This window comes from Roseovarius sp. 217, from assembly GCF_000152845.1.
Taxonomy (GTDB): Bacteria; Pseudomonadota; Alphaproteobacteria; order Rhodobacterales; family Rhodobacteraceae; genus Roseovarius.
The window spans coordinates 1,909,486-1,967,156 of the sequence record NZ_CH902584.1 but is presented as its reverse complement, the minus strand read 5'-3'; the positions used below and the strand labels follow the sequence as shown (position 1 = coordinate 1,967,156).

Genomic DNA, 57,671 nt, shown 5'->3' with positions numbered 1-57,671 from the left:
TGGGATTTGCCCGACTGAGCTCTGGCCGAACCAGCGTCATCATCGACGCGGCCCCGCCCCCGATCGGTGCGGCCTCTGCGGGCGCGCATGCGTCGACGTTAGCGTTCGAGCTGACTTCGGGGCGTCGACCGCTGATCGTGAACTGCGGCTCGGGACATAGCTTTGGTCCCGAATGGCGACGCGCCGGTCGCGCCACTCCATCCCATTCCGCCCTCGTGCTGGCCGCAGGGTCGAGCGCGCGATTGAGCAATGACAAACGGCACCCTGATTGGCTGAGCGAGGCGCCACGTTCTGTTCAGGTGAATCAGTCCAAGGCTCCGGACGGCGTTCGGTTTGAGGGGGCGCATGACGGCTATGTCCGCGGGCACGGCCTGACGCATGTCCGTCAACTGGACCTGACCGCCGACGGGCGCGGGTTGGCTGGCGAAGATATGCTGTTGGCCATCGAAGAACCGGAAAAGCGGCAATTTGACCGTGCCCTCGATGAAACGCGCATGCATGGGATTCCATATGACGTTCGGTTCCATTTGCACCCGGATGTGGACGCGTCGGTCGATATGGGCGGGGCTGCGGTGTCTTTGGCATTGCGCAGTGGTGAGATTTGGGTATTCCGCAGCGACGGGCACGCCGCTTTGTCCTTGCAACCGAGTGTGTATCTTGAAAAAACGCGCCTCAAACCGCGTGCGACCAAACAGATCGTTTTATCCGGTCGCGCGATGGACTATGCGACCCATCTGAGATGGTCACTGGCCAAGGCGCAAGATACCCCGGTTGGCATCCGCGATGTCAATGAGGACGCGCTGGATCCCGTGGCCGACGAGTGAACCGACAAGGCAGGACCGCCCGACATGACCGACCACGCGCCCATCACCCGCGCCCTTCTCTCCGTTTCCGACAAGACCGGGCTTCTTGAGCTTGGCCGTGCGCTGGCTGCGCGCGGGGTTGAACTGCTGTCCACAGGTGGCACCGCCAAGGCACTGCGCGAGGCCGGGCTTGCGGTGCGCGACGTGGCCGAGGTCACGGGCTTTCCCGAGATGATGGACGGGCGCGTGAAAACGCTGCACCCGATGGTGCATGGCGGCCTTCTGGCGCTGCGCGACAATCCCGACCATCAGGCGGCGATGCAGGCGCATGGCATCGGGCCTATCGACCTCTTGGTGGTCAATCTCTACCCGTTCGAGGAAACCGTGGCACGCGGCGGCGACTATGACGACTGCGTAGAGAATATCGACATCGGCGGCCCGGCCATGATCCGTGCGGCGGCCAAGAACCACGCCCATGTCGCCGTGGTGGTGGATGTCGAGGATTACGACACGCTGATCGGTGACATGGACCGGCACGGTGGCGGCACCTGCCCGAATTTCCGCCGCAAACTGGCACAGATCGCCTATGCCCGCACCGCCGCCTATGACGCGGCGGTCAGCACATGGCTCGCGGGTGCCATTGGCGATGCGTCCCCGCGCCGCCGCGCCTTTGCCGGAACGCTGGCGCAAACCCTGCGCTATGGCGAGAACCCGCATCAGGCGGCGGCCTTTTACACCGATGGCTCGGATCGGCCCGGCGTGGCCACCGCCCGGCAGGTGCAAGGCAAGGAACTGAGCTACAACAACATCAACGACACCGACGCGGCCTTTGAACTGGTCAGCGAATTCGCCCCCGCCGATGGCCCCGCCTGCGCCATCATAAAACACGCCAACCCCTGCGGTGTGGCCCGTGGCGCGACCCTGATTGAGGCCTATAAACACGCCTTCGACTGCGACCGTACCTCCGCCTTTGGCGGCATCATCGCGCTCAACCAGCCGCTCGATGCCGTCACCGCCGAGGAGATTGCAGAGATTTTCACCGAAGTGGTCATCGCCCCCGGCGCGGATGCTGGCGCCATAAGTATTTTCGCCAAGAAAAAGAACCTGCGCCTGCTCTTGACCGAGGGGCTGGCCGATCCCGCCACGGCAGGTCGGATGATCAAACAGGTCTCGGGCGGCTATCTGGTGCAGAACAAGGACAGCGGCCATATCAACGCGGCCGATCTCAAGGTCGTGACCAAACGCGCGCCCACAACGCGCGAGCTGGCCGATCTGCTCTTTGCCTGGAAAGTGGCAAAACACGTCAAATCCAACGCCATCGTCTACGTCAAGGACGGCGCGACTGTGGGTGTCGGCGCAGGCCAGATGAGCCGGGTGGACAGCTGCCGCATTGCTGCGCGCAAGGCGGTGGACATGGCCGAGACCCTTGGGCTGGCCGCGCCGCTGACCCAAGGCAGCGTCGTGGCCTCGGATGCGTTCTTTCCCTTTGCAGATGGCCTGATGGCCGCCGCCGAAGCGGGTGCCACCGCCGTCATTCAACCGGGCGGCTCGATGCGTGACGACGAAGTGATCGCGGCGGCGGATGCGGCGGGGTTGGCCATGGTCTTCACCGGCATGCGCCATTTCCGGCACTGACGCGCCGATGCGGATCGTTTTCTGGACGGCGTTCTGGGTGTTCCTGCTGGATCAGGCCAGCAAATACTTGGCGGTGCATGTCATGGACCTGCGCACGTTGGGCGCGATTGACGTCTTGCCGCCCTTCATCAACCTGCGCATGGCATGGAACTACGGAATCAATTTCGGAATTCTAGCGGGCGACGGTCCTCTTACGCGTTGGGTTCTGATTGTTGTGGCGGTCGTCATCTCAGGGGCCGTGCTCTGGTGGGTGCACACCGATCCCGCTGGTCGCTGGCACCGTTTCGCCGCAGGCTTGCTGGTGGGGGGTGCGCTCGGCAATGTGATCGACCGGCTGATTTACGGCGCAGTTGCGGACTTTCTCAACATGTCCTGCTGCGGCATCAACAATCCCTTTGCTTTCAATGTCGCAGATATTGCGGTGTTTGTCGGAGCATTCGGTATGGTTCTGCTGCCATCAGGCAAAAAGCCCTCGTGACCTTGGGCTTTGAATGCGATAAGGCTTTAGGGATTTTGCAGGAGAGTGGCGATGACGATGCCGCATAAGACAGTTCTGAGCCTTTTGGTGGTGACCGTGTTGGCCGGATGCGGTGGCCGCGATGACGTCACACTGAGCCGCATCCGCCATACCGGAAACGGACCTGATGAGTTTTCGATCATTCCCAGCAAACCTTTGCAAACACCTGAGAGTTATGCCAGCCTACCCGCTCCAAATCCGGGTGGTGCCAACCTGACGGACCAGAATCCACTCGCGGATGGGGTGGTTGCGTTGGGTGGAAATCCTGCGGGCGGCGCAACAAACAACGGCGCACTTGTCAATCACGCCAACCGATATGGTGCAGCGCCAGCCATTCGCCAGACACTTGCTGCTGAAGACAAGGAGTTGCGTCGTCAACACGGGCGCGTAGACGTTCTGCGGTTCTTGCCCGGTGATGATTACGTACAGGCCTATCGCCGCGATTGGTTGGACGCCTATGCCGAAGAAGAGCGCTTGCGTAATCGCGGCGTGCTGACCCCAGCCAGTCCTCCAGCACCCGAGTGATTGGGGCGGCGCTTGAAACGGCGCAGCCAAGGCGTATCTACTAGATCAGATGCCCAACATCGACCGGAGACCGTTTATGCGATACATTCTCGCCTGCCTGACATTGGCTATAACCACTCTGGCTGCCCCCGTTTCACTGGCCTCGACCGACGATAAGGTGACGACATTCACGCTCGACAATGGGCTTGAGGTCGTGGTGATTGAAGATCACCGCGCGCCAGTTGTGACCCAGATGGTATGGTATCGTGCAGGATCGGCCGATGAAAGACCGGGCGTATCCGGTGTGGCCCATTTTCTTGAGCACCTGCTTTTCAAAGGCACCAAGACCATGGCGCCCGGCGAATTTTCGTCGACCGTGGCGCGCAACGGCGGTTCGGACAACGCCTTTACCAGCTATGATTACACGGCCTATTTTCAACGCATCGCCTCCGACCGGCTGGAGTTGGTGATGCGTATGGAAGCCGACCGCATGACCAATCTGCAACTGGATGAAGGAGATATCGCAACCGAGCGCGATGTTATCATCGAAGAGCGCAATCAGCGGGTGGAAAACAGCCCCGGCGCGCTTTTTCGCGAACAGAAAAGCGCCATGCAATATCTTAATCACCGCTACGGCGTGCCAATCATCGGCTGGCGTCATGAGATGGAGGCGCTCGACCTTGATGCGGCCCTTGATTTTTACCGCGAGTATTACGCCCCGAACAACGCCATTCTGATCGTTGCTGGTGATGTCATGCCAGAGAACGTGCGCGAATTGGCTGAGACGTATTATGGCCCAATACCGGAAAATCCCGACCTTCCAGAACGGGCCCGCCCTCAGGAACCGCCTCAATTGGCGGAACGTCGGATGACATTTCGTGATGCCCGCGTGTCCCAGCCCTATGTAACGCGGTCCTATCTCGCACCAGAGCGTGACAGCGGCGCGCAGGAAAAGGCCGCCGCACTGACCTTGCTGGCTGATGTTCTCGGGGGTGGCCAAACATCCATTCTGGCTGAAGAACTCCAATTCCAGACTAAGACAGCGGTTCAGGTCGGGGCGTCCTATTCCGGGTCATCTCTGGATGACACGACTTTTGATCTCTACGTCGTGCCCGCCGCAGGGGTCACTTTGGAGCAAGCCGAGGCGGCGATGGACGAGGTGTTGACCGAGTTTCTCGAAACCGGGGTGAACGCAGAGCAACTCAACCGCATAAAGATGCAGTTCCGAGCCTCTGAAACCTATGCACGGGACGATGCCGGCGGCCTTGCCAATCGCTATGGTCAGGCACTGACCCAAGGACTGACAGTCGCCGATGTTCAATCCTGGCCTGACGTATTGCAAGCCACTACGGCAGATCAGATCATGCAGGCTGCACGCGAGGTGTTTGATCGCACCCAATCCGTGACAGGCTGGCTCATGGCCCCGGAGGTAACGCAATGATCCGTTTCGTACTGAGTTTTGTGATCCTCCTTGCCGCGCTGCCCGCGCGCGCAGAGGTTGACGTCAAGGAAATTACGTCGCCCGGTGGTTTGGACGCATGGTTGGTCGAAGATCATTCGATCCCATTTGTTGCACTGGAGTTGCGGTTTCGCGGTGGAGGATCCCTCGACCCACAAGACAAGCGCGGCGTGACGAATTTGATGGTTGGGTTGCTCGAAGAAGGTGCAGGTGATCTCGACGCGCAGGGTTTTGCCCGTGCGGCAGAGTCGCTCGCAGCAGATTTCAGGTATTCTGTGAATGACGATCAAATCAGCGTTTCGGCCCGGTTTCTGACCGAGAACCGCGATCAGGCGCTTGATCTTCTCCGCACCAGCCTTGTGCAGCCACGCTTTGATCAGGACGCAATCGAGCGGGTGCGCGGCCAGGTTGCATCAGGCATCGCATCGTCGCAAACTGACCCGCGTGATATTGTCGGCAAGGCGTTTGACAGCCTTGTTTTCGGCGAGCACCCCTATGGTTCCTCCCTTGAAGGCACACTCGAGAGTGTTGGCACGCTGACACGCGAGGATATCTTGGCGTCTCATGCCGGGGCCCTTACCCGCGACCGTCTCTATATCAGTGCCGTGGGCGATATCACTGAAGGGGAACTCGCGTCCCTAATTGATGACCTTCTTGGCGCATTACCCGAGACAGGTGCCCCACTGCCTAATCCAGTTGATCCCAATCTGCCCGGAGGCGTTCAGGTCATCGACTTTGCGACGCCGCAGTCCATTGCAGCCTTTGCGCAAAAGGGTATCGACCGGGATCATCCAGATTTCTTTGCCGCCTATATCCTCAACCACATCCTTGGTGGGGGCGGGTTCGAGAGCAGGCTGATGACCGAGGTACGCGAAAAGCGCGGACTAACCTATGGAGTCTATTCCTACCTCGCCGACAAGGACGCGGCCCAACTCTGGATGGGGTCCGTGGCCTCTGCCAATGACCGTGTCGCCGAGGCAATTTCCGTGATCCGCGCTGAATGGGAGCGTATCCGTACTGAGGGCGTGACGCCCGAGGAACTGGAGAATGCCAAGACCTATCTGACGGGTGCCTACCCGCTGCAATTCGAAGGTAACGGCCCGATTGCCGATATTGCGGTCGGCATGCAGATGGAGGGATTGCCCACTGACTACATCACCACGCGCAACGACAAGGTCAACGCCGTAACCCTTGAGGACGTTAATCGCGTTGCGCTCGATCTGCTCACGCCCGAATCGCTGACCTTTGTCGTGGTAGGACAACCTGTAGGCCTTGAAAGCACCGTCAACTGACACGACCGAATGCCCCGCGCCCCTAACCCGGACCCAAACCTGCACGTGTCAGGGCATATTCCAGCGGTGAGAGATCGGAAACGTGCAGGCGCACTGGCAGGGTCAGTACCTTGCGGCGGAAGTCTTGCGGCAGGCGCACGGCATCTTTTTCCGTTGTGACCAGTTGCGCGCCGAGGTTCGTCGCCTCACGCTCGAGCCGCGCCAAGAGGGCTTGGCTATAGGGCTGTTGATCCTCGAAGGACTCGCAACGCACCAGTTCCGCCCCTAATCCGCGCAAGATCGCAAAGAACCTGCCCGGATCGCCGATACCGCTAAAGGCCAAGAGTCGTGATCCCGGCCATTCCATTCCGGTCTGGAGTGGGTGTAACTCGCCCTGCAGATGCGGCAGATTGATGTGCTCGCCCCATAGCTCAGAAAATCGGTCCTGAGCGCTTTTGGGGCCTATGGAGAGCAGGAGGTCCGCGCGAGTGAGACCTCGTTTCACCGGCTCTCGCAGCGGACCCGCGGGGAGACATCGACTGTTCCCAAATCCGCGCACCGCATCAACCACGACGATGGAAATGTCCTTGGCCAAGGATGGGTTCTGAAACCCGTCATCCATTACGATACAATCGAATGGGGCCCCGCCTTTTCGATCAGCCGACAGGATCGCCCGCGCCCCTTCTACCCAATCTCGCGCAGACCAAGTCGGTGCGAAATCTGCGGCGAGCAACGGGCCGTCCCCGACGTCTGCCGAGGTATGGTGGCGCGGGGCCACTTGCACCGGTCCTCGGAGTAATCCCGTCTTACCCCACGACAAAATTGCCGGCTCATGGCCCATGCGATGAAGATGCGCCACCACAGCCAGAACTGCAGGCATCGTGCCTGTGCCGCAAAAATTGAGATTTCCGATACAGATTACCGGCACCGGCGCGCGCCAATCGTGGCCCGTAGCCAACCGTCTCGCCGTTGACCGCGCATGGAGCAATCCCAAGGGTGCGAGCAACCGCGCTCGCAAGCCGGGGCGACCAGGCGGATTGTACCAATAGGCGGGGGGTCTCATTTCTCGGCCTCTAACCGATCCAGGCGGTCCAACAGCATATCCTGAATGCGGTCGGTCACAGCGGCTCCTTTGGACGCCACATCCCACGCGGCATGCGCCATTACCGCCGCCTGATCGGGAGCAATCAGGCGCTGAACCGCAGCAGTCAGGGTTTGGCTGTCTCGGACAATCCGCGCTGCCCCGGCTTCGGCATATCTGGAATAGCGATTCAAATATCGACCCACATTTGGTCCATAGAGGATCGCCGACCCATGCGCCGCAGGTTCGTTGGGATCGCGGCCATGTTGACCAGAGACAAGCGATGATCCCATGAAGGTCACGGGCGCCAAGCGATACCAAAGCCCCATCTCGCCCGGTGTGTCCGCGAGAATCACCTGCGTCGTTTCACTTGGCAACTCACCCTCAGACCAGACCGACGTCCGCCAGCCCTGTAGATTGAGGATGGCACGGATCTCGTTGCGATCATCATTCAAATCCGGAACGATGATCAAAAGGCTCCGATGCGCGAGGCGACTCACTTCTCGGTGGGCCTCAAGGACGGTTTCCAACTCTGCTCTTTGGATTTGCGAGGCAAGCCAGATCGGTCGGCTACGCAGTAGTCCTGCCATCTCTTCACGTTCCGAAGAGTTGTAGGGCAAGGTCATGGCCCCCTCTTGAAACGGCCCGGTCACAGACACAATCCGCTCTGGCGCCCCAAAACGGCGTACCAACCTTGCCGCAGTTTCGGTGCGGGTCAGTATCTCTGTAAAGAGCCCCAGCACAGCACGAGGCATGTCTGGGAACCAGCGCCAACTCGCACGCTCCAGATAGGTTTCATCGGCGTCCACCAGATAAAGCGGAATCCTCTGCCTTGACGCGCAAATCAAAAGGGCTGGTCTCAAATCTCCACCGGTCCAAACGCAAATGTCAGGGCGCCAATGCGCCAAGAATGCTTCTGCAGCGGGGAGGTTATCCTCTGGTACGGGTTGCCAAAGAACGGGACTGCTGGTGCTCAGCCGAGCCGGAGCCGCGCCCGAGGTCGTCAACAAAAGCCGCAATCCTCGACGCTGACTTGCCAGCCGTTCCGCCAGGTGCACCAGCGTATCTGCCCGGGCCGCATCAACTGCATGCGCCCATATCAACGGGCCTTGAGGACGAGGCTGGTCTGGAACATCGCCGGGACGCCCGGCGCGCCGGGCATATGCGAGATAAGCCGCAAGGCTGAGCGAGCGGCTCATCAGGATTATTCCGATACTAGGCCGCGCGAGACGTCGGCCCCGTGAGTGCAATGCATGGCGTGAGGAGCAACACACAGATGTCCGCAAAGCAAATAAAGGCTGTCAATCATGGCCATTCCTCAAGATGTCGCAGGTTGCGCGCACCGTATTCCTTTGCACCCGCTCGTCAAGCATTGCCCACGAGTTCAGACCAACCGCCTTGAAAATACGCTGGTTGACGCAAGTTCTGGAAACCTTCGGAAAACCGAGGTCGTCAAATCCCAACTTTAGATCACTAACGCGCCGGAAGATCCCCATAGCCAAGAGCGGTTGCAAGGGCCGCTAGAGCTGGCGCAATCAACGCCTCAGGGTCAAAGATGGTCACTGGTACGCCAAGCTCTGATAGAGCGTGCGAGTACTGCATTGCACATGCGCTATCCGCAATCAAACTAACGCTCTGTCCCAACCAATAGGGCCTTGCCGCGGCAAGTTCTGCGCCCAATAGATGGCCGCTCACGGCTGATGTACTATTGGTCACCTGGGCCGAGCGCAGCTGCGCGGCAAGACGCTCAGGCCGGGTTAAGGTATCTGAGATGGCTGTTTCACAAAAGCTAGAGGCGCCACCAAGGGTAGCGATCAAGCGAGGTGTGAGAAAGCTCTGAGAACTGACAGCCTCACCGGCGCTCAGATGCAGCCAGTGGTGTAGATCGCGCAAAACCACCCAGGCAACCCCATCCCAAGCGCTGCGCACACTTAACAGTCCGATCAACAGAAAACGCACCCAACCGTCGATCACATCCGGCGGGCTATCTTGTACGAAACCTGCTAACCCGTGGCCTCCTTGCGGCAAAACTCCGGTGGGAATACTGCCGGATTGCCCCTCTCCGATACGGTACAGTATCCGAACCGCCGGATTGATCTGCGCAAGTAAGGTTGCGGACTCAGGAGCGGTTAGAGAATGGGTCACCCGCGACCCGCGCAACACAAAGGCACGGGCGGCATGACCGTCATGGCCGATAACGGCCCAATCGGTCATTGGTTGCGTTCAAGCTGCGCAATCAGGCCAGACATGTCGTAGCCTGCTTTGGACGTGGCGCGCAGAACTTCGTCGCCTCCCAACTCAGTGAATTTGGTCATGCTCCAGAGCATCGTGCAACGCGTTCCTGTTCGGCAATAGGCCAAGATCGGCTTGGGGAGGTCCTCAATGGCAGCACGAAAGGCATTGAGATCAGCGTCGGTCATCTGTCCCGATACGATTGGCACTGCGCGAACCTCGAGTCCGGCAGCCTTGGCCGTTGCGGCAACCTCATCATAACAGGTCTGGCCAAAGTCCTCGCCATCAGGACGATTGCAAAGGATCGAACGAAACCCAGCTTCGACGATTGCAGGTACATCCGCACAGTCAATTTGCGGTGAGACAGTAAAATCTTGGGTGATCGGGCGCAGGTCCATCAGGCTCTCCTAGAGGGTTCGCGCCATCATATGCGCAAATCCACAGTTGAGTTCAATGGCGCGCGCAAGGACCGTGGCAGAGAGGCGCGCGGCAATAGGTCTCGCCAGTTTGCGAAAGAATCTTGCAGGACGGGTCGAATTTGGTGGAAATTTGGCGCGTTCGGCTCGTGAATCCCGTGAATCCGGGAAAACTGTAAATAAAACCTTTGGTAGAGTGACGTACCGGGTAGCAGTCTTGACACCCGGAAATACAAAAACAGCGAGGGAGATCTTGTTATGTCTGGAAAATTCGTCGTCGGCTACGACGGCAGCGTTTCATCAAGGCGTGCGCTTGAATTCGCGGTCGATCGCGCACGCGCTCAGGGAGGTACGATAATTCTGGCACATGTGCTGGAATGGTCACCTTATTCCTTTCTCACCCCGAGCGAGTTGGAAGAACGGCACAAGCGTCGTCGCGAAGAGATGGAACGCGCCGAAAAGGCAATCACCTCGACGGTCGTCGCCGAGTTGCAGGACGCGGGCATGCCGGTCGAAGCAGTGATCCGTTATGGCAACACAGCAGATCTCCTTTGCCGGATCGCCAAGGAGCACAATGCGGTTCAGATCGTTATTGGAAGGGACGGTCAATCGGCGATTGGCGCACGGGTTTTCGGCTCTGTCGCCGGTGCACTCGTTCAAACCGCGCCGGTGCCCTGCACCATCGTTCCGTAACAAAAAGAAACAACAGGGATGACAAAGATGTATCGACATGCATTTCCTGCGGCGTTTGCCGCAGTTGGGGCAGCGTTCTACTCCGCACCTGCCTACGCGCAATCCATTGATGAGAAGGTCAATCAGATTTTCGCCAACTCGACAGGCTGGTTTGTAAATCTGATTTTTTCCAACTTTCCAGGGACCACATTTCCGTGGATCGTGGCGTGGCTGGTGATCGGCGCGACCGTATTCACGCTCTATTTCGGCTTTATTCAGTTCCGGGCGATCGGCCATTCCATTGCGCTCGTAAAAGGTGACTACTCCGACCCCAACGATGCCGGTGAGGTCAGCCATTTTCAGGCGCTCGCGACCGCCCTCTCGGGCACTGTCGGCCTTGGCAATATCGCAGGCGTCGCCGTCGCGGTCAGCATCGGCGGCCCCGGTGCCACCTTCTGGATGATCCTTGCGGGCCTTATGGGTATGGCGTCTAAATTCACCGAATGCACCTTGGGCGTAAAATACCGCAACGAATACGCGGATGGGCGCGTTTCGGGCGGCCCGATGTATTACCTGACCAAGGGCTTTGCCGAACGCGGCATGCCGGGCGGCAGGATCCTCGCGGTGCTCTTCTCGATCTTCTGCATCCTCGGTGCCCTTGGCGGCGGCAATATGTTTCAGGCCAATCAGGCACATCAGCAGATCGCAGGCATCGTCGGGGCCTATCCGGGCTGGATCACGGGCGTGATCTTTGCCGGTGTGGTCTTTGCGGTGATCGTCGGCGGCCTCAAATCCATCGCCAGCGTGACCGAAAAGGTCGTGCCTTTCATGGGCATCCTTTATGTCGGCACGGCGCTCATTATCATCGCGATGAACGCGGATAAAATCGGCTGGGCCTTTGGGCAGATTTTCGACGGGGCCTTTACCGGGCTCGGCGTCGCCGGCGGCATGGTCGGCGCGCTTATCCAAGGCTTCAAACGGGCGGCCTTTTCCAACGAGGCAGGCGTCGGTTCCGCCGCAATCGCCCACTCGGCGGTGCGTACCAAGGAACCGATCACCGAAGGCTTCGTGTCGCTGCTTGAGCCCTTTATCGACACGGTGGTGATCTGCACCATGACGGCCCTCGTGATCATCATCACCGGACAGCTTGTGGCGGGGCCGGATGGCAACTACCTGCTCAACGAGGCAGGCACCGCGATCCAGACCGTTGGCGGCACCTCGGGCGTTGGCCTCACCTCAGCGGCCTTTGGCAGCGCGATCAGCTGGTTTCCCTACATTCTGGCCGTGGCGGTCGTACTTTTCGCCTTCTCGACCATGATCAGCTGGTCCTACTACGGCCTCAAGGCCTGGACCTACCTCTTCGGCGAAGGCGAGACCAAGGAACTGGTGTTCAAGGTGATCTTCTGCATCTTTGTCGTGATCGGGGCTGCCGCAAATCTCGGTCCGGTGATCGACTTCTCGGATGCCGCGATCTTTGCCATGGCGGTGGTCAATATCATCGGGCTCTATATCCTGATGCCCATCGTCAAGCGCGAGCTTGACAGCTACCTCAGCCGCCTGAAATCCGGCGAGATCAAGAAGTTCGAGTGACTTGGCCGCAAAGGTAAAAATGACGAAGGGCCGGGAAATCCCCGGCCCTTCGATCTTTTGACGCGTACCGATCCCTGCCCGCTCAGGCCGCTGCGAACCCGGCATCAAGCGACGACAGGATCACGTCAATCTCGGCCTCGGAAATCACCAGAGGCGGCGACATCAGGATATTATGCGCCCCCAGACGCACCATTGCCCCCGCCTCATAAGTCGCCTGATGCACCCGCTTCATGGTCGCGGCATCCATGGGCGTCTTCTTGGCGCGGTCGCTGACCAGTTCGATCCCCATCATCAGCCCATGACCGCCCCGCACATCACCGATGATGTCGTATTTCGCGGCCAGTTTCTTGACCCCCTCATAGAGCTGCGCGCCGCGCACGGCAGCATTGCTCTTGGTATCCAACCGCAGCGTCTCTGACAGACAGGCCACCACTGCCGCCGCCCCCACGGGATGCGCCGAATAGGTGTAGCCGGTCCAGATGTTGCCCTCTGGACCCGCCTTCTCGAACACATCCGCCACCTTGTCGCCCAAGACCACGCCACCTACCGGAAAGTAACCGCTGGTGATGCCCTTGGCGATGGTCATCATGTCGGGCTGCACGCCCCAATGCCGCGCCCCGGTCCAATCGCCGGTGCGCCCGAATCCGGTGATCACCTCGTCAGAAATCATCAGGATGCCGTAGCGGTCGCAGACCTCGCGCATATGCTTCATGAATGATGCATCCGGCACGATGACGCCGCCTGCCCCCTGAATGGGCTCCATGATAAAGGCGGCAATGGTGCTCGGATCCTGAAACTCGATCTCGTCCACCATTGCAGCGGCAATCTTTTCCGCCAGCTTGGCGCCATCGGCCTCATCGAACGGGTTGCGATAGGTATAGGGGCTGGGCAAGTGGAAACAGCCCGGCAAGAGCGGCTCATAGGTGATCCGGAATCGGTTGTTGCCATTGACCGAGGCACCGCCCCAATGTGTGCCGTGATAGCCTTTCTTCAGGCTCAGAAACTTGGTCCGTGTGGGTTCGCCGCGCAGGCGGTGATACTGCCGCGCCATTCGCAGCGCCGTATCCACGCTATCCGAGCCGCCCGAGGTGAAGAATACCCGGGTCATTCCATCCTCGGCAAAGAATTCCTGCACCGCATAGGACGCTTCGATCGCCGCCGGGTTGGTAGTACCGGCAAAGGCTGAATAATATGGGAGTTGCCAAAGCTGATCGGAAATCGCCTGTTTCACCACATCGTTGGAATAGCCAAGATTGACACACCACAACCCACCCACAGCATCCACGGGGTCATGCCCGTCTATGTCTGTGATCCGCACACCTGCTGCACTCTTGATGATCTTCGGCGCGTTGGCCTGCATCTCTCCCGGATGCCCCATTGGGTGCCACAGGTGGCGGGCGTTCATTTCACGCAAGAAATTATCGTCTTTCATGGGGGTGCTCCGGCAGGTGTAATTTGATCAAATCCTGCCACTGGCGCGAAAGACTGTCCAGAGGGATAAATGAGCCGGGACAATCAATCCCGACCCATCCTGCCCCAAGCGCATTATTCTGCCAGTTTTTCGTCGATGATGGCCCGGAGCTCGTCATAGGCCATATTCGCATACTTCTGTTCGTTGATCACCAGCGTGGGTGTTGAAGTCACCTCATGCGCTTCGGCATTTTCCTGATACCACGCGACCAACGTCTTGGCCTTTTCGTTGTCATTGAGACAGGCCTCGAGAGCATCAGGCTCTAACCCTGCAACTTTGCCGATGCGACGCAAGTTGTCAGCGATCTCCGCTGGTTCACCTTTGGTCCATTCGGCCTGCTGCTCATAGATCATGTCCGAAATACCAAAAAACTTCTCGGCTCCACCACAGCGGGCCACCATTGAGGCCCAAAGACCGAAACGGTCAAAATAGACATCCCGATAGACGAAATGAACCTTATCGGTGTCGATGTAATCGGCTTTGAGTTGCTTCAGCGGCCCTTTGTGGAAATTCGCACAATGCGGACAGGTAAAGGACGCATATTCAATGATCGTCACCTTCGCATCTTCGGGGCCCATCGTCATTTCGACGATCTGAGATGTATCGGGGGCTGCCTCCTGCGCCATGGCAGCGCCGGTCAGCATGGCAAGGGCAACTGCCCCAGTAGCGATCAATTGTTTCATCACGTTTTCCTTGGTCCGATAGGGAATTTCAGCGTTGCGATTTAACTAGCACGTTGCGCGCCAGAGTTTCCAGCGCTGCCCGCAATCCTTCATCCGCAACAGGCGCGGCCAGGCTTGTGGCGGCCTCAAGCGTTTCGGCGGGCACTGAGGGTTGAGCTTTGACCTTTGCCCGGTGGTTGAAATCCACTTGCCCTTCGGCAAACCCGACAGGGGCCGTCTGAGTGATCCGAATACGGGCGATTGCGTTGTAGCCATAGACGGCATTGACCCGTTCCCGCAGCTTTTCCTTCTGCATGTCCAGCATCGGGGCTTGCGCGCCCGTGGTCAGGAGGGTCAGCGTCGCCCCCATTCCTTGCCGCGCATAGGATACCTCGACCGGGCGCGCCACGGCGGCGATCTCATCACCCACCACTTCGGCCCAATGGGTCAAAAGCCGCGATTGCGCAAAGCCACGCGTTTCAGAGGCGCGGCGGATGCTGGTTTGCAACAGCGCCGAGGTGCGTTTGAAACCGTATGTCGTTGCCTTGCGGCTGGTCATGGTTGGCACTCTCCTCACTGGCGCTAACTTATGCCATGTGTCAGGGGATGCCAGACCTGATTGTGATGCTGGGGGATAAACTATGCGTTATGACGCCGACGCACAGACGTTGCTGGCTTGGTATGACACACATGCCAGAGATCTGCCGTGGCGTGTCAGTCCGACCGCGCGCAGCGCTGGCATCTGCCCCGATCCCTATCGCATCTGGCTGAGCGAAGTAATGCTGCAGCAGACCACTGTGGCGGCAGTCCGGGAGTATTTCATCCGCTTCATCACTCTCTGGCCCACAGTGGCCGATCTGGCGGCCGCACAAGATGGGCAGGTCATGGGGGAATGGGCAGGTCTCGGTTACTACGCTCGAGCCCGCAACCTCTTGAAATGCGCGCGCGCGGTTGTCACCGATCACCAAGGGCACTTTCCTGCCACCGTAGAGGAACTGCGTGCCCTACCGGGGATCGGACCGTATACTGCGGCGGCGATTGCTGCGATTGCCTATGACCGGCCAGCGGTGGTGGTCGATGGGAATGTCGAGAGGGTGATGGCACGGCTGTATGACATCCACACCCCCCTGCCCACAGCCAAGCGAGAACTGACAGAGGCCGCAGCACGCCTCACGCCGCAGACCCGGCCCGGCGATTATGCGCAGGCAGTAATGGATCTCGGCGCCACGGTTTGCACGCCCAAGTCTCCTGCCTGTGGGATATGTCCTTGGGTGACGGCCTGCGCTGCGCGCAAAGCAGGGACAGCGCCGGACCTACCTAAAAAGCTGCCCAAGGAGGCCAAACCGGTGCGGCTCGGATATGCCTATGTGGCGCAGCGCCAAGATGGCGCTTGGCTTCTGGAACGCCGCCCCGAAAAAGGGCTGCTCGGCGGCATGCTCGGATGGCCCAGTAGCGACTGGAACGACGCGCCGCCCCCTGCTCCGCCCATAGAAGCAGATTGGATCCAGGTCGACGCCGAGGCACGTCATACGTTTACCCACTTTCATCTTCGACTGACGGTGCTCGTCGCTCGCCTGCCCCACGATGCGCAGCCGAATCGAGGCGATTTTCTGACCGCAACAGCCTTTCGCCCCACAGAGTTACCCACCGTCATGCGAAAGGTATTTGACCTCGCGCACGCGGCATTGAAAGATATGGCATGATACACGTCCGAAACGTCTAAGGAATGGTCTATGGTCCCCGCGACTGAGGTTGCCCAACTGCATCGCGCATTGCCCTTTTGGATGTCGCTCTTTCTACTGCCCGTGGCGGTGCTGGGGGCGCTCCATGGCGGTTGGACTGTGCTTTTGCTGCCGCTGACCACTTGGTATTTCTTTTCAATCCTCGATGCCTTTCTCGGGCTCTATACCGAGAATGCCGATCTTGAGACGCGCGAGGAGCAACTGACCCCGTATCGCGCCATCACCCTGATCTGGGCACCGTTGCAATTCGGCCTGCTCTTTTGGCTGATCTGGTATGTCACCGGCCCCGGAGACGCGCATCTCAATCCGCTGGAAACCATCCTGCTCTTCTTTGGCGTCGGGGTGATCACCGGCACAGTGGGCATCAACTATAGCCACGAACTCATGCACCAGAAAAACCGGGGCGAGCGGTTTCTGGGCGATATCCTCTTGGCCATGGTCCTCTACTCGCATTTCCGCTCCGAGCATCTTTTGGTGCATCACCGCTACGTGGGCACCCCCCGCGATCCAGTCACGGCGCGCTATAATGAAGGGTTTCACCGCTTTTTCCCGCGCGTGCTGCGGCAAAGCTGGCATTCGGCCTTCAAGGCCGAATCCGACATGCAGGCCCGCCGCGACCGCCCATGGCATGATCTCAAAAACCCCTTCTTCAAATATTGGGCGCTGCAAGGGTTCATGGCGCTTTTGGCGCTGCTGATCGGCGGCTGGATTGGCCTCGCTCTCTTTGTCTGGCAGGCGTTTATTGCGATCTGGCAGCTAGAGCTTGTAAATTACATCGAACATTACGGGCTCACGCGCAAACATCTGGGGGGCGGCAAGTATGAGCATGTCCAGCCGCGCCATAGCTGGAACGCGGCGCATCGCGCGTCGAACTGGCTCTTGATCAACCTGCAACGCCATTCGGATCATCATTACAAACCCGATCGCCGCTTTCCGCTCTTGCAGAACTACACCGAGGCGGACGCGCCGCAATTGCCCTATGGCTATCCGGTGATGACCATGGCCGCCATGGTCCCGCCAATCTGGCGGCGGGTGATGAACCCCCGCGTGCGCCGCTGGCGCGAGATGTATTACCCCGAGATCACCAATTGGCGGCCCTATAATCGGGCCAGCAATCCGATGCCGAAATAGGGCGCGCGCCATCACCAGAGAATTCGCGCGGGCACACCCAAAAGCTCTAGAAAATCGCCGCCATCACGCCGCAACCGGCTCCAGCAAATGCCCTGTCTTCACATAAATCAGACAGCCCTCATCGGAATAGGGTTTATGCTCTGACAGATGCGGGCTGCGGACCCAGCTTCCCGCCGGATAGCGACCATGCTCATCCGCAAAGGTGCCTTCGATCACGAAAATCTCCTCGCCGCCCCAATGCCGATGCGGCGTGAACCGCGTGCCGGGGGCCCAACGCACCAAGGCCACGTTCTCATTCACCGCCGTATGAAGCGGCAGCACACTCAGCCCCTCGACCAGACCGGGCCGAAAATCGGCGCTCTTTGTGTCGATATGGAATTGCGCGGTATCCGACCGATCAAACTGGTAGAGCTTGACGAGGATCGTGCAGCCCTCCTTGGTATGCGGCTTATGACTGGTGCCAATCGGATTGCGCACATAAGATCCCGCCGGATAATCGCCGCTCTCGTCGGAAAACACACCCTCCAGCACCAAAAATTCCTCGCCGCCGCCGTGGGTATGGGCGTCAAAATACGACTCGGGCGCGAAACGCACGAGGGTGGTCGCGCGCGCCACCTCATCACCGATCCGGTCCAGCATCATCCGCTCGACCCCCGTGGCCGGCGACTGCACCCAATCATAATCCTCTGGCCTGACCACGACACGTTGGGAAAAATCTGCATTGATGCGCATTGCGTCTCTCCTGATCTTTGGAAGATTTAGACATAAACCTGCCGGATCAAAGATCAATCTATCTGATGTGCCCGTGCGTCCAATAGAAAACCCCCGCGAGCCTGAGGCTGCGGGGGTTTATCACCCTCATATCCGGCGATTAGCTGGTCTTTTTGCCCTTGATCGGTGCCCAGATCCGCTTGTTGGTCAGATAGAGCAACACCGAGAGGATGGTCAAAAAGATCACGCCGCTCAGGCCCGCATGCTTGCGCGCCATCATCTTGGGCTCTGCGGTCCACATCAGGAACGCCGCGACATCCTCGGCCTGTTGCTCCAGCGAAGCTGCGGTGCCGTCGTCATATTCCACATCGTCGCCCCAGAGCGGCTGCCCCATGGCGATCCAGCTACCGGGGACCGTGTGATGCCCATGCTCGTCCTTGCACTCTGCGGGATAGCCACCCGCGGTAAAGGCCGCGTTATACGAGCCGGTGAAACCCTCCGGCGCACATTCCGGTGCCTCGTGATAGCCGGTCATCAGCGAGTAGATGTATTCCGCCCCGCCCATCCCGTTGAAGAGCTGGCTCAGACCGGTGCCATAGGGACCATGAAATCCGGCCCGCTTCTTGGCCATCAGGCTCAGGTCCGGGGCCCCGGCCGAGGTCACAGCCGGGAAATGGTCGGTCGGCGTGGCCGGACGAAAATCGTCAAGCTCCGGATCGAACACCTCGAACTGCTCGGAATAGGCGAAGACCTGATCCTCGGGCAGGTGCGGCCCGCCCTCATCGCCCAGGGTCCGCAGCGGAACATATTGCAGGCCGTGGCAGGCCGCGCAGACCTGCGTATAGACCTTCAGACCGCGCTGAAGCTGGTTCTGGTCGAACTTGCCGAACGGACCTTCAAACGAAAAGGCGACGTCCTCGATATGCCCCTCGCCCCCGGCGGCCAACGCGCCGCCGGTCGAGAGGGACAGGGCCACAAGGGCCGCAATGCCTGTTGTCTTGAACATTGTCATCCGTCCTTTCTTATTCGGCGGGCGTGTGGGCCTTGCCATAATGCGCATCGAAATCTTCCTCGATGGTGGCAGGCTGGGCCTCAGGTTTCTCAATCACGCCCAAGAGCGGCAGGATCACCAGGAAATAGGCGAACCAATAGGCCGATGCGATCAGCGAGATCGTTGAATAGGGCGGCTCTGCGGGCATTGCCCCCACCCACATCAGAACGACAAAGTCGATCACCAAAAGCCAGAACCACCACTTGAACATCGGGCGATAGCGGCCCGACCGCACCGAAGAGGTATCAAGCCAGGGCGCGAGCGCCATCACCGCAATGGCACCGAACATCGCCAGCACGCCAAAGAATTTGGCATCCACGATACCACCGGTGATCCAGTTGGCGAACATCACCACCCAGACATCGGCAGTAAAGGCGCGCAGGATCGCGTAGAATGGCAGGAAATACCATTCCGGCACGATATGAGCGGGCGTGACCAGCGGATTTGCTTCGATGTAGTTGTCGGGGTGGCCAAGGTAGTTGGGCATAAAGCCGACAACCGCAAAGAACACCACCATGATCACCGCAAGAGCAAAGAGGTCCTTGATCACGAAATACGGCCAGAACGACACCGTATCGCGCTCGGCATCGGCCTTGGAGGTGCGGCGCACGTCTACACCGGTGGGGTTGTTGTTGCCCGTGGTGTGGAACGCCCAGATATGCAACGCCACCAGCGCCGCGATCACGAACGGCAAGAGGTAATGCAGCGAGAAAAAGCGGTTGAGCGTGGCATTGTCCACCGCCGGCCCACCCAAGAGCCAAGTCTGGATCGAGTCGCCAATGAACGGGATCGCGCCAAAGAGTCCGGTGATCACCGTAGCCCCCCAGAACGACATCTGGCCCCAAGGCAGCACGTAGCCCATGAACGCCGTGCCCATCATCGCCAGATAGATCAACATGCCGATGATCCACGTCACCTCACGCGGGGCTTTGTAAGAGCCATAATAGAGACCGCGGAAAATGTGCAGATAAACCGCGACAAAGAACAGCGACGCGCCGTTCATATGCAGGTAGCGGATGAAATGGCCGCCGTTCACGTTGCGCATGATATGCTCGATGCTGGCAAAGGCCAGATCGACATGCGGTGTGTAATGCATCACCAGAATGATGCCGGTGACGATTTGCAGCACCAGACAGAACGTCAGAACGATCCCCCAGATCCACATCCAGTTCAGGTTCTTGGGCGTGGGGATCATGATGGTGTCATAGAGCAAGCCGACGATGGGAAGGCGCGAATGAAGCCATTTCTCGCCGCCCGTCTTGGGCTCGTAGTGATCGTGCGGAATTCCGGACATTTGCGCGTTTCCTTATCCCAGTTGGATCGTGGTTTCGTCGATGAAAGAAGCGACGGGAATCCACAGGTTCTCAGGCGCCGGACCCTTGCGGATACGGCCAGCCGTGTCGTAATGCGATCCGTGGCAGGGGCAGAACCAGCCGCCAAAATCGCCCGAACCGTCGCCGATGGGCACACAGCCCAGATGGGTGCAAACTCCGATCATCACCAGCCATTCGCCCGCCTCGTCCAGCGTGCGGTTCTGGTCCGATGCATCAAGCGCCATGTCGTTGCGGTTCTGTGCATTCTGGTCCGGCAGTTCCGTCAACTCAACGGCACGGGCGGCTTCGATCTCTTTTTCCGTGCGGCGACGGATAAACACCGGCTTGCCCAGAAACTTGACGCTGATCTGCGTGCCGGGCTCAACACCCGAAACATCCACGCGGATCGAGGACAGGGCCTGAACATCCGCCGAGGGGTTCATCTGGTTGACGAGCGGCCAGATGGCCGCGCCTGCGGTCACGGCGCCCGCGCCTGCGGTCGCATAATAGAGGAAATCCCTCCGGGTGCCTTCGTGATCTTCTGCGTGGGACACGAGAATTACTCCCTATATATCAGAGCCGCAATCGGCCTCATACGATGTTTGGCCACGGGATTCCCGCAGTCAGTCTGTGCGGCTATTTAGCGGGGCTTTGGGGGGCCGTCCAGCCTGCAATACCTCAAGAAGTGATCGGAGCGCGCATCTGTCGCGCTTGTGATGCTCGGATCACAGACCCGAAGCAACTTATAACCTCCATCTTAGGTGCACTTTGGTCACCATCATGGCGATCTCCACGAAAATGAAACAAAAACCCACATATACGAAAGGGGCCAGTTTCACCTTTTCACGTCACGGATCAGTCTCGCAGCACCTACGCTATGGATCAGGCTGGTGCCGTTTTTACCATGCTGTCACGTGCAGTGAACCCGGCATACCACTCCGCAAGCGCGGGGTTTCCCGTTCGCCAATTGCGCGTGTCATGGCGGAAATCGAGATAGGCCAGCGCACAGCCCATGGCGATGTGGCTCATGTCGAGCGGTCCCGCCAGATGGCTCATCCAGCGCGCCTCCACGGCATCAAGCGCCCGCGCCACCTTGGCCCATTGCCCCTCGACCCAAGGGGCATAGCGCATCTCTTCGGGCCGAAACCGCGCCTCATATGTCATCGACAGCGCCGCCTCCATGATACCCTCGGCTATCGCCTCCAGCGTCAGCACCTCCCAGAGCCGCGCCTCGGGATAGAACCTGCCACCTGCGCGAGCATCCAAATACCGCGTGATCACCCGGCTGTCGTGAATCGCCGGACCATCGAGCCGCACCAGCGCGGGGATCTTGCCCAGCGGGTTGGCCGCCGCAGCCTGCGGATCGGTCTCCAGCGGCGTGGTGGTCACATCGACCACCTCGACCTGATCCGTCAACCCGCTCTCCAGCAAGAGCACGCGGACCTTGCGAACAAAGGGGGACAAAGGCGAGGAAATGAGTTTCATGGCGCGCTCCGAATACTGTTCGGCGCGACCCTAGGCCCAGCCCCCGGCGCTGTAAAGCCGCTCACGCAGGCGGCGCGCGCATCCAATCCGCCAAGAGGTCGGTCTCTTGCCCCTGCCCCGCCGGGCCCAGATGATCGGCGGCGCGCAGGCGCACATCCTCGGGCTTGTTCTGCCCCAATTTCCACGTGCCCGCGATCTCCTCCACCCGCATCGCACAGGGCACGATCTGCCGCATCATCCGTTCGAGCACCTCCGGCGTCATCTTGTCCGCCCGCCATTCCGGCTTGGGCGCAAGCCGCGCCTCGAACCCTGCCGATTGCCGGTCGAGCAGGTCGCGCATTCCCTCTTGCGGCTGCAACGTGACCTCACCCACCAGATGCACAGCCACGTAATTCCACGTGGGCACCTGATCCTCGACCCCATACCAGTCAGGCGAAACGTAAGAATGTGGCCCCTCAATCGCCAAACGCGCGCGGAATGCCCCCCCGGACATCAGCCGCGCAATCGGGTTGGACCGCACCAGATGAAACTCGGCCAACGTACCCTCGGCATTCAATAGAAACGGAATATGGCTCATCAGCGGCCCCTCGGGGCTGCAAACGGCTAAAATTCCAAAGCCACGGGCGCGGGCGAACTCCAGATTGCGCGCGCTCGGCGTCTGGCGAAAGGCGGGGTTGGGATGCATGGCCCTAACCCTCGCGCCGGGGGCAGAGAATATCCTCCACCGCCTGCGCCACCCGCAATAGCCGCTCCTCCGCATAGGGCTGACCGCAGAGCGTGAGACCGCAACTCGGCACCCCCGTCGGCAGCGTAACGGCACAGAGCCCCAAGAGATTGGCCACCCGCGTGTTGCGCAAGGTGAGCAGGTTCTCAGTCACGTAATAGTCAGGGTCGGCCAAAAGCCGCACCTGATCGGGCGGCAGGTTGGGGGCCGTGGGCATCAGCACCGCGTCATAGCCCGCCACCCGCGCGTTCCACACCGCGCGCAGCGCCTCGAGCTTGCGCCACCCCGCCACGTAATCCGCAGCACTTATATCCTTGCCACTGCGGAACCGCTCCAGAATCGGCGCAAACATCTTGCCCGGTGCCGCCTCGATCACCTCACGCCAGAGACCATAGGCCTCGCCCGTGAACAGCACCGGCGAGAGCGGCAGCGCCTCGGCCACCTCGGGTGCTTCGATATCCTCAATGACCGCGCCCGCATCGCGCAAAGCGGCCAGCGCCGCCTCATGCGCGCGCGCGGGCTCGGGGCGAATATCCTCCATCACCCCGGTGCGCAGCACTGCAAACCGCAGCCCCACCAGCGTCGGACCGCGCAAATCCGCCGGTTTTCGCCCCTCCAGCGCCGCCAGCATCAAGGCCGCATCCTCGACCGAGCGCGCCAGCGGACCCACCGTGTCAAACCGCAGGCAGAGCGGCACCACCCCCTGCAAGGAAACCCGCCCAGCCGTAGTCTTGAGCCCCACCAGATCATTCCAAGCCGACGGGATTCGCACCGACCCGCCTGTGTCCGACCCGATCCCGCAAGGGGCCAGATCAAAGGCCACGCTAGCCGCCGCTCCCGAGGATGACCCGCCCGGCACGGCATCGGCGTTGTTCACGCAAGGCGGCGTTGCCGTTACCGGGTTGAGCCCCAAACCGGAAAACGCCAACTCGCTCATATGCGTCTTGCCCAAACAGACCAGCCCCGCAGCCGTTGCATTGTGCAAAACTTCGGCGTCACGTGCTGGCACCCGGCCCTTGAGCAAAGCCGATCCCGCCTCGGTCGCGATACCTGCACTGTCAAAGAGATCTTTCCAACTGACGGGCACCCCGTCGAGAAGGCCCAGGCGCTGCCCCGCCTTGGCGCGCGCCGCCGCCGCCGCCGCCTCGGCCCGCGCGCGCGCTTCTGTCACAACGCTGTAAATGCGGTCCCGCAGCGGATGAGCGATGATCGCACTCAGATAGGTCTCGCAGAGCGCCTCCGGGTCGATCTCGCCGCGCGCAATGCCGCGCCCCAGATCGCCCGCCGTCCTCTTCAGCCAGTCCTTCATCCCGTCCCCCTTTTCGCTTCAAAAACCATTGCTAGCGGCAGAGCGGCGCATGGACAATCCCGCCCGCACGCACATATTGATCAGCATGACACATGACAGCGACCTTCTGATCGTCGGTGGCGGCCTCAACGGCCCCGCGCTCGCCCTTGCCGCCGCAAAGGCGCGGCTGTCCAGCACGGTGATTGACGCCCTGCCCGAACCCACCCGCAAGAACGTGGCCTTTGATGGGCGCGCCTATGCATTGGCGCTCGCCTCGGTGCGGCTTTTGCACAACCTTGGTATCTGGGACCGCGTGGCGGATCACGCCCAGCCGATGCTGGAAATCAAGGTCTCGGACGGGCGCGCGGGCGAGGGGCCATCGCCGTTTTTCCTGCATTTCGACCATGCCGAGATTGAAGAAGGCCCGATGGGCCATATGCTCGAAGACCGCTACCTGCGCCGCGCGTTGCTCGAGGCCATGGCCGAAGAGCCCCTGATCACACAGGTCTCGAACGACACGGTGACAGCGCAAGAGAGCCACGCCACCGGCATCACGGTCACACTCGCCTCGGGCAAAACCCTTACCGGGCGGCTGCTCATCGGTGCCGATGGGCGCGCCTCGGGCACCGCCGCGCGCGCGGGCATCCGGCGGACCGGCTGGGGCTATGGCCAAACCGCCCTTGTCGCCGCCATCGAGCATGACTTACCGCATCAGGGCATTGCGCACCAGTTCTTCATGCCCCCCGGCCCGCTCGCCATCTTGCCGCTCCCGGGCAATGTAAGCTCGATTGTCTGGTCTGAAACGGACGCCACCGCCGCGCGTTTCGCATCCTTGCCCGATGCCGAATTCATGGAGGTGCTGCGTCCGAGGTTTGGTGATTTTCTGGGCGAGATCAAACTGCGCGGCACGCGTTTTACCTATCCCCTCAGTCTGACCGTCGCCAATAGCTTTGTCGCTGACCGGCTTGCTCTGATCGGCGATGCCGCGCATGGGATGCACCCTATCGCGGGGCAAGGTCTCAATGCGGGGCTGCGCGATGTGGCGGCTCTGGCGCAAGTCATTGATGACGCTACCCGTCGGGGTGAGGATTTGGCCGCAGTGGATGTTCTCGCCCGCTACCAGCAATGGCGACGGTTCGACACCGCGACGCTCGCCATGGCCACTGACCTCACCAACCGGCTCTTCTCCAACGACAACCCGCTCCTGCGCGCCGCCCGCGACCTCGGCATGGGAGCAATCAGTCATGTCTCTGGACTGCGTCGCGGCTTTATCCGCGAGGCAGCAGGCCTCACGGGAGATTTGCCTGAGTTGATGAAAGCGTAATCACGGATCGAACCGATAGAAGTTTGATATGGCCCGGCTTCGGTCAACAGACCACGAATAATCCTCCCCTTTTTAGAGGGGTGAATTGGTAGAACCTACGCGGCCACCGCTTGTGGCACACTCAAGCTGCGCCGCGAAACTGAGCGCGCGAACGCGGCACTTGGGCGCTTTTAAGCATACCCTTTGCATTGCGCCGCATTCGTTTCAGATGTCACAGGAACTGGAAATCGTCCACTGTCAGTTGCGCCGCCGTGATCCCCTCAACGAGGATCGTGTTGCCGTTGACGGTCATTTGTGCGCCCACGGCGGTGTCGGTGATATTCATCGCCGCCACGAATCCGGCCAGACCGTTGCCACCGTTGGTGATATTCTCAACGCCGGTATCAGGGTCCACCCGCCGGATGAAGAAGCTGTCGATACCATCCTCGAAATCAGTGACCACATCCGCCTCGCCCTCAAAGAAGGATGCGAACACGAATTGATCCGCGCCGGTGCCGCCAGTGATCACGTCATTGCCAGCGCCCGCGTTGATCGTATCATTGCCAGCCCCGCCGTCGATGGTGTCGTTGCGCCCACCCCCCGCGAGAAAGTCATTGCCGTCGCCGCCAAAGACGCTGTCATCGCCCTCGCCAGCCCCAACCTGATCATTTCCGGCACCGGCATCAATCGTGTCCTGCCCGGTGCCGCCGCCGATGTCATCAGCCCCAGCGCCGCCAAAAATCAGATCATTGCCGAAACTGCCGGACATGCTGTCTGCGCCATCGCCACCCTCGAGCGTATCATTCCCGGCACCGCCTGCCACCACGTCATTGCCAGCACCGCCCGACACGGAATCGTCGCCAAAGCCCGACCCCATGACATCATCTCCGTCTCCGCCAATGATCGTGTCGTTGTCGATGCCACCGCCCACGCTGTCATTGCCAGCGCCCGCATCCACGAAATCATTGCCATCCGAGGCAGAAATATTGTCATCCCCACCACCTCCTTCGATACTGTCATCCCCATCGCCACCAGCGATAGTATCGTCTGAGTCACCGCCAATAAGCGTATCGTTTCCACCCAATCCCTCTAGAAGAGTGCCCAAAGGACCTGCAAGAATGAGATCGTTTCCTTCTGTTCCAGGTACCGGAGCAACCAGCGACGCCGAAGAAATCAGCGTTTCATTTGTGCCTTCGCCATCCGTGTAGGCGACCCGAAGGGCAATCTCGGATCCGATGTCGAGTGTAAGGAGCGTGTAGGAGTCCCCAGTCGCCGCGTCGATGGCCTCGCCATTGCGCAACCACTGAAAACTGAATGGTCCCAAACCGTCTACGTCTGCGACCGACGACGTATTCGCTGTCAGCGTGCTACCTGCAACAACTGATCCATTCAGGGTGACAGCTCCCGTTGGAAGGGTGTTAGAAAAATCATTGTCGAAGATTGTACCCGTCGCATTGAACCCAGGACCGCTAAAGACGCTCGTCACATCAGGAGCGAAATTGACCTGGAATTCCTCTATGGTGTCTTCTTGCAAAGCGTTCCCAATGATAGGCACGAAAACCGCACCGGTTGTCTGACCCGGTGCAAAGGTCAACGTGCCATTCGTGGCTTGAAAATCCGAGCCCGCGACGGCGCTTTGACTGATCGATGTGTAAACCACGTCAATGTCATTGTCGGAGGCGCGCGATAGTCTGGCCTGAAACACTGCTTGTGAAGTGCCCGAATCCCCTTCGGTTATGGTCACATCAGGGACATAAAGTGCCCGATCCTCAGGCGCGCCATCATTGTCGAGAATCCATCCCACGGCAGTTAGCTCTGACACTCCACCCGCCAAGACCGCTCCGGTTGGTTCAGACAATACCAGTTCAAAGGCCTCGTCGGTCTCGTCGAGCGTATCCGACAGCGACTGGATGTTGATCCATTTGGTTGTCTCACCGGCGGCAAAGGTCAGCGTGCCGGATGCACCGGTAAAATCGGTTGATGTTTGCGCTGTGCCCGGAACTGTACGAAAATCCACGGTCACAGTCCCGGCAGACGGCGCTGAAAGGGTGACGGCAAAACGAAGCAAACCGCTCGAAAAGGATGTCCGCTCCTCGATGGACGCATCCGCGACCGAGATCGTGCGAAGCCCAGCATCATCATCTAGGATCGTGGCCGTTCCCACCGCCCCGCGCCCGCCAGAAAACACGGTCGAACTTGGTGCCGTCGCCACAAGATCAAAGCTTTCAGCGCGTTCTGCCGCCGTATCCGCCGTAGACGCAACAGTCACCGCAGCAAGGGTTTGGCCGGGTGCGAAGATAAACTCTCCAGTGGCGGCGGTGAAATCCACGCCAGACTGAGCGGTTCCGCCCGAGGTTGTGTAGCTCACCACCGTGTCGCCATCGGCAGGGCGCGAAAGACGCGCAGTGAACTGCACGGCTTCGCCCTCAAGGATCATCGGATCAGAAATCTGCAACGCTCGGTCGTCTGCCGTACCATCATTGTCGAGAATCCAGCCCGTGGCACGTATTTGATCGCCACCGCCTGCCAGCACCGCTCCGACCGGGTCAAACAATTCCAGCTCTAGGAATTCGTCGACCTCATCGAGTGTATCGCTCAGTGTCTGGATATTGATCCATTGGGTCGTTTCACCTGGGTTAAAAGTTATGGTGTTGATCGCACCCGTGAAATCCATGAACTCGGACGCTGTTCCCTGCAGAGTTCGAAAGCCGACCGTCACGGTCCCGGCCGACGGCTCTGACAAAGTTACGGCAAAACGCAACAAACCACTGGAAAATGCCACGCGCTCCTCGATTGTGGCATCTTCAACCGAAATCGTGCGCACGCCTGCATCGTCATCGAGGATTGTCGCAGTACCTACGGCACCGCGTCCGCCAGAGAAAACGTTAGGGGGTGGGGTCACCACGAGATCGAATGTCTCCGCCACCTCAAGGGCATTGTCGCCAGTCACGTCGATGTTCACAATCGCACTGGTTTGCCCGGGCAAGAATGTCGCAACGCCTGATGCGCCTGTGAAATCTGATCCGTCAGTGGCCGTCCCGTTCACAGTGCTCCAGGCAATATCTGTCGACGCCCCAAACGCCTCAGATACCGTCAGGGTGAACCGCGCTGTAGTGGTTCCGCTGTCACCTTCGACGATCACCGGGTCGGATACAGCGATCGCGCGATCATCAACCGTGCCGTCGTTATCTTCAATCCAGCCCAGCGCGCGAACCAGATCTGCATTATTGGCAAAGGTTCCACCACCGGTGGGATTGAAAAGCTCCACCTCCAAGAACTCGTCCGTTTCATCGAGGCTGTCGCTCTCAGTCTGTACGGTGATTGTCTTGACGGTTTCTCCCGGCGCAAAGGTAAGGGTTCCAAGTCTTCCTGTATAATCGGAAAATTCGAATGCCGTTCCCTGTCGAGTGCGGAAATCGACCGTTACCGTGCCTTCTGACGGTTCATCAAGAGTGACACTGAACTCTAGCACGCCGCTTGAGAAACTTACACGTTCTTCAATGGATGTCGTACTGATGTTAATTAACATGGAATACCCCCTATTCCAGAGTTAAGAGATTGCGCTTAATCGTTGTTCGTGAATTGAAACAAAGGCACTGTAGATACAAACCAGATACGAAAAAAATTCTCCAAAATCGTAACAGCCCAGCAATAAATCTGGCAAATGAAAGTTTTGTCGTTATTTCAAAGGGCTTTTATGCCTTGTGAGCTTTGAAGCGAGAATCTGGAAAGTGATCTACGCCACGTCCCAGCATTCTTTGGTGATCAAAGGGACAAAGGCAGCACTGGCAACTCCCATATAAATCGACCCTATAGGCATCCGGACAATCAAGATCTTACGTCCCACTTCCAAACGAACCCATCCTCGCTCCTTTCATAAGTCTGATCCCTTGGCTTGTGGCCCCGAAGATTGGTAAGTCGGTTGGGTCAAAGATACAGGATCTCTCATGCACACAATTCATTCATAACAGTCGTTCCGCCTTCCGGTCTCTCGTGACACCCAAAGTGGCGCGATCCCTGGCGTCTCAAAAGACGTCATCCCGATTGAACAGTTTTCCGTTTTTAGCCTTACAGGAACTGGAAATCGTCCACCGTCAGTTGCGCCGCCGTGATCCCCTCAACGAGGATCGTGTTGCCGTTGACGGTCATCTGTGCGCCCGCTGCGGTGTCGACGATATTCATAGCCGCCACGAATCCGGCCAGACCGTTGCCACCGTTGGTGATATTCTCAATGCCGGTATCGGGGTCGAACCGCCGGATGAAGAAGCTGTCGATACCATCCTCGAAATCGGTGACCACATCCGCCTCGCCCTCAAAGAAGGATGCAAACACGAACTGATCCGCGCCGGTGCCGCCAGTGATCACGTCATTGCCAGCTCCTGCATTGATCGTATCGTTGCCAGCCCCGCCGTCGATGGTGTCGTTGCGCCCACCCCCCGCGAGAAAATCGTTGCCGTCGCCGCCAAAGACGCTGTCATCGCCCTCGCCAGCCCCAACTCGATCATTTCCGGCGCCGGCATCAATCGTATCCTGCCCGGCGCCGCCGCCGATGTCATCGGCCCCACCCCCGGCGTTGATCAGATCATTGCCAAAGCTGCCGGACATGCTGTCATCGCCAGACCCGCCCGAAAGCGTGTCATTGCCAGCGCCACCCGCAACCACGTCATTGCCCGCAGCCCCAACAACACTGTCATCGCCAAAGCCCGCGCCCATGATGTCATCGCCGTCACCGCCGTTGATCGTATCATTGCCAAAACCGCCGCCGATATTGTCATTGCCAGCCCCGCCGTTGACCACATCATCGCCGTCAGCCCCAGCGATCGAGTCGTTGCCATCGCCACCAGAGAGCGTGTCGTTGCCAGCCTCGCCGAACACGCCATCATCTCCACCAAGACCAAGGATCGAGTCATTCCCGCCCTGACCGATCAGCGTGTCGTCGCCCGCGTCACCATTGATCGTATCATTCCCCGCCGTGCCGGTCACTTGCTGTCCAACGGGCGGCAAGGCGAGAACCTGAGCGAGCGTAAGCGTTGCATCCGTGAAACGGAAACTCTCGATGCCATCGACCGTATCGTCACCTTCAGACGAGAAGAGCGTCAGAGGACCATCCGCCTGTGAGATATTCACCTCTGTCGAGGCCACCGCAAAGATCGCCAGGTCAAAGCCTGCGCCGCCGAGCAAGCTGTCGTTGCCTGCGCCCCCATCAAGCGTGTCATCGTCCGCGCCGCCGTTGAGCGTATCGTTGCCCAGACCGCCGCTGAGTTCATCGTTGCCTGCAAGCCCGGTCAGATTGTCCTGTCCAGCGCCACCAGAGAGTTGGTTCGCTGCCCCTGTTCCGGTGAAGGCGTCATCGCTGTCGCCGCCGATCACCCGCTCAAAGTCGATAAAGCTGCCAAAAGCGGAGGTTTCGATATCGACCAGTGCAATCTGAAAGGCAGAGAATTCATCGTCCCCGAGCGTGGGCAAGACCCGGCTCAGGTCATCCGCACTGTTGGATTGGATCGGGTTGGCCTCGAACACATCCAGAGGTGTCAGCGCCACGCTGTTGAAAATGCGGGCCTCTGTGCCGTCGCTTTCGGCAATACCATCGCCGTCGGGGTCAAGATCCGCCCAACGCGGTGATCTGTCGATCAGGCTGCCGGTATAGGTGCCGGTGCCCAGGTTCAGAGAGATGGCGCCCGAGACTGTGCCGAAATCGAGCGTGTCAAACCCTGACCCGCCGTTGAGGTTCTTGTTGCCTAGGCCGACGACAACGGTGTCGTCGCCCGCGCCCGCTGATACGGTGTCATCGCCTGAGCCGGTGATCAGGACGTCATCGCCACCCAAGCCCTCCAGATTGTCGTTTCCCGCACCCCCCGAGAGCATGTTGTCCAGTTCATTCCCGAGCAGGATGTCGTTGGCGCCGGTGCCGATCACGTTTTCGATCGAAATCAGGGTGTCTGAGCCAAAAGCACCCGTCGCGATGCCCGTCTCCAGATTGACAGACACTGCCCCGAACGTGTCAGCAATGATCGCCCCCGTTAGGCTACCGGGCCGGGCCCAGGCATAAGACGCGGTGTCGCTGTCCGCGCCGCCATCGAGACTGTCACTGCCCGCGCCCCCGTGCAGCAAGTCATCCCCCGCACCGCCTTCGAGCGTGTCATTGCCATTGCCGCCAAAGAGCTTGTCGTTGCCGCCCGCGCCCCTGAGCGTGTCATTGCCGCCCCGCCCCAGGATCTGTTCCGATTGGGCGCTGCCGTCGATCAGGTCGTTGAATTCCGTGGCGATCAGCACTTCGAAATTTTCGAGGGTCATGTTGACCTGATCGGCGTTGCTTGAGGGGACGCCCTTGAAAGAGGCCACCGTCCCGGCCGCAAGGTCCGCCACGATACGAGAGCTAAAGGCGACGTCGAAGGAAATCGTGTCATAGCCTGTGCTGCCATCAGCATGGCCGCGAAACCGTTCGATCTGAACAAAATCGTTGTCGGCCCCCATGAGGGCGGCATTGTCCGTGCCCGTGTCATTGAAGGCAGCATAGTCATCGCCTGCGTCACCGCGGAAGATGCCACCGCCGCCGCCATCGAAATTGCCAATGTCGTTGCCATTCCCGGCGTGAACATCGGCAAATCCGTTCTCAGCGTCGAAGCGGTCATTGCCGTCCAGCATTCTGAAGACGACGGGAAAGCTGCCGCCAGGTTCAAAAATCACGTGGTCGGCGAAATTACCGAACGACAGGTCCGAGAAATCCCTCGGTTTAACGTTAAAGAACACATCGCCCGCGTTGCGCAGATCTTCGCCCTCGACGGTTGTCTTGTGGGCGCGCAGAGTGAGCGCTATCGCTGTGTTCACATTAAAGAACCAGCGTGCATCGCTGACGTCGTCCAGCGAAATGGTGTCAGATCCGCCGCCGCCGTCAACCTGTAGAGCAGTCGAGCCGCCTTCCACCTCTTCGACATAGATCAAATCGTCGCCGGTGCCGCCGAAGATGTTCGTGGACCCGCCGGTGCGGATCGTGTCATCGCCACCTGCGCCATGCAGGGAGGTCACATCCGGCGCGCCAAGCAACACATCGGCCAGATCCGATCCCATGAAACCCTCGACACCGTCGGTGGTGTCGGTGGTGACTTCGTTTCCGTTAAGGTCGAAGCGGGTGATGGTGCGGTCTGCACCATTTATCCGCACCGCGCCGCTGTTCTCCACTTCCCCCATGAAGGCGTTGAACACTTGCATGTGGTTCGGATCGTCGCCCTGATCGCTGATGTCGAACCGGATCGTATTGGCAGAACTGGTGTAGGATACCCAGTCGAACCCGTCGCCGCCAATGTAATGATCGCTGATGCCTGCCACTGCAGCGCTGCCCGATACCATGACATCGATCCCGCCGGCACCTGCGTTGATCACGTCCGCGCCGGCGCCACCAATGATGTAATCATCGTCGCCGCCCGCATCAATCGTGTCGTTGCCGGCCCGTCCCGTGATGATGTCAACCCCGTCGCCGGTGTAGATTGCGTTGGCCCCATCGGTCCCGCGCACGGTGTGGTCCTGATCGGGAGACGCCACGACGTTCTCGACCGAGCTGAGGGTGTCCTGCCCCTGACCAAAAGATGTCCCGTTGATCAGATCCACCCTAAGTCTGGAATTGGCCCCTCTGAGCACCTGAAACGTATCGGTGCCGGTGCCGCCATTCGCTTGGTCGTCACCACGACCCGGCACCAGAACATCGTCGCCCGGTCCACCGTTCAGCTGGTCTGCCTCGATCGAACCAAAAATCCGGTCGTCCCCCAGCAACCCGTTTGCGACATGAAAGCCGTTGATCCGGTTTTCAGGGCGCGATGAGTTGAGAAACAGCAAGTCATCCGTCGGCACACCACCCTGATCGCCGTTCAGAACCGATCCGCCGATCCGCGCATTGTTCAGTTCGGCCCCAGTGAACGAAATATCGGTAAAGACGACATGATCCCCATCGTCGAGCGCGACCAGAGTATCAATGCCGGTATTGACAGCGGTCTGGGGCGCAAGATGGCTGACGATAATATCCCCGGTATCCGGGTCGCGAAGCAGTTCATATTCGGTAAAACTGGCCCCGAAATAGAACAGATCGTCACCCGCTCCGCCATTCAGAAGGTCAGAGCCTGCCCCTGCGATGATGACATCGTTGCCACCGCCGCCAAGGATCGTGTCGTTCCCGTCGAGGGCATCGAGAATGTCGTCGCCGTCGTCGCCCACAAGCACATTGCCGACATCATTGCCCCATCCGGTCGGGCCGAGATCAGCCTCACCAACAACACCGCCAAAGAAAGCTGACTCCACTGTGTCCAGAAGCGGTATCGTTCCCAGCGCATCCACGATATATTCCAACAGGAAGTCCTGTAGCGGCTGGATGAGCTGTTCGAATGCATCCAACAGGTTAATGGACGGAATGAGCGCATCAATTGCTGCTTCAGTTGCCTCTAGAATGTTGTCAAGGTTCAGTGTTTCGATGACGAAATCTATGACTGGATTGACAATAAGCCCGATGAGAAAATCGACAGCGTTCAAGAGCGGCTGGATCGGGGCAAGGAGGCTTTCAGCGGCACTGAGCGGTGTTCTCAGAAAATCAAAAATCTTGCCGATTTCTTCGAGATCGACCAATCCTCCTAGGATTTGCCCAAAGTCGATGTCCTCAAGCACCGCAAGGAAGGCATCAACCTCTGCTTTGACATTGGTGTACAGGCTTTCAACGCCCACGATCACAGCATTGCGCGCGGCCATCTGCGCTTCGATGGCAGAATTGAGGGCAGTATAGGTTCCGCTCCAAACCTCTGCACTGCGCGTCGCGACATCAATTGCCTGACGAAAACTTCCGGTCGCTTCAGAGGCGATTTCAAGCTGTCTTATGCGGAGCGTCAGTGAATCCGAGACCACAGCGAGCGTGAGGCCCGCCGCGGTCAGGCCAGTCTCGACATTCTCGACAAACTGGCCGTCCCCTTCTGTCGCGGGGGTAGAGGTGTCATCCTTACCACTTATCTCGTCAAACTTGTCATCGATCTTGTCAACTGGCGGCTCAATTCGGTCCAAGACCCGTTGGAGTGCAGTAACAGGTGTTTTGAGTGGGGAGACAAACCCTGCGACGGTTAAAAGGTTTTTTATCGTGAAGAGGGAATCATCTATCTTTTCAGCGGTTTTATCCGCGGTTTTGTATTTTGCGACCCCGAACTGGGCTGCGGAAACAAGCAAACCAATCCTTGACGTTATGTCTTTAAGTTCTTGTAATCTTATAATTGTTTGATCTGTGCGGACTTTGTAGGCGTCTAGTTCAATACCCATTTGACCTATTCCTTTGTCGCTGATCGTAAAAATTCCTTCGGGTCCGAAATGATGACCATTCCGTAAAACGCTCTAGATAATATGATGCCAAAAGTAGCAGAAAATGCGAAATCCGACAAGCAAACCGGACAGCATCTCACAATCCTGAATATCAGTTGTAGCGCCCGAAGAGTTTGCAAGGCTGAATGGTCTAGCCGTGATGCCGGGCACGCCGACCGAAGTCTATCTCTCCACCCAAGAGCAAACTGCGGCCTATTTTGCGCGGCCGCTGACGGATCAATTCGAAAAAGTCTTCCGCGAAGGAAGTACTCTAGTTCGAAAAACCCGTTCCGTTCCCAAAGATCCTTATGGGTGAGGCAGCCAGGATTTGCTGGACGGCCGATCTGTTGTCCGTGTGGAAACGGCTCACCGAGTTGAGACCCGCCCCAATGAGTTGAACCACCTCGGGTGATCCTGCGTATTTTGAATGACTACCTGATGACGAATCGCTGATCTCGGACAGGTCAATGACCGTGAGGCCAAGACTTTCGAGTTCAGCGGTGTTTGCGACCCCCACACGTGGCACCCCGCCCGCAATCCTCGTCGACAGGCGCAGTGCCTTGTCATCCTTGGATACCAAGATGAACATCTTCTTGCGGATCTCGGGCGAAAGCTGTTTCAACTGTGTCCGAAACAGGTCGAAGTCAATGTCAGGCGCTGCCAGCATGATGTGGTTGATGGGGTTGCGGTGACCAAGGTCTCCTTTCTGTTGCTGATCGAGCAGTCCTTCCATAGTGAGAAATGTCCCCATCGAATGGGCAAATACATCATTTGACTCGGCATTGGTCCTTACCAAGATATCCGCGATCTCGCCCACCGCCGCCCGCGCGATAAGTGCACTATTGAGATCATAGACATAGCGCGAGGCTTTGGCAGCGGATGCCCATGTCAACAGGACGGGAACACCCTTGAACCCGGTATCCTCAACAAATTGTGCCAACCTCAGCGTGGCGTCGGAGGCCGTGTTGTTGAAGCCATGAACGAACAAAAGAAGCCTTCTGTCGCCGGGTTTCCGTTTTGCCAGTTCCCGGTTGATTCCGGCAATCAGTGCTGCGTCGGATTGGTACGTGACCGGATTGATCACCGTAAACTCCTTGCGCGGATCAGGCGGAAGTTGCTTGGGGCGTTCCAATTGCCCCGTGATGTGGGTCGGAGGAATCGTAACGTCCACCGAGGCAACACCAAGCTCTAGCGCTCGACCCGGCCCCAGAAATGCACCGGGTTCATCTGATGGCCTTCGCGTCGTGGTGATGAATATGCGATGTCGAGTGATGTTGGGTACGGACTCTGCCGATATACTTGGATTGGAGATACCTATGACTTGAGGTGGCGCGCTACACCCGCCAAGCGCCAAAGCGGAAACTACCAAAACAAGGCTGATAACATCTAATCTCTTCTTGGAACGATGCATGCAGGCCACCCTGATCAGTCAAATGTTCTCTTAAATCTCGACAAGAGTACAGCAAACCATTCGCAAAACAAGAAATGAAAAAACGCGTGACATCAGGTCTTCTGTGTCTCGTGACCAAGCGGATAAACATTGCGTACGGCCTGACCTCAGTACCGAAACCTGATGGCAATGTCACGGCTTTTGCACGTGGTTAGAATGATCAGATCGTTACCCGGAAGGTACTCGATCGACCGCCGTCTCGGCCCGAATACCCTTGTCGGGCGACTGCACCGCAGCCATCAAAGGAACTGAAAATCATCCACTGTCAGGTCCGCCGCAGCAACGCTTTGGACCAAAACCGTCTGGCCGCCAACGTTGAGTTGCGCGCCCGCCACTGTGTCCACGATGCCCAAGGCCGCCACAAAACCCGCAAGCCCGTTGCTCCCATTGGAGATGTTCACCTCACCCGTTTCGGGATTGACGATCCTGATCAGGAATCTGTCGAGCCCGTCTTCGAAATCAGTAATCACGTCAGCCTCTCCGGCAGTAAAGGCGCTGAACACGAATTGATCCGCGCCCGCCCCGCCGGTGATCTGATCATTGCCAGCCCCGGCGTTGATCGTGTCATTGCCCGCGCCGCCGTCGATCACATCATCACGCCCACCGCCGGCAAGAAAATCGTTACCGTCGCCGCCAAAGATGCTGTCATTGCCCTCACCCCCGCCGACCCGGTCATTCCCAGCACCTGCGTCGATCGTATCGCGACCCGTCCCGCCACCGATGTCATCTGCCCCACCGCCAGCAATAATGTTGTCGTCGCCAAAACTGCCGGACATGCTGTCGTTGCCTTCCCCCCCGGACAGGGTGTCATTGCCGGCACCACCGGCAACCACGTCATTGCCGTTGCCCCCCATCACCGTGTCATTGCCGAAACCCGCGCCAATGATGTCATCGCCGTCGTCACCGTCGATCGTGTCATCCCCCTGCCCGCCGCCGATGTTGTCATTGCCAGAACCGCCATTGACGATGTCATTGCCATCAGCCCCCGCAAGCGCATCGTCCCCATCGCCGCCCGAGAGCGTGTCATCGCCCGCCTCACCGAACACGGAGTCAAAGCCAAGCCCGCCGGATATATCGTCATTCCCGCCAAGGCCACGGATCACATCATTGCCGTCGCCGCCCACGAGGCTGTCGGCGCCCGGCGTGCCGGACAGGTCCAGCCCGAGGTCCTCCACCGGCGCAGTCGCAGCGCTGGTCAGGGATTCGGACGTGCCGAAACCATCGCTATAGCGAACCTCGACCGACAGCGCCGCGTCGACCTGCGCCGCTCCGGGGGTGAAGCTAACCCCGGTAGCACCCGCAATCGGGGTGTCGTCCGCCAGCCATTGAAAGGCGAAGGTGCCCAACCCGTCAGCATCGGTGATCGTGGCCGTGTTGGCGGTCAGCACAGCGCCCTGCTTGGCCGTGCCGCTGATCGTCACCGCCCCGGTGGGCGCATCGTTGACATTGGCGACGACAGCGGAGCGGGTGTTGACCGATTCCGTGTCGCCGTCGCCATCAACGTAGGAGACGCTCGCGACGATGGTGAAGCCGACCTCGGCCTGCGTCAGAACGTGGCTGGCACCGGTCGCCCCCTCTATTACGCTGTCGATGAAACCGCTCGCGTTTTCCCGAAACCACGCGAAAGAGAACGGTCCCAATCCGTCGGGGTCAGACACGCCGGACGAGTCGACGCTGAGCGTCTGACCCTGCGTCGCGCTGCCGCTCAGCACCAAATCGCCTTGTGGGGTGAACGCCACGTTCTCGACCAGGCCCGTCGGGGTCGAGGTGACCGTTTCTTCCGTGCCGAAGCCGTCGGTGTACCTGACCGCCACGCTGATCTCGGTGCCGACATCGGCCTGCAAAAGCTGGAGCGTGCCGTTTTCGCCACCCGCGATCGGTGCGCCGTCTCGCAACCACTGAAACGAGAACGCACCCAGCCCGTCTGCGTCCGCGATCCCTCCCGCGTTGGCACTCACGAACCCGCCTTGGCGCACATCGCCCGAAATCACGACCGACCCCGTGGGCGCGTCGTTGACGTTCGTAACCTGCGCCGTGGCAGCGCTGGTCAGGCTTTCAAGAGTACCGCGGTCGTCGGTGAAAGATACCCGAACGCTGATCGCGGTGCCAACCTGCGCTTGGCCGGGGCTGAAGCTCGCGCCAGTCGCGCTGGTGATCGACGCGCCGTTCGCGAACCACTGGAACGACGGCAGCCCGCTTTGCCCGTCCGCATCGAAGAAGCTCGCATTGGCGGTCAGCGCGGTGCCCTGCGCGGGCGCACCGGTGACTGTGACAGTGACGGACCCGGTTACGGGCGTGTTCGCCCGCTCGACCGCGCCGATATCGAGCGCGCCCAACTGCACCCGTGCCTGACCGCGGGCATCCGCGGGTAGCGCCTCGGCGAGATTGAAATTGCCGTCAATGTCGAACGTGTCGGCAGGCAGCAGCGCCGCGTCGCCCGCGTCGATCAGCGGGCTGCCGGCGTCCGGCAGCCGCGTCAGCACCGGCCCGCCGTTGTCCTGCAACGCGCCAAGCAGCGGATCGCCGCCGTCGACGGTGGTGTTGGTGGCATCGGTGATGGTGACGTCGGTGCCGAAGAAGCTGTTGCGCGCGACATCAACGACGCCTGATCCCAGGTCGTCCGGGGTGGCACCGGCAACTAGCGTGTTCCCGGCGACCACCGAATTGGTCACAGTGATGATGCCGGCGTTGAAATCGTCGATGCCGCCGCCGCCGTTGCTGGCGATGTTCGCGGTGATCGTGCTGTTCTCGAACGTCCCATTGGCGGTGCTGCTGAGCGTGATGCCACCGCCAAAGCCTGCGGCGGTGTTGCCGTCGATGGTGGTGTTGATCGCCCGCACGCTTCCGCCATCCTGAAGGATCCCGCCGCCGTCGCCGTTTGCGCTGTTCCCGGTCACGAGGCTGTTGACAAGGCGCAGGTCACCGCTCGAGAATATCCCGGCACCGCCGCTGAATGCAAAGCTGTCGCGCACCGTCGTCTCGAACAGCTCCAGCGTACCGTTGCTCAGGATCGCGCCGCCGTGGCTAGCGCTGAGCCCGTCGGTCAGCGTCAGGCCACGCAGTTCGACCTCGGTTTCCAGCCCGCCGATGATGCTGAATACCTGCGTCGTGCCGCCGCCCGAGATGGTGATCTGGTTGAAACCGTTGATCAGCAGGTCCTTGTCGATCTGCAGCACGCTGCTCAGGGTGATCGTCTGCCCGGCGAGGCTGTTGGCGAAAAGGATCGCGTCTCCCCCTACGGCGGTACGGATCGCCTCACGCAGCGAAAGCTGACCCGCGCCAAGATTGTCGTCATCAATGTCGCTGATGTTGTCGACTATGAACAAAGCCATTTTGAATTTTCCTCACCCAAATCGCCACTATGGTGGCGCGTGATAGACATCACACTCTCAAAAATCTTGCCGCCTCTAGGGACTGTCGCCCGACCGGGCCAGAAAAGCCCGTGATCCCTGCGCTCCAAGGGACGACTGCGGTCGCCGGACCGTCTCTTGTGAACACATCTCATGAGCGCTGTTGCTTGCCGCGCAGGACGGACCCGCGGAGCGGTCAAAGGGCTTTCGACTTGAGCGCCAAAAACGACCCGCCCGCCAAACTCGCTCGCACAGATAACCATGTCAGCCCCCGGCGTGTCATGCGTCAGATCAATAGCCTCGCACAGCGAGCTCTGGCTATTATCGGACATGTCATCGTCAGTTGTCGTTACGATAAAGGTTACCATACAAAAAACCCTCGACGCTGACTTCAGCGGACATAAAATTGGTAGTACTGAAAGAATATTTCCAAAATACTGCGCCAAATTGCACAAAAATACAAAGTATTTGTGATTTAGACCCGGCACCACCCCCTCAAATGGACGGGCACACGTTGATAGCATTGAGTCTTTTCTCATGATCCGGCCGAACTTATGCGCTATGACCGCGTGAGAAACACCACCGGAGCTGCCACATGACCGATGTCCGATCCTTCCACTTCATCTCAGGGCTGCCGCGCTCTGGCTCTACCCTGATGGGCGCAATTCTGCGACAGAACCCACGGTTTTCCGCTGGCATGTCGAGCCCGATCGCGTCCTTGTTCGAAGGTATCGTGGCCCAGGTGTCAGCCGGAAACGAACTGTCGCGGATGGTCGATGATGCGCAGCGCGAGCGCGTCCTGCGCGGAGTGTTCGACAGCTATTATGCGGACAACCCGGCTGAGGTGATCTTTGACACCAACCGGGCCTGGACTGCCAAGATGGCCGAGGTGTTGCGCCTCTTTCCACAGGCGAAATTCATCTGCTGCGTGCGCGATGTGGCTTGGGTCATGGACAGCATGGAACGCCAGTATCGCAGCAAAACCTTTGAGAATACCGGCCTCTTTAACACTCCCGGAGAGCGCGCCACAGTCTACACCCGCACCGAAGCCCTTGCCGCCTCAAACCGTCTCGTGGGTTTTTCCTATCAGGCCCTGCGCGAGGCCTGCTGGGGAGAGTTTGCCGACCGTCTGGTAATTGTCGATTACGACATCCTTGTGAGCCGCCCTCGCGATGTCATGGGCCTGCTGTATGAGTTTCTGGGCGAGCCACCCTTCGAGCATGATTTTGACAAGGTGGAATATGACGCGGCCGCCTTTGATGCGCAGCTTGGACTCGATGGTTTGCACCGCGTACGCGCCCAAGTGGCCCCCAAACCGCGCCAAACGATTCTGCCACCCGATCTTTTTGCCAAATACGCTGGCCTGACATTCTGGCGCGATCTCAAGAATTGCCGCGCCTTTCGCATTGTGTCAGAGCCTGCTGAACAGAGGCTCCCCTAGACTTAAGGGGCACTAACACGACCCGGAACACGACCCGGCCCTCTGAAGTCAGACGAGTGAGGTGTTCGTCATCCACCCCAAGACAAGACGGACTATCAAACGCAGGGTTTCAGGGGACCAGATCAATGGAATGATCCAAGTTTGAAAATGCGGCACCATGCTTGGATGGCCGATTTGGTGAGGCTGATGGACGGCGGCTCTGGGCCAGTCGCGTCAGCGCCGTTTGCCGAGGGGGCGTGTGATCTTGTTGCCACGGGGCCCGGACGAGATGGAGGTGTTGGTCAAGTTTTCCTCCGTCAGCTTGCGCCACCGGCCAAGGCGCGCGGGATCGAGTGTCCCGTCGGCTGTCGCGCCCTGAACCGCACAACCGGGTTCATGATCATGGGTGCAATCCCGGAAGCGACACCCGGAGGCGAGATCGACAATCTCCGCGAACAGAGTATTGAGTCCGGCCGCGACGTCGCTGACATGCAGCGAACGCATCCCGGGCGTGTCAATCACCCAACCGCCACCGGCAATTGCATGCAGCGAACGCGACGTGGTTGTGTGACGCCCCTTGGCGTCTGCCTCGCGAATCAGTCCTGTCGGCTGTGCCTCCTCGGATGATTTATGCGACAGCGTATTGAGCAAGGTCGACTTGCCCACCCCGGACGATCCGACAAGGGCAACGGTCTGCCCGGGGCCGCACCAAGGCGCCAATGTCTGTGCCGCCTCCGGTCCTTTTGCATTCACCATGACAACATCCAATCCGAGTTGAAGCGCTTCTGCCTGCCGCCGGTAGGGGGCAGCATCAGCCGTCTGATCAATCTTCGTCAGGACAATCACCGGGGTCGCCCCGGACTCGTTCACAAGCGCCAGATACCGCTCCAACCGTGCCGGATTAAAGTCGTCGTTGCAGGAGGTGACGATCAAGAGCGTGTCGACGTTCGCAGCAATCAGTTGCGTTGGCCGACTGCCTTCGGTTTTCCGCTGCAACAGCATCCGCCTGTTCAGACGCCGCACCAGCAAACGGGTTTCGGGGTCGACCAGAACCCAATCCCCCACGGCGATGTCCGTCGTGCGCGACTGGGCGGAGAGCACCAGCCGCACAACGCCGCGTTCGGATATCGCTGTGACCCGGTCCCGGTGAACGGATCCGATGCGCATAGGCACAAGCTCTGAATCGCCAGCCTCCAACTGCTCGGAAAAAAATGCCAACCAGCCGAGAGCGGCCAATGAAACGGTGGACTGATCTGATGAAATGGTCACATCAGCATGAATGGCCGCGGAATGACGTTGTTGCAAGCATATCCTTCGGTTAAGCGCACAGGCGACACTGCGACAAATCCGGTCGAACGCACCCGTCCGACAGCGTAAATATCTGCTCAGATGATTGCTTTCGGGGTGGCGATGGAGGAGGTTACGAGGTCGACGCCAAGGGAGAGTTCCACATGATGATCTACGGCTTGCAGACTTGCGCAATCTGTCAGAAGGCCCGCAGAGCATTGGAGGCGGAAGGACTGGATGTCTCTTTCCGTGATGTCCGGGCAGAACCGCTGAGCGAGACGGAATTATCGGCGCTGATCGAAGAGTTCGGGGACCGCCTCGTGGACCGCACATCGAATGATTACCGAGCGCTCAATGACTGGCTGAAGAATTCGGAAGCCGAGGCGCAGATCGCAGCCCAACCCAAGGTAATGGCACGCCCGGTCATCCGTGACCGAGACAGGTTTTACTTGGGTTGGGATGCAACCGTTCAGAAAGCGTTGCTTGCGGGCTCCTGATAACTCAAGCTGAGCAAGTGCAGCGACTGACCCGATCGACGGGCCGCGCTGAGGCAGAGCCTGTCCATTTCGAACGGCTGGTCAGCGCCATCACTCTCGGCTTCAGGCGTCCGCATTTGCAAGAAGTTACCGCACCGCCGCAGGGCAGACTCGAGCCAAACTGACCTTTGGCCTGCGGGCTCGACGGCAATTTGAATTGGGCTAGAAATGCAGTCGCCTTCAGTCTGCGTGAATTGTGGCAACCTGTCCGGAGACGATCGAAAGGGCTAGTGCGACATGACGACATGCACATGCGCGCGGCTCAATGTTGTACGGCCATGCGACGGTCCGCAGCCCAGGGTAAGCGTGGACTTGCAGTCTTTCCCTAGCTCCATCCTGCGAACCGGTTTGTTTGCTCTGAGCCCGGAACCGTGGCAGGCTGTTCATCGGGTGCGAAGAAACAGTCTGGAACAAGTTTCGGTGCCCCTGACCTTGGAGGAGCGCACAATGAACCTGAGACCTGATCCCACATTTCACGCGACACCAAAACTTGCCATGCGGGCCCCGGCGGAGACGCTGGCCTTCACCCTCATGCTCAGTCCTGACGGCTCCAAGCCCGATGGGCTGGCCATCATCGACGTCGATCCCAAGTCGGTCACATATGGCCAGATTGTTCACCAACTCATCATGCCAAACAAGGGCGACGAGTTTCACCATTTCGGCTGGAACGCCTGTTCCTCGGCCCTGTCCCCGCTGACCGGGCACGCCTTTCTTGAACGGCGATACCTGATCATTCCGGGTATCCGATCGTCTCGAATCTACGTCGTCGATGTCAAGGAACCGCTGAAGGCCAAGATCCACAAGATTATCGAACCCGAAGAAGTGTTCGACAAGACTGGATATTCGCGCCCACACACAATCCATTGCGGACCCGAGGGCATTTATGTCTCGACACTTGGTGGCGGTGGACCCGACGGAACCGACGGACCGCCGGGCATCTTCATCTTGGATTGCGAGACCTTCGAGATCCTTGGGCGCTACGAGATGGACCGCGGCCAACAGGACAAGCATTACGATTTCTGGTGGAACCTGCCGCGCGACTACATGGTCAGTTCCGAATGGGGCCTTCCGCCACAATTCGAGAACGGGCTTGTCGCCGAAGATCTGCTGTCAAACAAGTATGGCCACAAGATCCATTTCTGGAAACTGCGCGAACGCCGGAATGTTCAGACGATTGATCTCGGTGCCAACCACCAGATGGCGCTGGAGATCCGACCTGCTCATGATCCGGCCAAGGACTATGGCTTCTGCGGCGTCGTTGTGGACACAACCAATCTCCAGGGGGCCATCTTTACATGGTGGAGAAAAGACGACGGCACGTTCGAGGCCCAAAAGACCATCACCATCGACCCGCGCCCCGCAAAGGTCGAAAACCTGCCGCCACTCCTGCAGGGGTTCGAGGCGGTGCCGCCGCTGGTGACCGACATCGATCTCAGTCTTGATGACAAATATCTCTACGTGGCCTGCTGGGGCCTGGGCGAAATGCATCAATACGATGTCTCCGACCCGATGAACCCCAAACTGGCAGGCAAAGTCGAAATCGGCGGCATCGCACGCGGCACCAAGCACCCCAATGGCAAGGATTTTGCCTATGGGCCGCAGATGGTGGAGATCAGCCGCGACGGCAAGCGTGTCTACTGGACCAACTCGCTATACTCGACGTGGGACGAGCAGTTCTATCCTGACGATGAAGGTGGCCAGATGGTCATGGCCAATGTGGGCGAGAACGGCGGGCTCGAATTGGACAAGAACTTCTATATCGAGTTCCCCAAGGGTTATCGGAGCCACCAAATCCGCCTCGAAGGCGGCGACTGTTCCACGGACAGTTTCTGCTACCCCTCCGTCTGACGCGTGGAGGGCGTCGATACGGCAACGGCGCTGTGGTGGGCCGTTGCCGCCTCCGGCATCTATCACGGGGTCAATCCCGGCATGGGCTGGCCGCTGGCGGTGTCCGCTGCACTGATGGACCGCAACCGCGGCAGCCTTTTCAAGGCGCTGCTTGCGCTGGCGATGGGGCATTTGCTGGCCATGGCCGCAATCCTGTTTCCCTTCACGGCTCTGCTGTTCCTCGTCGAATGGCAGCGGGAGATACAGATCAGTGCGGCATGCCTTGTGATCGCTCTTGGCGTCTACTTGATCGTCAATCGCCGCCATCCGCGTTTCCTCGCCCGCGTGCCGCCTTCGCGACTGGCGCTATGGTCTTTCCTCGCGGCGATGGCTCACGGTGCAGGCCTGATGGTGGTGCCGATCTACCTTGGATTATGCAGAACGGTGGACGCGGATCCGGGTCACAGCGCGGCCGCCACTTTGATGGGGGGCAACACCGCAATAGCTGCCCTTGTCGCCCTGGTGCACACGCTGGCGATGACGCTGTCGGGCGGCTTGCTCGCGATCGGCGTTCACCAATGGCTCGGACTGCAGTTTCTTTCAAGGGGCTGGTTCAACCTAGACCTGATTTGGGCCCTTAGCCTTATTCTGGTGGGGACGATGTCGCTAGTCTTCGTCCACTAGATCTTTCACGTCAGATCGAATGCTGATGGCGCGGCAACCAACGCCCGTTCCGTCCGCGTTGCCGTCATGGCCCAGATCGAAATGCGGCACAAGGGAGTAATCCCCCCGAATTTAAGAGGCTGCAATAATAGAATTTTCTCGGCAAGATGAACGAGGGGATTTCGAATGAAGACAAGCAGATACAGTGAAGCGCAGATTATGGCGATCCTGCGTCAGGCCGAAGGCGGTGTGCCGGTGGCCGAGCTGTGCCGCGCGCATGGGATGAGCGACGCGTCGTTGTACAAATGGCGGGCCAAGTATGGCGGCATGGATGCTTCGATGGTCAGCCCGATGAAGGCGATGGAATGAGGTGGATTGGACAACAGTCTGGGGGACTGTTTTCCCGCCGAATGAGAACGGCCGGTTGAAGCGGATGTATGCAGACCTGAGCATGCAGGCGGATTTGCTTAAGGAAGCCCTTGGAGAAAAGTGACTGGGCCACCTCAACGCCGCGAGATGGCCGATAACGCAGTCGCGCGACGGGGGGCGAGCATTGCTCTCGCCGGCCGGGCCTTGCCATGGTCTTCTCCTCGCTCGCAGCATCATGCCGCTGTTGCGCGGAAAATCCACTTATCCCGGCTGTTCAGATTTTCGCAGCCACCTCTTACGGATGCACCAGTTTAAAAACCGGGAGATTACCTAGACAAGGGCGCAAGGAAGGGGGGTGGATTGTTTTGGCGATGGAATTGAAGTTCGGGCGGCAACCGGACACCAGGCTGACACAAGATTTACGCAAGCGCGAAAGGCCACCCGAGGGTGGCCGTTATCCTGTTGATATTGTTTGATCATTTTGTTTGCGGGAGTATGCAATCGCCGTAACCGACCCATTTTAAAATGCATGGCTTAGTTTGGGTGACCTGATCACAGTTTGCGCTTGCCACGCAGGAGTTTGAGCATCGGCCATACGATCATCCCGAGCGTTGCGAAGGCCAGAACCGCAGAGAGGGGGCGGGTGAGCAACTCTGTCGGATCGCCACGGCTGATCAGCAGGGCGCGCCGTACGCTCTGTTCCGCCATCGGCCCCAAGATCATGCCGAGAATGATCGGCGCGAGGGGGATGTTCACCTTTTCCAGAACATATCCCGCGAGCCCAGCCAGCAGCATCACCCACAGATCAATGGGGCGTCCGTTGATGACATAGACCCCAACGCACATCAGCACGAGGATCGACGGCACGAGCAACACGCCGGGCAAGCGCTGAATCTGGGCAAACATCCGCGTTGCGGTCACACCGCCGACAAGCAGGATCAGCACCGAGGTTAGAAGCATCTCGACCATGAACCCACCAACAAGCACCGGATTCTGGTGGAAGAGCTGCGGCCCCGGCTGCAAGCCGTGGATCGTCAGGGCGCTGAGCACGAGGGCCGCCACCACATTGCCCGGAATGCCCAAGGAGAGGGCTGGGATCATTGAGGCAGCGTTGTCCGCGTTGTTGCCACATTCTGCAGCCGCGACGCCCTGCGGGTTGCCCTTGCCAAAGGTTTCGGGCTCATCCGAGGCGTTTCTGGCCGCGTTATAACTGAGAAAGGCCGCGATATTGCCCCCGGCACCGGGCAGAATGCCGACACCGATGCCAATGAAAGAGGACCGCAGCCATGTCGGAACGAAGCCCCGCAGCTCGCCCTTGGCAAATGGCACCGATTCAAGCCGCAATTGCGCCGATGACAGGCCGCGCAGGTCGCATTTCTCTGCCAGTTGCAGCACTGGAGGCAATGCGTAGAGGCCAACAAGCACAACGATCAAGTCAGGCCCTCCGAGCAGCCAAGTCTGCCCGAAAGTAAACCGTGGCTGACCAGAGAGGGAATCGATCCCCATGGTCCCAATCAGCAGGCCCAGAGTGGCCGCGAGTATCCCCTTGACCGCATCTGACCCCACCATGACCCCGACAGAGGCCATACCGAACATTGCAATCCAAAAGTATTCCGCTGGCCCGAAAAACAGCGTGACTCGCGCCAAAAGCGGGCCCATCGTCATCAGCGCCACGGCGCTGGCAATCCCGCCGATGGCAGAGGACCAGCAGGCCACCTTGAGCGCCTTGGCCGCCTCTCCCCTTTCCGCCATGGGAAAGCCGTCAAAGGTAGTGGCGATCGAGGCGGGCGTGCCGGGGATCCGCAAGAGAATGGCCGGAATAGCCCCGCCGTACATCGAGCCATTGTAAATGCCCGCAACCATGGCAAGCGCCACCAGCGGCTCCATCGAATAAGTCAGCGGCAAGAGGAGTGCGATGGCCATCACCGGGTTGAGACCCGGCAGCGCCCCGATCAAGACCCCCAGAAGCGTGGCACCAAACATCGCCAAAAGCGGCCCGACGGCAAAGACGGCGGTGGTGGCATCGACGAAAAACCCCATCTCACGCCTCGCGCCACAAAGTTGACCAGAATTCCGGCGGAAGCGGTTTCTCCAGAACGGCGGAAAAGACCACCCAGACCAGCGCCATAAAGACCAGCGCCATCAAAACCAGATAAACGGGTTGCCGAAAGCCGAGAACCACAGGCATGACCAGCATCAGCAGAACCGAGGCCGTGAAGAACCCGAGCGGCATCACAAGCGCAATGTATCCTGTCGCCACAACGGTCGCGAGAAAGAGGTTGCGCGGTGCCTCGCTCAAGGGGCGCACTGCATTAACCTTTGCCCGAACCGACCGCAGGGCAATAACCCCGCCAAAGATGGCAAGCGCCAGGCCCAGCACCATGGGATAGGTGCCCCCGGCCCCCGAGTAGGATCTGGCCATCCATGCGGCGGCCAATCCAAGCCCGGTAAAGATCAGACCTGTTAAGAGGTCCTGGCGCTTTTCCATGTTACTGGCCGAGACCGAGCGCCTTAGACACTTTGGCAAGCGCGTCATATTCGTTCTGGAGGCGGGTGCGCAAAGCATCGCCCTTTACAACATTCGGGATCTCGCCCTTGCTGGCAAGGAATTCGACATAGGACGCGTCATTCACCGCCTCGTCGATGGTAGCGGCCAGCTTGTCGACGATCGCCTGATCCATGCCCTTTGGCCCCAGAATGGCGCGCCAGAGCAACGTTTCCTCATCACCCAGACCGACCGCAGCAAGGCCGGAGGCCTCTGGCAGGGCCGAAACATCGGCCGCCGATGTCACCAAAAGGCATTTGGCCTCTTTGGTTTCCACATAAGGCAGCACAGGCGAGATTGAACCGCCATAAACATCGACATGACCTCCGAGGAAGTTCTGGAGCGTTTCGCCCGCGCCACCAAACGGAATTGCGACCGCCTGAATATCGCGCGCCTGAAAGATGCGCTCGGCCGCAAGTTGCATGGTGCCGCCAATGCCATCATTGCCATAGGTATATTTGCCTGGGTTCGCGGCCAACTCGGCCAGGAATTCTTCTCCTGTCGACGCCGGGAAATCCTGTTTGACGCAGAGCGTATAGGCCGTTTCCGAGGTTGACGCGATGGGGGTAAAGCTATCAATGTCATAGGCAACTTGCTGAACCTGCGGCACCGTGGTCAGCGGGCTGTTCCACGTGGCAAAGAGCGAATAGCCGTCAGGCTTGGACTGGATAAATTGCGATGTCCCGACAGAACCGCCGCCGCCATTGATATTCAGCACGGCGATAGACTGGCCCAGTTTCTCCTCCAGCAAGAGCGCCAGCTTGCGCGCACTGGTATCGGTGCCGCCACCGGCCCCGGCGGGAATGGTCAGTTCGATGGCGCGTTCAGGGTATTCGGCAAGGGCCGCCCCCGCGAGGATCGTAAGCGCCGTCGCGCCAAACAGTGTTGCCTTGAGTGTCATGTCTCTCTCCCTAGGGTTATGGATCGTTTCAGCCTATGTCGCTGCGGTAGTGAAATTGAGCAGCGCTGCCGCGCGCGATGCGCCATTCCACCGGCACCCCCTCGAGATCAAAGGCGGTCCGCCGGATGATCGCCACAGGATCGCCAGGCGCGAGCTGCAGTTGGCGCGCGGTTTCGGAGTCAGCCGCGCCAAAAGACAGATCGTCAGTGGCGCGCTTCACCAGCACGCCGAAATGTTCGAAATAGACGGGATAGAGCAGCGGCCCCATATCCGCATCGCTCAACGCTTCGAACCCTTCAAAACGGGCTGCCGGGATATAGAGCGTCTCGTACAGGATCGGCTGGTCTGCAAGGCTACGCAGGCGCACGATATGAATCACGTCAGAGGTGCCAAGAGCCGCCGCGGCCTCGGTTGGGGCCTCTGCCCTTGCGCGCAGGATAAGCTTGCTGGAGGGGATGGAGGGCTGTGCACCGTCCCCGCTATGAAGCTGGAAGAAACGGAACAAGGTCACATCGAAGGAAGGGCGGCGCAGATAGGTGCCCGACCCCTGCCGACGCTCCAGCAACCCCTCGGCCACCAACCCGTCAACGGCCTTGCGCACGGTGCCAACGGAAACAGCGTATTCTTTGGCGATACGTGCCTCGGAGGGGATCGGTTCATCCGGCCCCCATTCGACACTGGCAACGCGCGATGACAAGGCATCCCTCAGCCGTGCATAGGCTGGCAAGCGATCGTCTGAATGCAGATCTGCGCGCATCGTCATGTTCTCCCTTGGGCCTGCATACCGGCGTTGACTCATAAAGTCAACTAGACATATATATGAATTAAGAGTGGAGGATGTATGATCAACTTTGACTGCCACGCCCATGTCTATCATCGCGTCGCGGCGATCGCAGGGGCGCGGTATGTGCCGCAAGACCCTGCCCCGCTGGACACATGGTGCGGGCATCTAAAGGATCACGGGTTGCGCGGCGGTGTCATCGTGCAGGTGAGTTTCCTTGGCACTGACAATGCCGAACTGTGCCGCGCCCTTGAAGTCTTGGATCGTCGCCGGTTTGCGGGTGTGGCCGTTGTGGCCCCGGACGTGCCAACGCGCGAGATTGACCAGCTTGCCGCCTTGGGCGTGCGCGGTGTCCGCTGGAACCTCGTGCGCGGTGCGGAAATCCCAAATCTCAACACCCCCCTTGTGCGCGACTTTCTGGACCGCCTCTTCGCGCGTGATCTACATCTGGAAATTCACCTCGAAAGCCCCCGCCTTGCGCCTTGGATAGGCTCTTTGCTTGATATCGGGGGCAAAATTGTGGTGGATCATTTCGGTTTGCCCTCTGACGTGGCACCGGACAGCGACCCGTTGCTCTCTCAGATCACGCGGCTTCGTGACATATCCCGTCTCTATTTCAAGCTCTCTGCGCCATACCGGACCGCGTTTGATCTCAACGCTCACGCGGCATTTCTGATGCGGACACTCGGCGCCGAACGCCTTGTCTGGGGAAGCGATTGGCCGCATACGCAACACGAGAGCCGAGTGGATTTCGCCAAGGCGGCGCAGGGTCGTGATATCCTTGCAGCCTCGGATGACGCAAAGGCGGTCAAGGACTTGTATGGGCTAAGCGCGGACTGATACCGAAAGCAGTTCCCGAGGACGGATGTAGGAGCTGTCGCGATAGCTGTCTGAGGTGCCCCTAGATTTGTAGACGCTTTGCTTGGTAATTTTGGAGCCAAGGAGAAGCGCGGATGTCATCGCAAAATCGGTTTACGGACGAGTTCAAAAGGGACGCTGTGGCGCAGATTGTTGACCGCGGCTACGCGGTCAGCGAGGTGGCCGAACGGCTGGGGGTCAGCACCAAGTCGCTCTAGACAGGAAAGGCTCGGTTTGCGAAGCCTGCTAAGGTTCGAGAGGCCGAGGCGAATTTGGCCGTCGAGCTCCGTCGGGTGAAGAAGGAACTGGCCCGCGTCACCGAGGAGCGCAATATACTAAAAAAGGCCGCCACATCCTTCGCGCGAGCGTCCCGTTGAAGTATGGTTTCATCCGGGCTCATCGATCCGAGTTTTCGGTGAGGTCAATGTGTCGCGTGCTGATGGTTCACGTCAGCGGCTTCTATGCATGGCATAAGGAACCGTTAAGCCAGCGTATAGGACAGCATGCGCGGGAGGATGTGCGTCAGACCGATTTGATCCGACAGACGTGGGCCGACAGCGGCAAACTCTATGGCTATCGCAAACTGACCGATGATCTGCGCGATCAGGGGGAACAGGTCTCCGAGAACCGCGTCGCCAGGCTGGCCAGCTTAGCTGGCATTTCAGCGCAGATCGGATACCGGCGCCGCCCTGGCCGATATAGCGGCAAGCCATCTGTGTTCGCCACAAATGCTCTGGATCGACAGTTCGATGTTGACCTGCCTGACAGGGTCTGGGTGACCGATATCACCTACATCAAAACCAACGAGGGTTGGCTGTATCTGTCGGTCGTCATTGACCTGTTTTCGCGGCGTGTGGTCGGATGGTCGGCTCAGCCTCGCATGACGACCGATCTGGCGCTGCAGGCCCTGCTGGCGGCCGTCTGGCGTCGCAAACCCAAGACCAAGGTGATGATCCATTCCGATCAGGGATCGCAGTTCACCAGCCGCGAGTGGCAATTGTTTCTCAGCCAGCACAACCTGCAAGCCAGCATGAGCCGGCGTGGGAATTGTCACGATAACGCCGTCGCTGAGAGCTTCTTTCAGCTCTTGAAGCGGGAACGGATAAGGCGACGCACATATCCGACACGCGACGCCGCAAGGCAGGATGTCTTCGAATACATCGAGATGTTCTACAATCCCAAACGCAAACACACGAACAACGGCATGCTGTCGCCCGTTGACTGCGAAGCAAGACAGCAGAAACTGAACCATGCAGGTATTTAGGAAACTAGGGGCACCTCACTTCTCACTTCTCACTTCTCACTTCTCACTTCTCACTCACCGCCGCTCCGCAAACGCCACCAGGTACCACAGAATGGAAGCTTTAGACGCATGGCGTACTGCTGCGGACATCTGACGCCAAAAACGCACGCCTTTTTCCGGGTTTAGAGAGTTAACGTGACAACACCGTCGCGCTTGATGCAATCGGCAAAATGGCGGTCAAAGCGGTTCACCCATTGCCGGACGGTTTCGCGGCTGACCGTCACCCCACGCTCAGCGAGAAAATCCTCGACATCGCCAGTGCTGAGCGCAAAGCGATGTTTGGCCCAGACCACGTAAGAAATGATCGCGCGAGGAAAACAGAAGCCTTTGAGGCGCGGCATTGAGGTCGGTATCTTCATGTCTGGTGCCTAAATCAATGCCAACGCACAAACAGGTTGGCAATGCTCCGGCCTGTTCTTCTCGGCGACGGCGACTGACATGGCGGCGTCCTTCGCGGGGTGCCGAAAAGCCTCCGCCAAGACCCTGTATCCGCAGGTCACGACCTGGCGATGACATCCTGCCACTCCGCGTGACGCTCGAACTGCGCCTTGGCGAAAGGACAGAGTGGCACGATGACGACACCGTCCTGCCGGGCATCCTCCGCCGCCTTCCTCACGAGATGTTCGCCAATCCTCCGGCCGCGCAGGGCTGCCGGAACGTCGGTGTGGTCGATGATGATCATGTCGTTGCTGACCCGGCTGTAGGTCATTTCGGCCACGACACCGTCGACCACGACGAAATACCGCCCCTTTGAGGTCGCCTCCTCCCGTTCGACCTTCAGATCCATCGCCGGTTGCCCCGAACCCGGCACCGCCGCGTCGTGCGGCCGCGGCTTGCCGCGCCGTCCCGGCGCGCACTCCAGAGCGTCGCGGTCCCACCCTCCTAGGTCGGTCGTGGCCCCGTAGGTCAACACGAGGAATTCCATCAGCGTCGCTTCGGGGTCGGCAGAAGACTGCACGGCTTCGTACGGCAGGATGAACTCGGACATGCCTTCATGCCAAAAGGCGGCCTCCGGCCCGACCGAAGCCGCGCGGAAACCTTTCGGCTCCGGATAGGCGTAGGCATAGAAGGCCGGGTAGTCGATCCCGCCGCCGCCGGGCCAGAACCCCACTGATGAAACTTCGCGGTCGTAGGCTTCCTGCGCCACGTCATCGGGCAATGTCGGGATACCCGCCGGATGCAGGGGTGCCCGCCGCCCGGAGAAACGGGTGACGGCCATGTCGAAGCTCCCCCAAAAGAGGTGGACGGGGCTGGATTTGCCGAGAAAGGAGGAGCGGAAGGACTTGAACACGCCGTCGATGGCGAGCAAAGCACCGTGGAAGCGTTGTACCGCCTCGCCATCCCAGGGCCTATCGCGCTCGTCCTCGCTGAACGGTATCGGAAAGGGCACCTCGTTCGGCACACCACTGAACTTGGGCGTTCCGCCCAGATCCGCGACCAGTTTCAGGAAGTGCCCGTGAAAACCGGCGGCCGTCGACGGGCCGAGGGCGAAGCTTGCCGTCTTCCCGTCGCCGCTCGTCCCCTGAACCTCTTGGTCGACGAAATCGAACCGGATCTCGAGACCCGGCCCATCGGGGATCAACGAGGAGGTCAGCCCGCGCGGCGTCGCGTAGAAGGTGGCGTTCCAGGAGTGGTTCAGCCACGGGGTGTGGGCCAGGCGGTATTTCCCCGCGATCTGCAGGTAGAGATGCAGGGCGGAGCAAGTCTCGCGCCAGCCCAGGTAGTCGAGTTGCGGCCACTTGTGGCTCATTGCAGCGTCCTCCGTTCACAGTCGTGCAAGTTCTGGTCGGGTACCGGTCCGGTTCGCTCAGTCCGGCAGCGGGATGTGTTCGTCCCGGTCGTCGGCCGGGAGGTCGAACTGCCCCTTGCCCCAGTTCTCGGCGCGCCACTCGACCTTGGCCTGCTCGATGCGCTCCTTGGAGGAGGCAACGAAGTTCCACCAGATATAGCGGGGGCCCGGGAAGGTCGCGCCGCCGAGGATCATGAGCCGCGCGCCCCTCTCTCCGGCAGCGACCGTGATCCTGTCGTCGGGGCGGAACACCATCATCTGGCCCGCATCGAACGCCTGCCCGGCAATCGAGATGGAGCCTTCGACGATGTAGATGCCCCTGTCTTCGTGATCGTCCGGCATGGGGAGGCGGGCACCGGCCTCAAGAGCCACGTCGGCATAGAAGGTTTCCGTGAACATCTTTGCGGGCGCCGCTTCGCCGTAAGCATTGCCGAGGATCAGCCGCACGGTCACGCCGCTGTCCTCAATCACCGGGAGCGCCTGCTTGCCGAAGTGCTCGAAGGTGGGCACCATGTCTTCCTGCGCGTCGGGCAGCGCAAGCCATGTCTGGATCCCGAACAGACTGTTCGGTCCGCTGCGGGCCGTCGCGGAGGTGCGCTCGGAATGGGTCACGCCCCGCCCTGCAACCATCCAGTTCAGTTCCCCGGGGTGGATGACCTGATCGGCGCCCGTGCTATCCCGGTGGTGAAAGTCACCGCGAAACAGGTAGGTGATCGTGCCGAGCCCCGTGTGCGGATGCGGCCGGACATCGACACCTTGGCCGGTCAAGAACTCGGCCGGACCGGCCTGGTCGAAGAAAATGAAGGGGCCGACCATCTGCCGATTTGGCGCCGGGAGGGCGCGGCGCACTTCGAAATTGCCCAGGTCGCGCGAGCGTGGAATGATGAGTGTTTCGATCGAGTCCACGCCAACATCGTCGGGACAACCCGGATCTACGGATGGATTCCAGCTCATGATTACGTTCCTCTTCATTCTTGCAAGCGAGGCCGACTATCACGCAGGCCCCAGACGGCGGCGCGCGAAACGAGTGCGCGGCTGCCTCCACTGTCGCCAGCCTCCGGCGCTGGCACTAGTCTCGCAATGCGCAAATTTCCGTCGCGTCGAGCGGAACGCCCGCCGGGTGGCGATGTCGGGAATTTGGCAGGGGGACAGCGCGGAAACCTGCGACACTCAGGTTTAGAGCCCCCAGTGCTCAGGATTCTTCTTGAAGTGCTCGATCAACATGTCCGTCAGAACCCGCAGCTTTCGCGCGGGATGCTGGCCCGGGGGACGGATGACGTAAGCGGCCGCGGGAGGAGGTTGATGATTTGGCATGACCTCAACGAGCCTGCCAGAGGCGACATGCTGATGAGTAATACAATCCGGCAGGTAACCGATGCCCAGCCCCGCGACACATGCCGTCATGAGGGCAATGCCGTTATCGGCCTTGAAGATGCCCTGCGGCTGAAAGGTTATGGTCCTACCGCCATCCGTGAGATGCCAAGTCTCGGTTCCCTGCATGAGCGCCCTGTGCGTGGCAAGGTCGTCCAGCGTCTCTGGCACGCCGTGCTCGGCTATATAGTCGGGGCTTGCAACCAGCTTTCCGGTGATCGGACCGATGCGTTTCGCGATCAGATTCGAATCCTCAAGGTATCCCACACGTATCGCGCAATCGAAACCTTCCGCGATGATATCTACAAATCTGTCACTGTAGGTGGCGTGGACCTGAAGCTTGGGATTGCGTTTCGACAATTCGGCCAGGACCGGCGCGAAATGGGTCGGACCGAAGGTCAGTGGCATCGCCACTCTCAGGCGGCCGCGAAGTTCGCCGGTCGGAAGTATCGTCTCCCTGGCTAACTCTAGTTCCGCTCCGATCCGGGCAGCGTGTTCACGAAACGTGATTCCCGCTTCCGTCAGCGCGGCGCCACGCGTGGTCCTCAGCAGAAGCTGGACGCCAAGTTCTCCCTCCAGCTTGAAGAGCCTCCGGCTGACGATCGACTTCGAGACGCCCAACCGCCGTGCTGCAGCTGAGATACCTCCTGCATCGGCTACATCCACGAACGTCCGAAGGTCCTCGATATCCACTTTCGCGTTCCCAGCTCTGCAACTCAATTATTCGCTGTAGGACACTATCGCATCTCATTCAGGAACGGCAATACAACGGCATGCCTTCCGGCTGTACAATCTGCAATCGGCGTGATCGACGGGCGGCAAAAAAAGGCGACCGAAGCTGACACCACTCCGTCCGAAGGGAAGAGCAATGACCTATGAAACGATAATACAGGCCAACCTCGACCGGGTCTTCAACGAGCATGATTCCGCCGACACCTCGCAGCGACGCGGGAGTTTTACGCGGAGTTCGCCGAACTTCATGAGCCGGCGGAGTCCGTTCGGGGCCACGTGGCGATCGACCGCACCGCAACTCAGCTGCAGGCGGACCTGCCAAAGCACGCTGCCTTCACCGCGATCAGGCCCGCCCTTGCCCTCGACTACATCGCCCGCCTGCAATGGCCCGCCACGCCACCCAACGGCCCCGCCGACGCGACCGGTACCGATATAGCTGTTTCGAAAACAGACAAATCCGGAACTTTCTCGTATGTGTTGACCAGCCGGGGACCTGATCCATGACGAAACCTCACATCCGCATCTGCGACGGCCTGTCGCTCTCCGGCCCACTGGCCGGGGATGGCGGCCGCATGGAACCACCCCATGCGCTGCTGTCGACAAGGTAGGTGTTGACGCTGTTATCGTAGGGTACAGCACCAACGGCCTTTTGGCCGCCATGCCAAGTCGATGTCGGGCCAGTAATTCTGCGTCGAAGCCATGCGCTTAGCGGCAACGGGTTTGCCCAAAGCGCATGGTCGGCTCTTCCGAGAAAATCGGCCCGAGATCGCCTCTATTGAATGATTTGCCTTAAGGAGCCGTAATGGAAATCGGCATCGACAGCTTCGCCGCGACAATCCCGATCAGACGACAAGTGCCCCACCCTCGGCAACCGATGGGATGAAAACCCTCCTCGGGGAAGTGGAACTTGCCGACCGGGTCGGCCTCAATGTCTTCGGGATAAGTGAGCACCATCGTGCGGAATTCCTCGATGCCGTGTCGGCGGTCATTCTCGCGGCGACCGGCACCAGCAATATCCGCCTTACCAGCGCCGTGACGGTTCTGAGCGCGGCCAATCCTGCGCGGGTTTTCCATCAGTTCGCAACCCTTGGCCTGATCTCTGCCGGGCGTGCCGAAATCGTCGCCGGTCGCGGAGCATTCGTGGAAGCCTTCCCATTATTCGGGCTGGACACCGCCGACCATGACGACCTCTTCGCCGAGAATATGAACTTGCTACTGAAACTTCGCGAAACGACCGAAATCACCTGGAATGGCCGTTTCCGTCCGACGCTCGACGGCCAGGTGTCTATCCGCGCCCGCACCAGGTCCGCCTACCCCTCGGGCTGGGCGTGGGCGGGACGCTGCAATCCTTTGCTCGTGACGACGCACTGGGCCTGCCGCTGATGATGGCGATTATCGGCGGCGGCTGACGCATTCTTCACCGGCTGGGCCCGGCTGACGGCAAAGATCGGCCGCGAACGCGGCTGGTCACAGCCGACCCGCGAGCAATTCTACGTGATGGCCGGTCCGGAAGGCGCGTTCCTGATCGGGAAACCTGCCGCGGTCGTAGACAAGATCCTGTTTGCCAGCGAGACGCTCGGAGGCGTTTCCCGGATAAACTTCCAGATGAGCACCAGCGCTCAAGACACGGCGGCGATGATGAGATCGATCGAACTGCTGGACTCCGAAGTCGCACCTACCGTTCGACAACGTCTACAGAACGGACCAACTTGATAAGTGCACCGTTCGGCATGGTCACGCTGCTGCACGCCTGGCCGTTCCCCAAATCGAGGATCTGGCTCACGGTGATCCCGTTCTCTTCCTGCCTCGTCACGAGGACAAGGCCGGGCCGCACTGTCGTGATCTTGAGACCCACGGTCTGATCCGGTTGTTCACGTGCCGCTCCGACAAGCGGCGCGTGAACGGGCTGTCGATAGCATCTAAGAACAGACGAGCGCCGAAATCGTGGAACGTGGTTTCCACCGTCTTCCCACCAAGCCTGTCCCATCGGCCGCGGATGTAGGCGCCTCGACCGGCTCCCTTCAATTGCATCGTAGGCGTCGCATTCGGCGTTCCGAAGTCCGAAACACTGCGTTCCGGCAGCACTCGCTACCGCATCCCATAC

The 57,671-nt window shown here is 59.7% G+C and carries 45 protein-coding genes and 3 pseudogenes (1 of these 48 running past the window's edge); 20 read left to right on the top strand and 28 right to left on the bottom strand.

What is annotated here, in order from left to right; all coding sequences use genetic code 11:
* The 6 genes from ROS217_RS09370 to ROS217_RS09345 all read left to right on the top strand — a co-directional run.
* Positions 1 to 824, top strand: partial view of a heparinase II/III family protein gene (locus ROS217_RS09370; RefSeq protein WP_009817480.1) — the end only. It extends 931 nt beyond the left edge of the window; only the last 824 of its 1,755 coding nucleotides appear in the window; its start codon lies beyond the left edge, outside the window; its stop codon occupies positions 822 to 824.
* A gap of 24 nt (positions 825 to 848) precedes the next feature.
* Positions 849 to 2,438 carry a bifunctional phosphoribosylaminoimidazolecarboxamide formyltransferase/IMP cyclohydrolase gene (purH, locus tag ROS217_RS09365; protein ID WP_009817479.1) on the top strand — a complete coding sequence of 530 codons (1,590 nt, stop codon included), beginning with the start codon at positions 849 to 851 and terminating at the stop codon, positions 2,436 to 2,438.
* Positions 2,439 to 2,445: 7 nt separating this feature from the next.
* Positions 2,446 to 2,916 (top strand): signal peptidase II, encoded by a 471-nt coding sequence (gene lspA / locus ROS217_RS09360; protein WP_009817478.1) that lies wholly within the window; start codon positions 2,446 to 2,448, stop codon positions 2,914 to 2,916.
* A 51-nt stretch (positions 2,917 to 2,967) separates the two neighbouring features.
* The gene (locus ROS217_RS09355) at positions 2,968 to 3,480 is read left to right on the top strand and encodes a DUF3035 domain-containing protein (RefSeq protein WP_009817477.1); all 513 of its coding nucleotides are present in this window, start codon (positions 2,968 to 2,970) and stop codon (positions 3,478 to 3,480) included.
* Positions 3,481 to 3,556: 76 nt separating this feature from the next.
* Entirely contained in the window at positions 3,557 to 4,900 is a 1,344-nt protein-coding gene (locus ROS217_RS09350) for a M16 family metallopeptidase (RefSeq protein WP_085978791.1), read from the top strand.
* Entirely contained in the window at positions 4,897 to 6,210 is a 1,314-nt protein-coding gene (locus tag ROS217_RS09345) for a M16 family metallopeptidase (RefSeq protein WP_009817475.1), read from the top strand. The genes ROS217_RS09350 and ROS217_RS09345 overlap by 4 nt, the downstream gene beginning before the upstream one ends.
* Before the next feature lie 22 nt (positions 6,211 to 6,232).
* On the opposite strand, the gene lpxK is transcribed toward ROS217_RS09345, so the two are convergent.
* The 4 genes from lpxK to ROS217_RS09320 form a co-directional block, all read right to left on the bottom strand.
* Positions 6,233 to 7,252, bottom strand: coding sequence for a tetraacyldisaccharide 4'-kinase (gene lpxK / locus ROS217_RS09340; protein WP_040650490.1), 1,020 nt, complete (start codon positions 7,250 to 7,252; stop codon positions 6,233 to 6,235).
* Positions 7,249 to 8,469 carry a 3-deoxy-D-manno-octulosonic acid transferase gene (locus tag ROS217_RS09335; protein ID WP_040650488.1) on the bottom strand — a complete coding sequence of 407 codons (1,221 nt, stop codon included), beginning with the start codon at positions 8,467 to 8,469 and terminating at the stop codon, positions 7,249 to 7,251. The genes lpxK and ROS217_RS09335 overlap by 4 nt, the downstream gene beginning before the upstream one ends.
* Positions 8,470 to 8,743: 274 nt before the next feature.
* Complete coding sequence (locus ROS217_RS09325) at positions 8,744 to 9,484, bottom strand: 2-dehydro-3-deoxygalactonokinase (RefSeq protein WP_009817472.1); 741 nt, start codon at positions 9,482 to 9,484, stop codon at positions 8,744 to 8,746.
* Complete coding sequence (locus ROS217_RS09320; RefSeq protein ID WP_009817471.1) at positions 9,481 to 9,900, bottom strand: TIGR01244 family sulfur transferase; 420 nt, start codon at positions 9,898 to 9,900, stop codon at positions 9,481 to 9,483. Before ROS217_RS09320 ends, ROS217_RS09325 begins: the two co-directional genes overlap by 4 nt.
* A gap of 276 nt (positions 9,901 to 10,176) precedes the next feature.
* Between ROS217_RS09320 and ROS217_RS09315 the strand changes: the two genes are divergently transcribed.
* Together ROS217_RS09315 and ROS217_RS09310 are read left to right on the top strand one after the other, a co-directional pair.
* Positions 10,177 to 10,611 (top strand): universal stress protein, encoded by a 435-nt coding sequence (locus ROS217_RS09315; protein ID WP_009817470.1) that lies wholly within the window; start codon positions 10,177 to 10,179, stop codon positions 10,609 to 10,611.
* A 27-nt stretch (positions 10,612 to 10,638) separates the two neighbouring features.
* A complete protein-coding gene (locus ROS217_RS09310) occupies positions 10,639 to 12,180 on the top strand; it encodes an alanine/glycine:cation symporter family protein (RefSeq protein WP_009817469.1) in 1,542 nt (513 codons plus the stop codon).
* Positions 12,181 to 12,262: 82 nt separating this feature from the next.
* On the opposite strand, the gene ROS217_RS09305 is transcribed toward ROS217_RS09310, so the two are convergent.
* From ROS217_RS09305 to ROS217_RS09295, 3 genes are all read right to left on the bottom strand, one after another.
* A complete protein-coding gene (locus tag ROS217_RS09305; RefSeq protein ID WP_009817468.1) occupies positions 12,263 to 13,612 on the bottom strand; it encodes an aminotransferase class III-fold pyridoxal phosphate-dependent enzyme in 1,350 nt (449 codons plus the stop codon).
* A gap of 113 nt (positions 13,613 to 13,725) precedes the next feature.
* Complete coding sequence (locus tag ROS217_RS09300; RefSeq protein ID WP_009817467.1) at positions 13,726 to 14,334, bottom strand: DsbA family protein; 609 nt, start codon at positions 14,332 to 14,334, stop codon at positions 13,726 to 13,728.
* 28 nt (positions 14,335 to 14,362) lie between these two features.
* Positions 14,363 to 14,872, bottom strand: coding sequence for a DUF721 domain-containing protein (locus ROS217_RS09295; protein WP_009817466.1), 510 nt, complete (start codon positions 14,870 to 14,872; stop codon positions 14,363 to 14,365).
* A gap of 82 nt (positions 14,873 to 14,954) precedes the next feature.
* Between ROS217_RS09295 and mutY the strand changes: the two genes are divergently transcribed.
* Both mutY and ROS217_RS09285 read left to right on the top strand, forming a co-directional pair.
* On the top strand, positions 14,955 to 16,016 hold the full coding sequence (gene mutY, locus ROS217_RS09290) for an A/G-specific adenine glycosylase (protein ID WP_009817465.1): 1,062 nt from the start codon (positions 14,955 to 14,957) through the stop codon (positions 16,014 to 16,016).
* A gap of 30 nt (positions 16,017 to 16,046) precedes the next feature.
* A complete protein-coding gene (locus ROS217_RS09285; protein ID WP_009817464.1) occupies positions 16,047 to 17,186 on the top strand; it encodes an alkane 1-monooxygenase in 1,140 nt (379 codons plus the stop codon).
* A 63-nt stretch (positions 17,187 to 17,249) separates the two neighbouring features.
* Here ROS217_RS09285 and ROS217_RS09280 read toward each other — a convergent pair whose 3' ends face one another.
* From ROS217_RS09280 to ROS217_RS09250, 7 genes are all read right to left on the bottom strand, one after another.
* A complete protein-coding gene (locus ROS217_RS09280; protein ID WP_009817463.1) occupies positions 17,250 to 17,918 on the bottom strand; it encodes a cupin domain-containing protein in 669 nt (222 codons plus the stop codon).
* A gap of 139 nt (positions 17,919 to 18,057) precedes the next feature.
* On the bottom strand, positions 18,058 to 18,909 hold the full coding sequence (locus ROS217_RS09275) for a cytochrome c1 (protein WP_009817462.1): 852 nt from the start codon (positions 18,907 to 18,909) through the stop codon (positions 18,058 to 18,060).
* Positions 18,910 to 18,919: 10 nt separating this feature from the next.
* On the bottom strand, positions 18,920 to 20,242 hold the full coding sequence (gene petB, locus ROS217_RS09270; protein ID WP_009817461.1) for a cytochrome b: 1,323 nt from the start codon (positions 20,240 to 20,242) through the stop codon (positions 18,920 to 18,922).
* Between the two features lie 12 nt (positions 20,243 to 20,254).
* Positions 20,255 to 20,815, bottom strand: coding sequence for a ubiquinol-cytochrome c reductase iron-sulfur subunit (petA, locus tag ROS217_RS09265; protein WP_009817460.1), 561 nt, complete (start codon positions 20,813 to 20,815; stop codon positions 20,255 to 20,257).
* Positions 20,816 to 21,143: 328 nt separating this feature from the next.
* Positions 21,144 to 21,746 carry a glutathione S-transferase gene (locus ROS217_RS09260; protein WP_009817459.1) on the bottom strand — a complete coding sequence of 201 codons (603 nt, stop codon included), beginning with the start codon at positions 21,744 to 21,746 and terminating at the stop codon, positions 21,144 to 21,146.
* Between the two features lie 61 nt (positions 21,747 to 21,807).
* A complete protein-coding gene (locus tag ROS217_RS09255; protein WP_009817458.1) occupies positions 21,808 to 22,431 on the bottom strand; it encodes an FMN-binding negative transcriptional regulator in 624 nt (207 codons plus the stop codon).
* Positions 22,432 to 22,435: 4 nt separating this feature from the next.
* Positions 22,436 to 23,779: an amidase gene (locus tag ROS217_RS09250; RefSeq protein ID WP_009817457.1), complete on the bottom strand. Its 1,344-nt coding sequence runs from the start codon at positions 23,777 to 23,779 to the stop codon at positions 22,436 to 22,438.
* A 49-nt stretch (positions 23,780 to 23,828) separates the two neighbouring features.
* Here ROS217_RS09250 and ROS217_RS09245 point away from each other — a divergent pair, with 49 nt between their 5' ends.
* Positions 23,829 to 25,082 carry an FAD-dependent monooxygenase gene (locus tag ROS217_RS09245; RefSeq protein WP_009817456.1) on the top strand — a complete coding sequence of 418 codons (1,254 nt, stop codon included), beginning with the start codon at positions 23,829 to 23,831 and terminating at the stop codon, positions 25,080 to 25,082.
* A gap of 211 nt (positions 25,083 to 25,293) precedes the next feature.
* Here ROS217_RS09245 and ROS217_RS09240 read toward each other — a convergent pair whose 3' ends face one another.
* The 4 genes from ROS217_RS09240 to ROS217_RS23495 form a co-directional block, all read right to left on the bottom strand.
* A complete protein-coding gene (locus ROS217_RS09240; RefSeq protein WP_050766381.1) occupies positions 25,294 to 28,590 on the bottom strand; it encodes a Calx-beta domain-containing protein in 3,297 nt (1,098 codons plus the stop codon).
* 539 nt (positions 28,591 to 29,129) lie between these two features.
* Complete coding sequence (locus tag ROS217_RS09235; protein WP_083781530.1) at positions 29,130 to 34,346, bottom strand: calcium-binding protein; 5,217 nt, start codon at positions 34,344 to 34,346, stop codon at positions 29,130 to 29,132.
* 310 nt (positions 34,347 to 34,656) lie between these two features.
* Positions 34,657 to 35,796, bottom strand: coding sequence for an alpha/beta hydrolase (locus ROS217_RS09230; RefSeq protein ID WP_050766380.1), 1,140 nt, complete (start codon positions 35,794 to 35,796; stop codon positions 34,657 to 34,659).
* Positions 35,797 to 36,074: 278 nt separating this feature from the next.
* A complete protein-coding gene (locus ROS217_RS23495; RefSeq protein ID WP_009817452.1) occupies positions 36,075 to 39,167 on the bottom strand; it encodes a choice-of-anchor Q domain-containing protein in 3,093 nt (1,030 codons plus the stop codon).
* Positions 39,168 to 39,780: 613 nt separating this feature from the next.
* Here ROS217_RS23495 and ROS217_RS09220 point away from each other — a divergent pair.
* Entirely contained in the window at positions 39,781 to 40,626 is an 846-nt protein-coding gene (locus tag ROS217_RS09220) for a sulfotransferase family protein (RefSeq protein WP_040650484.1), read from the top strand.
* Between the two features lie 213 nt (positions 40,627 to 40,839).
* On the opposite strand, the gene rsgA is transcribed toward ROS217_RS09220, so the two are convergent.
* Positions 40,840 to 41,772: a ribosome small subunit-dependent GTPase A gene (rsgA, locus tag ROS217_RS09215; protein WP_254656396.1), complete on the bottom strand. Its 933-nt coding sequence runs from the start codon at positions 41,770 to 41,772 to the stop codon at positions 40,840 to 40,842.
* Positions 41,773 to 42,056: 284 nt separating this feature from the next.
* Between rsgA and ROS217_RS09210 the strand changes: the two genes are divergently transcribed.
* The 4 genes and pseudogenes from ROS217_RS09210 to ROS217_RS23165 form a co-directional block, all read left to right on the top strand.
* A complete protein-coding gene (locus tag ROS217_RS09210) occupies positions 42,057 to 42,389 on the top strand; it encodes an arsenate reductase family protein (protein WP_009817449.1) in 333 nt (110 codons plus the stop codon).
* A 486-nt stretch (positions 42,390 to 42,875) separates the two neighbouring features.
* Positions 42,876 to 44,276, top strand: coding sequence for a selenium-binding protein SBP56-related protein (locus ROS217_RS09205; protein ID WP_040650483.1), 1,401 nt, complete (start codon positions 42,876 to 42,878; stop codon positions 44,274 to 44,276).
* A 3-nt stretch (positions 44,277 to 44,279) separates the two neighbouring features.
* Positions 44,280 to 44,939 carry a hypothetical protein gene (locus ROS217_RS09200; protein ID WP_009817447.1) on the top strand — a complete coding sequence of 220 codons (660 nt, stop codon included), beginning with the start codon at positions 44,280 to 44,282 and terminating at the stop codon, positions 44,937 to 44,939.
* A 165-nt stretch (positions 44,940 to 45,104) separates the two neighbouring features.
* Positions 45,105 to 45,491 (top strand): annotated as a pseudogene (locus ROS217_RS23165) (transposase); the annotation flags it as partial.
* A 348-nt stretch (positions 45,492 to 45,839) separates the two neighbouring features.
* On the opposite strand, the gene ROS217_RS09190 reads toward ROS217_RS23165, so the two are convergent.
* The 4 genes from ROS217_RS09190 to ROS217_RS09175 are packed head-to-tail and all read right to left on the bottom strand — an operon-like array spanning position 45,840 to position 49,490.
* Positions 45,840 to 47,327 carry a tripartite tricarboxylate transporter permease gene (locus ROS217_RS09190; protein ID WP_009817445.1) on the bottom strand — a complete coding sequence of 496 codons (1,488 nt, stop codon included), beginning with the start codon at positions 47,325 to 47,327 and terminating at the stop codon, positions 45,840 to 45,842.
* Between the two features lies 1 nt (position 47,328).
* A complete protein-coding gene (locus ROS217_RS09185) occupies positions 47,329 to 47,775 on the bottom strand; it encodes a tripartite tricarboxylate transporter TctB family protein (protein WP_009817444.1) in 447 nt (148 codons plus the stop codon).
* 1 nt (position 47,776) lies between these two features.
* Positions 47,777 to 48,733 carry a tripartite tricarboxylate transporter substrate binding protein gene (locus tag ROS217_RS09180; protein WP_009817443.1) on the bottom strand — a complete coding sequence of 319 codons (957 nt, stop codon included), beginning with the start codon at positions 48,731 to 48,733 and terminating at the stop codon, positions 47,777 to 47,779.
* A 28-nt stretch (positions 48,734 to 48,761) separates the two neighbouring features.
* Positions 48,762 to 49,490, bottom strand: coding sequence for a GntR family transcriptional regulator (locus ROS217_RS09175; protein ID WP_157046573.1), 729 nt, complete (start codon positions 49,488 to 49,490; stop codon positions 48,762 to 48,764).
* An 84-nt stretch (positions 49,491 to 49,574) separates the two neighbouring features.
* On the opposite strand from ROS217_RS09175, the gene ROS217_RS09170 reads away from it, so the two are divergent.
* Positions 49,575 to 50,354 (top strand): amidohydrolase family protein, encoded by a 780-nt coding sequence (locus tag ROS217_RS09170; protein WP_009817441.1) that lies wholly within the window; start codon positions 49,575 to 49,577, stop codon positions 50,352 to 50,354.
* Positions 50,355 to 50,467: 113 nt separating this feature from the next.
* A pseudogene (locus tag ROS217_RS09160) lies at positions 50,468 to 51,636 on the top strand (IS3 family transposase).
* Positions 51,637 to 51,821: 185 nt separating this feature from the next.
* Here ROS217_RS09160 and ROS217_RS09155 read toward each other — a convergent pair.
* The 4 genes and pseudogenes from ROS217_RS09155 to ROS217_RS09140 all read right to left on the bottom strand — a co-directional run.
* Positions 51,822 to 52,034 (bottom strand): annotated as a pseudogene (locus ROS217_RS09155) (IS6 family transposase); the annotation flags it as partial.
* Positions 52,035 to 52,171: 137 nt separating this feature from the next.
* On the bottom strand, positions 52,172 to 53,425 hold the full coding sequence (locus ROS217_RS09150) for a DUF5996 family protein (RefSeq protein ID WP_009817437.1): 1,254 nt from the start codon (positions 53,423 to 53,425) through the stop codon (positions 52,172 to 52,174).
* Between the two features lie 57 nt (positions 53,426 to 53,482).
* Positions 53,483 to 54,418, bottom strand: a complete 936-nt coding sequence (locus ROS217_RS09145; RefSeq protein WP_009817436.1) for a pirin family protein — start codon at positions 54,416 to 54,418, stop codon at positions 53,483 to 53,485.
* A 222-nt stretch (positions 54,419 to 54,640) separates the two neighbouring features.
* Positions 54,641 to 55,528, bottom strand: a complete 888-nt coding sequence (locus ROS217_RS09140; protein WP_009817435.1) for a LysR family transcriptional regulator — start codon at positions 55,526 to 55,528, stop codon at positions 54,641 to 54,643.
* A 918-nt stretch (positions 55,529 to 56,446) separates the two neighbouring features.
* Here ROS217_RS09140 and ROS217_RS24370 point away from each other — a divergent pair.
* Both ROS217_RS24370 and ROS217_RS24365 read left to right on the top strand, forming a co-directional pair.
* Positions 56,447 to 56,950 (top strand): LLM class flavin-dependent oxidoreductase, encoded by a 504-nt coding sequence (locus ROS217_RS24370; RefSeq protein WP_009817434.1) that lies wholly within the window; start codon positions 56,447 to 56,449, stop codon positions 56,948 to 56,950.
* A 114-nt stretch (positions 56,951 to 57,064) separates the two neighbouring features.
* Positions 57,065 to 57,280 (top strand): hypothetical protein, encoded by a 216-nt coding sequence (locus ROS217_RS24365; RefSeq protein WP_009817432.1) that lies wholly within the window; start codon positions 57,065 to 57,067, stop codon positions 57,278 to 57,280.
* On the opposite strand, the gene ROS217_RS25115 is transcribed toward ROS217_RS24365, so the two are convergent.
* Positions 57,243 to 57,554, bottom strand: coding sequence for a MoaF-related domain-containing protein (locus tag ROS217_RS25115; RefSeq protein ID WP_441295882.1), 312 nt, complete (start codon positions 57,552 to 57,554; stop codon positions 57,243 to 57,245). The genes ROS217_RS24365 and ROS217_RS25115 overlap by 38 nt on opposite strands.
* Positions 57,555 to 57,671 lie beyond the last annotated feature (117 nt).

Excerpts from the sequence above, each read along its gene's own strand:
- ROS217_RS09260 (WP_009817459.1), bottom strand. The coding sequence starts at position 21,746 with ATGAAACTCATTTCCTCGCCTTTGTCCCCCTTTGTTCGCAAGGTCCGC.
- ROS217_RS25115 (WP_441295882.1), bottom strand. The coding sequence starts at position 57,554 with ATGGGACAGGCTTGGTGGGAAGACGGTGGAAACCACGTTCCACGATTT.
- ROS217_RS09190 (WP_009817445.1), bottom strand. The coding sequence starts at position 47,327 with ATGGGGTTTTTCGTCGATGCCACCACCGCCGTCTTTGCCGTCGGGCCG.
- ROS217_RS09230 (WP_050766380.1), bottom strand. The coding sequence starts at position 35,796 with ATGCATCGTTCCAAGAAGAGATTAGATGTTATCAGCCTTGTTTTGGTA.
- ROS217_RS23495 (WP_009817452.1), bottom strand. The coding sequence starts at position 39,167 with ATGGCTTTGTTCATAGTCGACAACATCAGCGACATTGATGACGACAAT.
- lspA (WP_009817478.1), top strand. The coding sequence starts at position 2,446 with ATGCGGATCGTTTTCTGGACGGCGTTCTGGGTGTTCCTGCTGGATCAG.
- ROS217_RS09280 (WP_009817463.1), bottom strand. The coding sequence starts at position 17,918 with ATGCGCATCAATGCAGATTTTTCCCAACGTGTCGTGGTCAGGCCAGAG.
- ROS217_RS09175 (WP_157046573.1), bottom strand. The coding sequence starts at position 49,490 with ATGCGCGCAGATCTGCATTCAGACGATCGCTTGCCAGCCTATGCACGG.
- ROS217_RS09240 (WP_050766381.1), bottom strand. The coding sequence starts at position 28,590 with ATGTTAATTAACATCAGTACGACATCCATTGAAGAACGTGTAAGTTTC.
- ROS217_RS09345 (WP_009817475.1), top strand. The coding sequence starts at position 4,897 with ATGATCCGTTTCGTACTGAGTTTTGTGATCCTCCTTGCCGCGCTGCCC.
- ROS217_RS09255 (WP_009817458.1), bottom strand. The coding sequence starts at position 22,431 with ATGCATCCCAACCCCGCCTTTCGCCAGACGCCGAGCGCGCGCAATCTG.
- ROS217_RS09300 (WP_009817467.1), bottom strand. The coding sequence starts at position 14,334 with ATGAAACAATTGATCGCTACTGGGGCAGTTGCCCTTGCCATGCTGACC.
- ROS217_RS09205 (WP_040650483.1), top strand. The coding sequence starts at position 42,876 with ATGAACCTGAGACCTGATCCCACATTTCACGCGACACCAAAACTTGCC.
- ROS217_RS09310 (WP_009817469.1), top strand. The coding sequence starts at position 10,639 with ATGTATCGACATGCATTTCCTGCGGCGTTTGCCGCAGTTGGGGCAGCG.
- petB (WP_009817461.1), bottom strand. The coding sequence starts at position 20,242 with ATGTCCGGAATTCCGCACGATCACTACGAGCCCAAGACGGGCGGCGAG.
- ROS217_RS09245 (WP_009817456.1), top strand. The coding sequence starts at position 23,829 with ATGGACAATCCCGCCCGCACGCACATATTGATCAGCATGACACATGAC.
- ROS217_RS09185 (WP_009817444.1), bottom strand. The coding sequence starts at position 47,775 with ATGGAAAAGCGCCAGGACCTCTTAACAGGTCTGATCTTTACCGGGCTT.
- ROS217_RS09150 (WP_009817437.1), bottom strand. The coding sequence starts at position 53,425 with ATGAGCCACAAGTGGCCGCAACTCGACTACCTGGGCTGGCGCGAGACT.
- ROS217_RS09250 (WP_009817457.1), bottom strand. The coding sequence starts at position 23,779 with ATGAAGGACTGGCTGAAGAGGACGGCGGGCGATCTGGGGCGCGGCATT.
- ROS217_RS09210 (WP_009817449.1), top strand. The coding sequence starts at position 42,057 with ATGATGATCTACGGCTTGCAGACTTGCGCAATCTGTCAGAAGGCCCGC.
- lpxK (WP_040650490.1), bottom strand. The coding sequence starts at position 7,252 with ATGAGACCCCCCGCCTATTGGTACAATCCGCCTGGTCGCCCCGGCTTG.
- ROS217_RS09170 (WP_009817441.1), top strand. The coding sequence starts at position 49,575 with ATGATCAACTTTGACTGCCACGCCCATGTCTATCATCGCGTCGCGGCG.
- ROS217_RS24365 (WP_009817432.1), top strand. The coding sequence starts at position 57,065 with ATGGCCGGTCCGGAAGGCGCGTTCCTGATCGGGAAACCTGCCGCGGTC.
- rsgA (WP_254656396.1), bottom strand. The coding sequence starts at position 41,772 with ATGCGCATCGGATCCGTTCACCGGGACCGGGTCACAGCGATATCCGAA.
- ROS217_RS09315 (WP_009817470.1), top strand. The coding sequence starts at position 10,177 with ATGTCTGGAAAATTCGTCGTCGGCTACGACGGCAGCGTTTCATCAAGG.
- ROS217_RS09325 (WP_009817472.1), bottom strand. The coding sequence starts at position 9,484 with ATGACCGATTGGGCCGTTATCGGCCATGACGGTCATGCCGCCCGTGCC.
- ROS217_RS09305 (WP_009817468.1), bottom strand. The coding sequence starts at position 13,612 with ATGAAAGACGATAATTTCTTGCGTGAAATGAACGCCCGCCACCTGTGG.
- ROS217_RS09295 (WP_009817466.1), bottom strand. The coding sequence starts at position 14,872 with ATGACCAGCCGCAAGGCAACGACATACGGTTTCAAACGCACCTCGGCG.
- ROS217_RS09180 (WP_009817443.1), bottom strand. The coding sequence starts at position 48,733 with ATGACACTCAAGGCAACACTGTTTGGCGCGACGGCGCTTACGATCCTC.
- ROS217_RS09320 (WP_009817471.1), bottom strand. The coding sequence starts at position 9,900 with ATGGACCTGCGCCCGATCACCCAAGATTTTACTGTCTCACCGCAAATT.
- purH (WP_009817479.1), top strand. The coding sequence starts at position 849 with ATGACCGACCACGCGCCCATCACCCGCGCCCTTCTCTCCGTTTCCGAC.
- mutY (WP_009817465.1), top strand. The coding sequence starts at position 14,955 with ATGCGTTATGACGCCGACGCACAGACGTTGCTGGCTTGGTATGACACA.
- ROS217_RS24370 (WP_009817434.1), top strand. The coding sequence starts at position 56,447 with ATGAAAACCCTCCTCGGGGAAGTGGAACTTGCCGACCGGGTCGGCCTC.
- ROS217_RS09220 (WP_040650484.1), top strand. The coding sequence starts at position 39,781 with ATGACCGATGTCCGATCCTTCCACTTCATCTCAGGGCTGCCGCGCTCT.
- ROS217_RS09350 (WP_085978791.1), top strand. The coding sequence starts at position 3,557 with ATGCGATACATTCTCGCCTGCCTGACATTGGCTATAACCACTCTGGCT.
- ROS217_RS09275 (WP_009817462.1), bottom strand. The coding sequence starts at position 18,909 with ATGACAATGTTCAAGACAACAGGCATTGCGGCCCTTGTGGCCCTGTCC.
- ROS217_RS09285 (WP_009817464.1), top strand. The coding sequence starts at position 16,047 with ATGGTCCCCGCGACTGAGGTTGCCCAACTGCATCGCGCATTGCCCTTT.
- ROS217_RS09235 (WP_083781530.1), bottom strand. The coding sequence starts at position 34,346 with ATGGGTATTGAACTAGACGCCTACAAAGTCCGCACAGATCAAACAATT.
- ROS217_RS09355 (WP_009817477.1), top strand. The coding sequence starts at position 2,968 with ATGACGATGCCGCATAAGACAGTTCTGAGCCTTTTGGTGGTGACCGTG.
- ROS217_RS09335 (WP_040650488.1), bottom strand. The coding sequence starts at position 8,469 with ATGAGCCGCTCGCTCAGCCTTGCGGCTTATCTCGCATATGCCCGGCGC.
- ROS217_RS09145 (WP_009817436.1), bottom strand. The coding sequence starts at position 54,418 with ATGAGCTGGAATCCATCCGTAGATCCGGGTTGTCCCGACGATGTTGGC.